Raw genomic sequence first — 56,580 nt, 5'->3', positions numbered from 1 at the left:
CAGCTCGCGGAAGTTCGCGGGGTTGAACACCACGTTCTGCGGGTGCAGCTCAAGCGCGACCTTCACGCCGTGCTCGCGAGCGAGCTCGTCGATCTCAGTCCAGAACTCCGCCGCCACGTCCAGCTGGTAGTCGATGACGTCGAGCGCCGCCGAGTTCCAGGCGTTGACGACCCAGTTCACGGTGGTCGCGCTGGGCTCGCCGCCGGGCAGTCCCGACATCGTGACGACCCGGTCCTGTCCGAGGCGAGCGGCGAGGCGGATCGAGCGTCGGATGTCCTCGGCGTGCTGCTCGCCGATCGCACGGTCAGGGTGCAGCGGGTTGCCGTTGCAGTTGAGGCCGGCGATCGAGACGCCGGTGCCCTCGAACTGCGCGAGGAACGCGTCCCTGGCCTCGTCGCTCTCAAGGATCTCGTCGAAGTTCGGGATGTGCGTGGCGGGAAGGAACCCGCCGGAGTTGAGCTCAATGCCGGTGAGGCCCAGCTCGGAGACGACCTGGATCGCCTCGGGGAGCGAGCGGTCGTGGAGGATCGCGTTGTAGACGCCGAGACGCATGTCAGGCTCCGTTCTTCTGTGCCCTGGTGGGGGAGATGCGGACGGCTGCGCCGTCCGCCGCGGCCGACTCGGCGACGGCGTGGAGGAGCTCCATGTTGTGGATTCCCTCCTCGAAGCTCGCGCAGCGGGGGAGCGAGTCCTCTTCCGAGATCCCCGCCACCTCCTCGAGGAAGGAGCGGGCCTGGTAGGAGAAGGCCTCGTTCTGGCCGAAGCCGACGCTGGGGGCATCCATCGCGAGACCGCCGGCGATGTAGGGGTGCTCCGGGCCGAGGATGATCTGGCGGTACCCGTTCTGGGCGGATGGGGCGTCGTTGAGGAAGAGCTCGATCTCGGAGGGGCGGCGCTGGTCGTAGCGGGCGGCGCCGTTTTCGCAGAACACCTCGAAGATGAGGCTGTTCGCGTGGCCTCTGGCGACTCGGGAGACCTCGATGGCTCCTGCGCCCTGGGCGAACTCGAGCGAGAACGCCGCGTAGTCGTCGTTCTCGACGGGTTCGAACGTGTCGCTGACCGCTGCGTGGTCGTGCCCGAGCACCGCGCCGAGCGGGAGTGGCCGCTCGTGGATGACCGTGCTGAGGGTGCCTCCGCTGACTTCCTGGATCTCGCCGCCGAGGAACTCCGCGATGTAGGTCATGTGGCTTCCGACGTCGGCGAGGGCGCCGCTGCCGGGGCCGCCCTTGAAGCGCCAGCTCATGGGGGCCGTCGGGCTGCACGCGTAGTCGGTCCAGTAGCGACCGCTGAAGTGCAGGAGCTTGCCGAGTGTTCCGTCCTGGATGAGCTGGCGGATGTACGCGATGCCGGGGGAGCGGCGGTAGGTGAAGCCGACGCGGGCGATGGAGTCCGCGCGCTCGGCGGCATCCGCCATGGCGTGGGCGTCCTCGATCGAGTCGCTGAGCGGCTTCTCGCAGAGCACGTGCTTGCCGGCGGCGAGGAGGCCCTCGACGACCTCGCGGTGCAGCGAGTTCGCGATGACGACGCTGACGACGTCGATGTCGTCGGCCGCCGCGATGGCCTGCCAGGAGGAGTCGGTGCGCTCATAGCCGAAGCGCTTGGCGGCGAGTGCGCCGAACTCCGGGTTGACGTCTCCGATCGAGACGAGGCGGATCTCGGGCAGCGTGGGGCTGTAGAGGGTGGATGCGACGCGGTAGGCGGCGGCGTGCGCGCGGCCGGCCATGCCTGCGCCGATGACGGCGACGCCGAGTGGCTTTGTCATTGGTTCTCCTGTGTTTCTGCGAGAGCTGTGTTGGGTGAGCGCAGGCGACCGACGACGGTGTTGGAGCGCTACACTGGAAGGTAGGTCATGAAACAATGTCCTGTCAAACAATCGTCGTCCGGAGTGTCGAATGCCCCCTTCCCCGCGTCAGAAGCGTCCGACGATCTATGACGTCGCCGAACGCGCCGGGGTCTCGAAATCCCTCGTCTCGCTCGTGCTGCAGAACTCGACCCGCGTCAGCGACGAGAAGCGGGCAGCGGTGCGCGCGGCCATCCAGGAGCTCGGGTACCTGCCGAGCCGGGCCGCCACGGCGCTCGCCGGAAACCGCACGCGCGCCATCGGCGTCATGATCGACGACTTCCGGAACCCCTGGTTCGTCGACCTGCTCGAGGGGATGCAGGCGGTGCTCAACGCGCCGGGCTTCCACGTCACCGTCGCCGACGCGAATCTCAACGCGCACCTCGAGCAGTCGCCCATCAGCGGCTTCCTGGCAGCGGGCGTCGAGGGGCTCGTCATCGGCGGCGACGTCGACGCGGTCCCTGCCGAGGGGTTCCCCGTGCCGACGGTCGTCGCCGGCAACCGTGCGATCGTGCCGGCGGGCGCCGACCTCGTCGCGAACGACGACGAGGCCGGCGCGCGGCTCGCGGTCGAGCATCTCCGCGACCTCGGGCACACGCAGATCGGCCATGTCACGGGAACCGGCCGCGCCGGCGAGCTCCGGCGGCGCTCCTACGAGCGCGCCATGCGCGACGCGGGGCTCGAGCCGCGTGTCATCGGCGGCTCGGGAGCAACCGACCAGAGCGAGGGGCGTCGCGCATCACGAGACCTCTTCGAGCGTTGGCCGGCCACGACCGCCGTCTTCGCGGCGAACGACGTCATGGCGCTCGGCGTGCTGGGAACGCTCGATGAGCTCGGCTTGCGCGTTCCCGCGGACGTGTCGATCGTGGGCTACGACGACTCGCACCTCGCGGGCTTCGACCACCTCTCGCTCACCTCGGTCGATGACCGAAGCGCCGAGGTCGGTCGCGCCGCGGCCGAGCTTCTCCTCGCCCGCATCGAGGGGGTGCGGGCGGCGGCCCGCGACGGGGCGGCAGGGGTTCCGTCCGGAGCGACGCGGAGGGTCATCCAGCCAACGCTCACCGTGCGCGGCTCGACGGCGACCGCGGCGAACGCCACGACCGCCTGAGGCCGCCACCGGTTCTCCAGGGACAGGCCAGCACGGGTGCCAGTCGACTGCGGCTCAGCGGTCGCGCCGCGCCCCAGCAGCGGGTTCGAAGGCCAGCACGAGCGGCTCTTCCCACCCCTGCTCGGCGTACGCCCCGAGGACGCTCTCGCGCAGCTCGTCGAACTTGTCTGCGGGATGCATGACGAACACCGAGCCGCCGAGGCCCGTGCCGGTCATGCGGGCGCTCGCCGCGCCCAGATAGGTGGCCAGCTCGACCGTGAAGTCGATGCGCGCCGTCGAGACTTCGAAGTCCTCACGCAGCGACACCTGCGACTCCGCCAGGAGATGGTTCCGGGATTCGGGCGCCTCTCCGGTGCGCATGAGCTTCGTGAACTCGAGCGTGCGGGCTATCTCGGAGACCACGTGCCGTGCGCGCCTGAACACGGTGTCGTCGAGCCGCTCGGCCGCTGCGTCCAGCTCCGCCGGCCGCACCTCGCGAAGCGTCTGGAAGCCGAGGGTCTCGGCCGCCCGGGCGCAGTCATCGGCCCGCTGCGCGAACTCGGCAGACCAGTTGCGGTGGGCTTCCTTGGTGTCGATGAGCACGCGCACGAAGCCGGAATCGGCGGAGCTCGGCGCAGGCAGGATCGAGACGTCGGAGCCGCGAGCATCGAAGAACACGTCCTCGTTGCTCCGCGCGGCGTGCACGGTGATGTGGTCGCTCAGGCCGCTGGGCGCGCCGACGATCTCCGCCTCCGTCTGGCGCCCGATCTCGGCGAGCTCCTCGACGTTCATCCCGAGGCCCCAGAAGTCGTTGAGCGCCGTGCTGATGGTCGCGCAGACGGATGCCGAGGAGGCGAGCCCGGCGCCGACCGGCACGTCCGTCGTGAGAAAGATGTCGAGGCCCGTTCCCAGGAAGAACGGGACTCCAGGGTCGGTCTCGTCGCCGTCGCCGCGCGTGCCCTCCGGCGGGTTCTCGCGAGCGAAGCGGAGCATGCTCGCGACCGCGCCGAGCGGGTAGGCACGCCAGTCGCGTGCGGGGATCTCCGAGGCGATCGACCGCAGGTCGGTCACCGCCTCGTCGGGGGAGAGGTCGGTGACGATGCGGATGCGCCCGTCGTCGCGGGGCGCGATCGCGGCGCTGGAGCGCAGGGGGATCGCGCAGGCGTATCCGACGCCATCCTGCAGATCGGTGTGGTCGCCCATGATGCTGACCCGGCCGGGTGCCGACCAGACTCCGAGGGGCTCTCGCTCGAACGCGGCTCGGAAGCCGTCGCACACGATCGTCGTCAGGTCTCTGCTCATCTCGTCACCGTTTCTCAGGCATGGGCGAATGGGCGTCCGCCCCTGTGCATGCGCACGGTGATTCTAATAAATGCGTCCTGGACGAGCGCCGAAACCCCCGTGCGTGGGCCGTCCCCCTGGTCGGGAGGCGTTCGGCGTGCTAGGGTCGACAGCTTGTGGGTCCCATTTCCCACGATCGTCGTACCGTTTGTTGTTCGAGGGCACTCTTTCTGCCTCGGCACGATTTCACGAGTTGCGGCGAACGGGCACATTCGCCCGCATCATCGCCGCAAGAGCGCAGCACACGAGTGTTGTGCGTTCTCTGCGTGCCGATTGAAAGGCATGACCTCCATATGACGGAAACCACCTCAACTTTCGCCGAACTCGGCGTCCCCAAGTCGCTCGTGACCGTGCTCGACGCAGCCGGCAAGCACGAAGCCTTCCCCATCCAGCAGTCGACGCTTCCGAGCACCCTCGCGGGTCGCGACGTCCTCGGCCGTGGAAAGACGGGCTCCGGCAAGACGCTCGCGTTCGCCATCCCGCTCGTCGCGCGCCTCGCCGGTGCCGTCTCCGGTGGCAAGCGCCGCCCGGGCCGCCCGCTCGGCCTCGTGCTGCTCCCGACCCGCGAGCTCGCAACCCAGGTCGCCGCGGTCATCGAGCCGCTCGCGAAGGCTGCCGGCCTCACCGTGACGACCGTCTTCGGTGGCGTTTCACAGCGCCCCCAGGAGACCGCGTTCCGCAACGGCGTCGACATCGTCGTGGCCTGCCCCGGCCGCCTCGACGACCTCATGAAGCAGCGCATCGTGAACCTCGACGCCGTCGAGGTCACCGTGCTCGACGAGGCCGACCACATGGCCGACCTCGGCTTCCTGCCCGTCGTCACCCGCATCATGAACGCGACGCCGCAGTCCGGCCAGCGTCTCCTCTTCTCCGCCACGCTCGACAACGGCGTGGACAAGCTCGTGAAGAAGTTCCTGAGCGACCCGATCCTCCACTCGGTCGACGAGTCGAACTCGCACGTCGCGGCCATGACGCACCACGTGTACGAGGCGGAGACGCCCGAGGCGAAGACCGCCCTCGTCCACGCGCTGGCGAGCGGCAAGGGCCGTCGCATCATGTTCATGCGCACCAAGCACCAGGCGAAGAAGCTCGCCAAGCAGCTGACCGCGTCCGGCATCCCCGCCGTCGACCTGCACGGCAACCTGTCGCAGAACGCCCGCGACCGCAACCTCGCGGCCTTCTCCGGTGGCGAGGTCAACGTGCTCGTCGCAACCGACGTCGCCGCCCGCGGTGTGCACGTCGACGCCATCGAGCTCGTCGTCCACGTCGACCCGCCCGCCGAGCACAAGGCGTACCTGCACCGCTCCGGACGCACCGCCCGCGCGGGCTCCGAGGGTGACGTCGTCACGCTCATGCTCCCGAGCCAGCGCAAGGACACCGAGATGCTGCTGCGTCGCGCCAAGATCGGCGTCACCCCGCAGCGTGCGAACGTCAACTCGCCGTTCGTGAACGAGCTCATCGGCGAAGTCGCCCCGACCGTGCGCCCCGTTCCGGGCGGACCGGGATCCGGCAACGTCGAGGTCAGCCAGGGCCGTGGCACGTCGCAGGGCGCGAACGCTCGTCGCAAGCGCGACGCTGCACCGGCTCGCGGCGGCGCAGCTCGTGGCGGCTCCGGCAACGGCGGCGGCCGCGGTCGTGCAGCCTCGTCCTCCTCGCAGGGCTCGTCCGCGTCGCGTCCGGCGCGCGGACAGGCAGGCGAAGGCGCAGCTCAGGGCCAGCGTCGCGGAGAGTCTCGTCCGCGTCGTGCTGGTACCTCCTCGCCGGCCGCGCCATCGCGCGGTGGCGAGCGCGGCGGTTCGCGTCGCGCCAGCTGGTCCTCCGGCCAGTAGTCAGCGCCTCACACGCAGCATCCCCGAACGGGCGGTCCGAGCAATCGGCCCGCCCGTTCGGCGTCTCTCGCGGGCGTCCCCCGTGTGCATCCCGCGCGCCTTCACGTGGGGATGCGGCGCTGGAGGGAGCCTCAGGTGGGGGAGCCAGCAAGCAGGTGTGCCGTGAGGGCGTCGAGGTGGGCGCGCACCGCCGCCGCGCCATCGTGCTCGAGCAGGGTGAGGTAGCGCTCGTGATCCTCGGCCAGCCCCTCGGCGCCGTAGTGCTCGTGCGCTCCCGCCAGCAGGAGCCTCACCTCGCTCTCGAGCGAGCGTGCAGTCTCGCTGATCCGGGGGCTCCCGGCCGCGTCGATGATCGCCTGGTGCACGGCCGCGTGAGCTGCTTCAAGCTGCCGCCACGAATGTGCGTCGGTCACCTCGAGCTCCCGCAGCCGGGCGATCTGAGCCAGGATCGGCGCCCGCACCTCGTCCGGCCAGCCGTCCGGGTGCCGGGAGTTCAGGATGCGCACAGCCTCGGATTCGAGCGCACAGCGCAGATCCTGCATGGCGCGGATCTCGGCGTCGTCGAGGTTCGTGACCTCGACCCCCTTGTAGGGAGCTGCGTGGACGAGGCGCTCGGACGCGAGGGTGGCCAGCGCCGTCCGCACCGTGTGCCGCGAGAGCCCGAACTCGGCGGCGAGGTGCTCCTCGCGCAGCGACTGGCCGCGGACGTAGCTCCCCTCGAGGATCCGGTCGCGGAGGGTTGCCGCGAGCTTCGCCGACGCGGTCGGCCGGGGCGTGAGCGCGGCGGGCTCGGGGCGGGGCTTCTGGTGGATCATCGCGCGCCTCGGCCCGCCGGGGCCTGGCTCGCGTCCGCTGCGCGTGCGGTGAGCGGCCTGCCGCTGCGCGTGCGAGCACGAGTCGCGCCGAGCACGAGGACCACGATCCCCGCCGCGAGCACGATGAGGCCGAGGGCCTCGAGGCCAGCGAGCTGCTCTCGCAGCACGACCAGCCCGAGGATGCTCGCGGTCAGCGGTTCCGCGAGCGTCAGCGTCGAGACGGTCGCGGCCTGCAGCTTCGCGAGCCCGGCGCCGAAGCAGAGGTAGGCGACGGTGGTGGTGATGACGCCCAGCCACGCCGCGGTCGCGAGGCCGGCCGGCGTGAGCATCCACTCGGCACCGCTCGCGAGGAGCAGGGGGATGCTCAGCACGCCAGCGGCGCCGAAGACGATGCCCATGGTGCCGTCGGCACTCCAGCCGCGGTTCATGAGGGCCTTCGCCGAGAGGGTGTAGATGCTGTAGCTCGCGCCGGCGCCGACCGACGCCGCGATGCCGCCGAGGTTCGCGCCGCCGGCATCGCCTGCCCCGGCGGCCGCGATGAGGGCGACGCCGAGGATGGCGATCGCGGTCGCGACGCCCCAGCTCAGGCCGGGGAAGCGGCGCTCGAGCCCCCACTGCAGGAGGCCGGTGATGACCGGGGCCGATCCGAGCGCGAGGACGGTGCCGACGGCGACGCCGCTGCCCGCCGTCCCAGCGAAGAACAGCGGCTGGTAGAGGAGCACGCCGAGCGCGCCTAGGGCGATGAGGCCGAGATGGGCACGATTCGTTTGGTGGATCCGGGCGGAATTGGGCCGGAGCTGCAGGGAGCCTGCGAGGGCAGCTCGGCGGCGCAACCCGGCGAACAGCGCCCAGGCGCCGAGGAGCGTGCCGCCGAGCGCGAGGCGAGCGGAGCCCAGCGAGAACGCGCTCACCTCGGGCGCGCCGAGTGCCTGCGCCGTCCCGGTCGTGCCGAAGCAGACCGCGGCGAAGAGGACGAGCAAGAGCGGTGTCATGGGCTGATTGTTACACAATCCGCGGTCCTGCGTCACCCGCGACGAGACGAGCGATGGGCCCGGCCGAATCGGCCGAGCCCATCGCTCGCTGGTGCAGCGGGAGCGCTACTTCTTGGCGGTCGGGAGGAAGATCGCGCCAGTCGTGACGTCCTCATCCAGTGCCTCGAGCGTGCGTCCACGAGTCTCGGGGATCTGTGTCGCGACGAAGAGCAGCGCGAGCACGCCGACTCCCGCGAACACGAAGAACGTGCCCGTGATGCCGAGCGCATCCACCACCGAGGGGAAGTACAGCGAGATGAAGCCGTTCGCGACCCAGAGGGCGAAGATCGAGACGCCCATGCCGATGCCGCGCATGTGCAGCGGGAAGACCTCGGAGAGGTAGACCCAGACGGCCACGTTGAGGAACGTCTGCATCGAGCCGACAAACGCGACGACGAGGAACAGGATGACCCAGGGCCGCAGTGGGTTGCCCGGCTCGAGGATCATGGACGAGAAGCCGATGAGCAGGTGGCAGGCCGTCGTGAGCGAGAAGCCTATGACGAACGTCTTGCGGCGGTCGAACTTGTCCATGTAGGAGAGGGCGATGAAGGCACCGACGACGGCGATGATGCCGGGGGCGATGTTGGCGATGAGCGCCGCGCTCGAGTCGAAGCCCGACTCGATGAGCACGATCTGGCCGTAGTACATGATCGAGTTGATGCCCGTGAGCTGCTGCGCGACACCAAGCCCGATGCCGACGAGCAGGATGCGGCGGAGCCACTTGTTGCCGAGGATGGCCTTGAATCCGACCTGCTTCTCCTGGCCCTCTTCGAGGGCGACCTTCTCGACCTGAGCGAGCTCAGCCTCTGCGCGCTCGGGGGAGCGGACGGTCTTGAGGACCTCGAGGGCCTCGGCGTCGCGGCCCTTCTCGACGAGCCAGCGCGGCGACTCCGGCATGCGCAGCATGCCGAAGAACAGGCAGATCGCCGGGATGGCGCAGATGGCGAACATGATGCGCCAGACGCCGTCGAGGTGCCCGAGGGTGTTGCCGAGGATGGCGTTGATGACGAACGCGGAGAGCTGGCCGATGACGATGGCGGCTTCGTTGCGACCTGAGATGGACCCGCGGATCTCGTACGGGGCGAGTTCGGCGAGGAAGACCGGCACGACCGTCGAGGCGCCGCCGACGGCGAGGCCGAGGAGGATGCGGCCGACGACGAGCACTTCGAAGTTCGGGGTGAAGACGACGACGACGGTGCCGAGGAAGAAGAGCACGGCGAGCATGATGATCGTCTTGCGGCGGCCCCAGCCATCGGAGAGGCGGCCGCAGAAGATGGCGCCGATGGCGGCTGCGAAGACCAGGGAGCTGGTGACGACGCCCTCGGTGAGCGGCGTGAGGCCGAGCTCCTCGGTCATCGGGTTCAGTGCGCCGTTGATGACACCCGTGTCGTAGCCGAAGAGGAGACCGCCGAAGCACGCGACGATCGAGATCAGCCCGAGCCGCGAACGGTGCGGCCCAGCTGTGAGGGGCGGAAGTGATTTCTCGGCGGTGTGGCCCGCCGGGTGCGATGAGGCCATTTGGACGTCCTTGTCATGGATGCTGCGAGGTGGAGCGAGGTTGTGCGTGGTGCTGCGGGGTGCGTTTTCTGCGAACGCGTGTCTTGATGGTAACCGAAGAATGACGTGATGTGAATATGTCCTGACAAATATTCCAGGAGAGCGTGTGGCCCCGCAGCTCAGAGCTGCGGGGCCACACGGTGTCAGGAGGAGGCGACAAGCTCCCGGATCTTCTCGAGCTGGAACTTCGAGACCTCGTCGGCCCGTTCGTCTTCCGCGAAGACGTTCGAGACGATGAGCGCGTCCTCACGGTCGAGGTAGCCGATCTGCTTGAGCGTCGTGAACAGCTCCGCGAAGTCGACATCGCCGTCGCCGATGCGCAGGTGCTGGTGGATGCGCGCCTCGTTGCCCGGAGGGTTCGAGATGTAGCGCAGCCCGTGCGAGCGGTGATGGTCGAACGTGTCCGCCGTGTAGACGGCGCCCAGGCGCTCGCCCAGCTCGGGGAGCAGCGTCGTCGCGCGGTCGCCGTAGTGGAAGGTATGCGAGGCGACGTACACGAAGCCCACGTTCTTGCTGTTGAGCCCGCGGATGATGCGCCACCCCTCGAGCCCGTCCTCGACGAAGTCGTTGGGGTGCGGGTCGATGTTGAGCTGGATGCCCTCGCGCTCGAGGATCGGCAGGAGCGTCTCCATCGAACGATGGAAGGCGTCCTCCGACTCGGTGAACTGTGCAGGCTCACCGCTGAACTCCGTGTTGATCACGGGGATCTCCAGCATCGAGGCGAGCTCGATGACGCGAGTGAAGTTGCGGACGGCGGCGAGGCGACCCGCCTCTTCTGGGCCCGAGATGCGCTGGACCGGGAGGATGGCGGGGATCGTGACGCCGGCATCCGCTGCGCGCTTCTTGAACTTCAGCGCGTACTCGTCGTCGGCCGACGGGTGGCGGAAGAACCACGAGAAGTCGGGGTGCGGTGTGATCTGCAGGTACTCGTAGCCCAGGCGGGCCGCGATATCCGGGAAGTCGAGGAAGCCGGCGTCGTGGTGGAACGGCGTCGGGTCCAGGGCGATGCGAACCATGGTGCCTCCTTATGCCTTGTCGTAGAACGCGGGGCGCTCGACCTGCTGGACCTCGACGATGCCCCCGTCGAACGCCTTGACGCCCGCCTCGCAGGCCAGGGCCACGCGGTAGCCGTGGAACGCGTCAGGGCCGTCGATGGTGCCGCGGGCGACCGCGTCCACCCAGCGCTGGATCTGCACGTCGTAGGCCGCAGCGAAGCGGGTCACGAACGAGCGGTGCTCCTCCTTCGCGAACGCACCGTCCGACCAGGTCTGCACGCCGTTGGCCTGGCCGATGCGCGCGAGGCCGTTCGAGAAGACGGCTTCGGTCGCGACCTGGTAGCCGAACTTGATGCTCACGTTCATCTCGACGTCGACGAGGATGCCGTTCTCGAGCTCCAGGAGCACGAGGATCGGCTCTCGCAGTCGCTCCGGCGAGTTCGGGTTGCGGCGCATGTACTTGATCTCGATGCTGCGGATCTCGCTGCCGGCGAGCCACGGGATGACGTCGAGCTCGTGCACCACCGAGTCGTTGATGAGCATGTCCTGCGTGTACGACTCGGGCACGTCGGGGTTGCGGTGCACCGCGCGGAGGGCGAGGAGCTCGCCGGCCTCGCCAGAGGCGATGATCTCGCGCAGGCGGGCGTACTCGGCGTCGAATCGGCGCATGAAGCCGAGCTGGATGAGGGGCCGGTCGGATGCGGCCATCTCGGCCTCGACGACCCGGAGCGAGGACGCGGAGTCGGCGGTCAGGGGCTTCTCGCACAGGATGGGGAGCTTCGCCGCGAGGGCGGGCAGGAGGACGGGCTCGTGGAACTTGCCCGGCGTCGCGATGACGACGGCGTCGACGGCGTTCGCCGCGATGGCGTCCTCGATGCTCGTGAACCACTGCGCACCCGGGGCGTTCTCGAGGGCTGCGGTGCCGCGTCCCTCGTCGGGCTCGATGACGGCGGAGACGATCGCGCCGCTGATGCGCTTCGTGATGCGGGCGATGTGGTCGGCGCCCATGAGGCCGGCGCCGACGACGCCGACGCGGAGGTCAGTTGAAGTCATGGTGATGGTTCCTCTTCTTCAGGTGCTACTTGGCGCGGGCCGCGGGCGTGGAGCCGCAGATGTGCTTGAGCGTGCGCTCGGCGATCGGGTACGGGCGGTCGGCCGAGCAGCCGAACATGTCCTGCTCGACGATGCCGAAGATGTTCGGGTCGATCTCGGCGGCGCGGGCGACGATGGGTCCGAGCTCCGGGATGCCGTTCGGGGGCTCGACCATGATCATGTCGGCGGCCGCTTCCGCCCACGACACGTCGTTCTTGAGCACGTCGAAGAGCTTGTCCGGGTCGACCTGCTTCAGGTGCAGGTAGCCGATGCGCTCGGGGTACGCGTTCATGAGGCGGAGGCTGTCGCCGCCGTAGTAGGAGAAGTGGCCCGTGTCGAGGCACAGGTTCGTGTACCTGGCGTCGGTCTCGGTCAGGAGCCGCTCGACCTCGCGGTACGTGCCCACGTGGCTGTCCGCGTGCGAGTGGAACTGCTGCTTGACGCCGTATTCCTCGAGGAGCGCCTTGCCGAGGCGGTCGTGCCCGGCCGCGAGGCGCTTCCACTGCTCGGCGTCGAGCGTGCGTGCCTCCTTGGCCTGGCCCGTGATGTCGTCGCGCCACATGTCGGGGATCGTCACGAGGTGCTCGGCGCCGAGCTTCGACGCGAGGCCCGCGACGGCGATGGCCTGGTCCCAGGCCCGCTGCCACTGGCTCTCGTCCTCGTTGTGGAAGCCCGTGAAGACGGTTCCCGCGGAGAGCTTGAGGCCGCGCGACTCGAGCTCGTCGGAGAGCTGGTCGGGGTCGGTGGGGAGGTAGCCGTACGGGCCGAGCTCGATCCACGTGTAGCCGGCCTTGACGACCTCGTCGAGGAACGTCTGCCACGGGATCTGGCCGGGGTGGTCGGGGAGCCAGATGCCCCAGGAGTCAGGTGCGGTACCGATTCGGATGCTCTGCGACATCGTCGTCTGCTTTCTGTAGAGGGTCGTTCGTGTGCGGTTGGAGGAGTGCTTGCGGCGGGTCGGTCAGCCGAGCAGCGGCCGCTGTGCGGCCTTCTGCTCCAGGTAGTCCTCACGCGCGCTCTTCGTGGAGTCGAGCGTGGAGGTCTCGGCGACCGGCACGTCCCACCATCCCTCGCCGTCGGGGGCGTAGAGGAGGGGGTCGCTGTTGATGTGGATGAGCGTGGAGGTGTCGGACGCCTTGGCCTTCGCCATAGCCTCGCGCAGCTCGCCGATGGCGTTCGTGCTCGGCTCGATCTCGATCGTGTCGATCCCGTAGCTGCGGGCGTTCGCCGCGAGGTCGACCGGGAGGATCTGCTCGCCCTGGAAGTTGGAGCCCGCCTCGTCGAAGGCGCGGTACCAGGTGCCGAAGCGCTCGGAGCCGACCGTCTCGGAGAGGTGTCCGATGGAGGCGTAGCCGTGGTTCTGGATGAGCACGACGATGATCTTGATGCCCTCGGCGACTGCGGTGACGAGCTCCGTGTGGAGCATGAGGTACGAGCCGTCGCCGACCATGACGATGACGTCGCGGTCGGGGGCAGCGCGCCGCACGCCCATGCCTCCCGCGATCTCGTATCCCATGCAGGAGAACGCGTATTCGACGTGGTAGCCGAGCGGGTCGCGCACACGCCACAGCTTGTGGAGGTCGCCCGGCAGCGATCCTGCCGCCTGGACGATGACATCGCGGGGGTCGCTGGACTCCTGCACGGCGCCGATGATCTCGGACTGGCCGGGCAGCTCGAGGCCGCTCGGCTCGAACGCCAGGTCGACGGCCGCGTCCCACTCGGTCTTCTGGGCCGCGATCTGCCGCGAGTAGTCATCGCTCACGCGGAAGCCGGAGAGTGCCCCGATGAGCTTCACGAGCGTCTCGCGCGCATCCGCGACGACGGGCAGCTGCGAGCCGTGCTTGTAGGCGTCGAACGCGGCGACGTTGATGTTGACGAAGCGCACGCCGTCGTTCTGGAAGACCGTGCGGCTGGCCGTCGTGAAGTCGCTGTAGCGCGTGCCGATGCCGATGACGACGTCGGCCTGCGCGGCGAGGCGGTTCGCGGCGGTCGTTCCGGTCGCGCCGATGCCGCCCAGGTACTGCGGGTGGTCCCAGTCGAGGGCACCGCCGCCGGCCTGGCTCGTGCCGACGGGGATGCCGGTGGCCTCGACGAAGGCGCGCAGTTCGTTCTCGGCACCCGAGTAGATGACGCCTCCGCCGGCGACGATGATCGGGTTCTTCGCGTTCCTGATCGCCTCGACGGCGCGCGCGAGCGGGCCGGCTTCCGGGAGGGGGCGACGGATGTGCCACTCGCGCTCCTCGAGGAAGGCGAGCGGCACGTCGATGAGCTCCGCCTGCACGTCCTCGGGCAGCGCGATCGTCACGGCGCCGGTCTCGGCGGGGTCCGTGAGGACGCGCATGGCGGCGAGCGCGATCGAGTACAGCTGCTCGGGGCGCTGCACGCGGTCGAAGAAGCGGGAGAGGGGACGGAACGCATCCGTCACCTGGATGCCCGTGTCGTGCGGGAACTCGAGCTGCTGCAGGACGGGGTCGGCGACGCGCGTCGCGAACGTGTCGCTCGGCAGGAGCAGCGCGGGCAGGCGGTTCGCGGTGGCGAGTGCGGCGCCCGTGAGCATGTTGGCGGCGCCCGGTCCGACGGATGCGGCGCTCGCGTACGTCGCGCGGCGCCGGCGCATGCGCGCGTAGCCCACCGACTGGTGCACCATCGCCTGCTCGTTGCGCGCCTGGAAGTACGGCATGAGGCTCGGGTCCTCGACGTTGGCCTGCTTGAGCGCCTGGCCGATGCCGGCGACATTGCCGTGGCCGAAGATTCCGAACATGCCCGGGATCGTGCGCTCGCGCACGTCGCCGTCGACGGTGTACTGCTTGCCGAGGAACTCGACGAGGGCCTGGCCGACGGTCATTCGCTTGGTTGACATCTGCGTCATTTCCTTTTGGTGGAGCTGGTTGCTTGGAGAAGGCTGGCGGATTACTCGGTGCCGTACGGCAGGCGGGAGTCGAACTCCTGGGAGGCCCACTGCTCGCGCACCCAGCCGTGGGCGGGGTCGTCGCTGATGAGCCATTCGCGTGCCTCGTCGGGGCCCGCCATGACGTTCAGGTAGTACAGGTCGTACCCGGGGGCCGCGACGGCGGGGCCGTGGTAGCCGAAGGGGACGAGGGCGATGTCTCCGGTGCGCACGATCTCGTTGATCGAGATCTCGCCGGCCGGCGACGTGTAGGTCGCGAACATGCCGAAGGCGTCAGCGCCCTCTGGCACGGTGGCGTTCTTCGTGGGCTCGCTCTCGAAGTAGTAGATCTCCTCGAGGCGGCTCTCGTGGCCAGGGTGGTGCTCGTCGTGCTTGTGGGGCGGGTACGACGACCAGTTCTCGGCCGGTGTGATGACCTCGCACACGATGAGCTTGGCAGCCTGCAGGGAGCCGGGGATGCCGAAGTTCTGCACCTGGCGGCTCGAACGACCGGCACCGCGGAGCTCCACCGGCACGTCGCTCTTGCGGAGCACCTGGAACGGGAAGACCTGGGTTGTCGGCGCCTCTGCGACGGCGACCCTGCCGTGTCCCGTGACCACGGCGCTGGTGCCGACGGGGAGGTAGGCGACGTCCGCCGGCCCGTCGAAGACCGAGGCACGGCCCTCGAGCTCGACGGATGCGGGCGCATCCGCGCCGTCGAGCTCGAGGGACGCGTCTCCGCGGAGGGGGATGACCATTCGCTCAATGTCGCCTGCGGGCAGCTCGAGGCGCACACCATCGGAGAGGTCTGCGACTCGGATGCCTGTGTGTTCCCAGCCGGGGAGCGTCGCATCGACAACGCTCTCCCAGCCGTCTCGCGAGAGGGCTCCGCGGGCCCTGAACCAGGTGTTCTCCGCAGCGTCCCGAGAGGGTGCTGATGTGTGTGAGGACATTGCTCGTGAGTCTTTCTGGTGAATGGTCGTGGTGGGGCGGCTCGTCGTGCTGAGCCGGGCAGCCGTGCTGCGCTGCCTCGTGGTGCTGTGTCGGCTAGTCGTTTTCGGGGAAGCCGAGGTTGATGCCGCCGTGCTTGGCGGGGTCGAGCCAGCGGCTGGTGACGGCTTTCTCGCGGGTGTAGAAGTGGAAGCCCTGGAGGCCGTAGGCCTTGGAGTCGCCGAACGCGGAGTCTTTCCAGCCGCCGAAGGAGTAGTAGGCGACGGGCACGGGGATGGGGACGTTGATGCCGATCATGCCGACCTGGATCTCGTTCTGGAAGCGGCGGGCGGCGCCGCCGTCGTTGGTGAAGATCGCGGTGCCGTTGCCGAACTGGCCGGTGTTGATGAGCTCCACGCCTTCCTCGAAGCTCTTCACGCGCACGATGCCGAGGACGGGGCCGAAGATCTCTTCCGTGTAGGCGCGGCTGGTGGTGGGGAGGTTGTCGATGAGGGTCGGGCCGAGCCAGAATCCGCCCTCGGCGCCTTCTGCCGTGATCTCGCGCCCGTCGACGAGCACGTCGGCGCCGTCGTCGTGGGCGATCTGGATGTAGGAGGCGATCTTGTCGCGGTGCACTTCCGACACGATGGGGCCCATGTCGGGTTCTGCGTGCGTGTCGGTGGGGGTGCCGTCACCGATACGGAGCCCCGCGATGCGCTCCTTGACCTTCTCGATGAGCTGGTCCGCGACGGGCTCGATCGCGAGGACGATGCTGATGGCCATGCAGCGCTCGCCCGCGGACCCGTAGCCGGCGTTGATGGCCTGGTCGGCGACGAGGTCGAGGTCGGCGTCGGGGAGCACGAGCATGTGGTTCTTCGCGCCGCCGAGGGCCTGCACCCTCTTGCCGTTCTTGGAAGCGGTCTCGTAGATGTACTGCGCGATCGGGGTCGAGCCCACGAAGCTGATCGCGGCGACGTCGTCGTGGTTGAGGAGGCCGTCGACGGCCTGCTTGTCGCCGTTCAGGACGTTGAAGACGCCGTCGGGCAGGCCCGCTTCCTTCCAGAGTTCCGCGAGCCAGATCGCGGCGGAGGGGTCCTTCTCGCTCGGCTTGAGCACGACGGTGTTGCCGACCGCGATCGCGATGGGGAAGAACCACATCGGGACCATCGCGGGGAAGTTGAACGGGCTGATGATGCCGACCACGCCGAGGGCCTGCTTGATGGAGAACACGTCCACGCCGGTCGAGGCGTTCTCGGTGAAGTCGCCCTTCATGATGTGGGGGAACCCGGTCGCGAGCTCCACGACCTCGAGGCCCCGCTGGATCTCGCCAGCGGCGTCGGAGACGACCTTGCCGTGCTCGGAGGTGATGATGCGCGCGAGCTCGAGCTTCCGCTCGTTCAACAGCTCACGGAACTTGAAGATGATGTTCTGGCGCTTCGCGATCGAGGTGTTCGACCAGCCGGGGAATGCGGCCTTCGCGGCGGCGATCGCTGCGTTGATCTCCGCGTCGTCGGCGAGAGCGACGTTGCTCGTCGCGGTGCCGAGGGCGGGGTTGAAGACCGGCGAGGTGCGCGAGGGCGTCGAGGTCGAGGAGGCGCCGTTGATCCAGTGCTGGATCGTGGGCAGAGCAGTGTCAGTCATGGATCTTCCTTCGCTGTGGTGCGCCGGCCAGGAGCGGCGCTGGTGGATGCGGCAGCTGCCGCGACGAGAGGGTGTTGGGGGTCCGAGCTCAGCTCGGGGTGTGCACGAGGCTCGCGGCCGTGTCGACGGCGGCAGCGACGTCGCCATCGGCGGGGTACAGGAGCGTGCGGCCGACGACGAGCCCGCGGACACCGGGGAGGGCGAGGGCGTCGGCCCACTTGGCGTACACCGCCTCCTGGTCGCCGTTCGGCTCTCCGCCGAGCAGCAGCGTCGGGAGTGTCGTCGCCGCCATGACGCGTTCCATCTCGGGGACGACGGGCAGCTTCATCCAGGTCGAGCCCGAGCTGTTGCCGAGGCCGGAGGTGATGGCGATCGAGTTGATGACGGCGTCGGGGGAGAGGTCGTTGACGATCCGGCCGTCCTTCCACTCGCTCATGAACGGCTCGAGCATGATCGGGAGGGATGCCGCCGCTGCATCGTCGACGGCGCGGGCGTTGGCCTCGAGCGTCGAGACGGTGCCCGCATCCGCGAGATTCACGCGGACGAGCGTCTTCGCGAAGTCGATGCCGTCGCGAACCATCGAGTCGACGTCGTATCCCGTGAAGCGGTCGTCCATCTCGAAGCTCGCGCCGCGGAGTCCGCCACGGTTCATGGAGCCGACGATGAGCTTGTCATCGAGCACGCCGAGCAGGGCGAGGTCGTCGATGATGTCGGGTGTGCCGAGCACGCCGTCCACGCCGGGGCGGGACAGGGCGAGCGCGAGGCGGTCGAGCAGGTCGTAGCGGTCGGCCATCGCCATGGCGTCGTCGCGGACGCCGAGTGCGCCACGTGCCGGGTGGTCGGCGGCGACGAAGAACAGTCGGCGATCCTCGGGGAGCAGCGACGAGCGCCGGACGCGATTGGCGAGGGCCGCCCGCAGCGCGGAGGGGCCGTCGGCTCGAGCGTCACGGAGCCGCTCGAAGGCCGCGTCGTCGAGGATCCGGTAGTGCTCAGGCAAGGGAGTTCTCCTTCAGGATCTCGTCGACCTCCGCCGTCGAGGGCATCGCGGTCGAGCATTCGAGTCGCGACGCCACGATGGCTCCCGCGACGTTCGCGAAGCGCAGGATGTGCTCGAGGTCCCACCCGGCGATGAGCCCCTTGCAGAAGGCCCCGCCGAAGCTGTCGCCGGCTCCGAGGCCGTTGACGACGTCGACGAAGTGCGTCGGCACCTCGATGGAGCCCTCTCGGGTCTTCGCCAGCACGCCGCGGGGGCCCTGCTTGACGACCGCGATGTCGACGCCTCGCTCGAGGAGCGCATCAGCGGCGCGCTGCGGCTCGGTCTCGCCGACCGCGACCTCGCACTCCTCCTTGTTGCCGATGGCGATGGTCGACTGCGCGAGGATGGGCTCGATGGCGGCCGTGGCGGTGGCCGCGTCCGGCCAGAACATGGCGCGGTAGTCGAGGTCGAGGATGGTGTGGTCCCGGCGAGCGCGAGCTGCGAACGCCGCGTGGTGGGCCGCGCGGCTCGGCTCCTCGGAGAGGCCGGTCACGGTCGCCCAGAAGATCTTGGCGTCACGGATCGCGTCGAGATCGAGCGTCTCGGTCTCGATGTTGAGGTCAGGAGCCTTCGGCTGGCGGTAGAAGTACAGGGGGAAGTCGTCAGGGGGGAAGATCTCGCAGAACGTGACCGGGGTCGCAAGCGAGTCGTCGCGGGTGACGAAGTCGCTCCTGACGCCGAGGCGCTCGAGCTCGCGGACGATGTACCGACCGAAGGGGTCGTCTCCCGTGCGGGTGATGACCGCCGAGCTCAGTCCGTGCTTGGCTCCGGCGACGGCGACGTTGGTCGCGCTGCCACCGAGGAACTTCCCGAAGGTCGAGACGTCCTCGAGCCCGACTCCGGTCTGGAGGGGGTAGATGTCGACGCCGACACGACCGAGCGTGATGAGGTCGAGGGGCGACGTAGCTGTTGTAGTGGTCATACGGCTCTGTACAACTTTCAGTCCGATGGTGAACGAGGACGAGAGTCAGCATACACCTAATGTCCTGACAAAGTAACAAAGTCTGGCGGAGAGACTTCGAGACGCGCCGAGGGCCGCGTCAGGCCTTGAGCTCGGCGATGAGGGAGTCGACGACGGGCACAAGCGCGCCGTCGTGCTCCTCGGCGACGCGGCGCTGGCGGTCGCTCGACGAGCCGCTCTCGATGATGTCCGCGATCGCTGCGAGCTCGTCAGCGCAGCCCAGATCCTCGGCGACTCGCAGGTAGTCGCCCTGGATGCGCTCGGCGAGCACCTCGGTCACGGGGCGCTCGTTGCCCTCCGCATCCTCGATGATGATCGCGTCGAGCCCGTAGCGCGCGGCGCGCCACTTGTTCTCACGGACGAACCACGAGGGGAGCCGATCCGTGTCGTGCCCCGCGTCGAGCTGGCGAGACGCGTGCTCCACGATCACGTGGTTGAGCGCGACCATGGCCCCGAGCTCGCGGAGGTTGGTCGCCCCATCCGAGATGCGGATCTCCACCGTGCCCCACTGTGCTGACGGGCGCACATCCCAGCGCAGCTCCTGCACCTCGTCGACGATGCCCGTGCGCAGCACATCGTGCGCGACGCGCTCGTAGTCCTCCCATGTCTCCATCTCCGGCGGGAGGCCGCCGGTCGGGAGCTGCTGGAAGATCATCGTGCGGTGGGAGCTGAACGTCGTGTCCTCGCCCTGCCAGTACGGGCTCGACGCGGAGAGGGCGAGCATGAGCGGGTAGTTCGCCAACGCGGCTCGCATGATCGCCGGGACCTTCCGGCAGTCCTCGACCCCGACGTGGGTGTGCACGCCCCAGATCGCGAGCTGCCCTCCCCAGCGGCCGGATCGCTCCGCGACCATGCGGTAGCGCTCGCCGGGCGAGCGCTGCTGCTCGCGCCACTTTGAGAACGGATGCGTGCCGGAGCCGATCACACCGGCGCCGGCGGCATCCGCGGCGCCCAGCAGCTCGTCCCTGAGTCCCCGGAGCTCGCCGACCGCCGACCCCGCCGAGCGGTGCACGCCCGTCACGAGTTCGACGGTGTTCGTGAGGAACTCCTTCGTGAACCGCTCATCGTCGAGACGAGAGATCAGTTCATGGCCGATGCCGGTCAGCTCGCGCGACGCAGCGTCGACGATACCGAGCTCCCATTCGACACCGAGTGTCGAACGCTCTGATGAGGCGAAACGCATGGTTGAAGCGTAGACGCACCAGGGCCCGCGGCGTGTCTGCATTGCGGCCCGATCCGCATTCGCCGCAGGATAGAGGGAGGAGTCGGGCGACGGCACGCGCCGCCCGAGATCGGAGGCCCCATGCGCTACTCGGATGCCCTCGCAGAACTCGCCACGACCGGGGCCCAGGACTTCGTGCCCTACGTCGTCGGCGCCGTTCTCCTCGTCCTCGTGGGTGGGATCATCCTCTTCTTCGTGCAGCGCAGACAGCGCCGAGCGGAGCGCGCGAATGAGGCTTCGATCGACCCGCAGAGTCGTTCGGGGTCCGGCGACGATTCTGCGGTTGGCTAACTGGCCGAGAATCTGCCAAACTAGGCAGTTGAGCCTCGTGGGCTCGACCCTCTAATCCGGCCCACGGTTCACCATTGAGCTCTGCCGAGTGTGCCCCACGCCCTCCGGCTGTCGTTCGCCGATACACACACCATCAGGAGACACGTGGCTGTCAAAATTCGTCTGAAGCGCCTTGGAAAGATCCGGGCACCCTACTACCGCATCGTCGTCGCCGACTCGCGCACCAAGCGCGACGGTCGCGTCATCGAGGAGATCGGCAAGTACCACCCCACCGAGAACCCCTCGTTCATCGAGGTCGACTCGGAGCGTGCACAGTACTGGCTGAGCGTCGGCGCACAGGCTTCCGAGGCCGTCGTTGTCCTGCTCAAGCTCACGGGCGACTGGGGCAAGTTCACGGGCGAAGGCTCGACCGAGAACCAGGTCAAGGCACCCGAGGCCAAGGCTCCGTTCGTGGCAGACGCCGGCAAGAAGCCGGTCCTCCGCCCGAAGGCTGAGCCGAAGGCAGCTCCGGCCGCCGAGGTCACCGAAGAAGCAGCGACCGAAGAGGTCGAGGCCTAGTCATGCTCGCTTCCGCGCTGGAACATCTCGTCAAGGGAATCGTCGATCACCCCGACGATGTCCGCGTGGACCGCAGCACGGCTGCACGCGGCGAGGTCCTCGAAGTGCGTGTGCACTCCGAGGACCTCGGCCGCGTCATCGGTCGCTCCGGCCGCACCGCCAAGGCGCTGCGTACCGTCGTGACCGCCCTTGCCGATGGCCGCCGAGTCCGCGTCGACGTAGTTGACGACTGAGGTGGCAGGCAAGAAGAAGGGCATCACCGAGCTCCGAGTGGGGCGGCTCACCAAGGCCCACGGCCTCAAGGGTGCCGTCAAGCTCGAGCTCTTCACCGACGAGCCAGCCCGGCGCTTCGTTCCCGGCGCCAGCTTCAGCCTGCAGGTGCCCGCCGAGAGCGAGTGGCACGGCAAGAGCCTGGAGCTCCAGGAGCTCCGTTGGTACAACGGCCACCCGGTCGGATTCTTCGTCGGGGTCTCCGACCGCACAGCGGCCGAGAGTCTTGCCAAGGCGATCCTCTGGGTCGACTCCAACGACGCTGAGGAGCTCGAAGACGACGCCTGGTACGACCACCAGCTCGTCGGACTCGACGTCCAGCGCGAGGGCGTCTCCGTCGGCCAGGTCGTCCGCGTCGAGCACTTCCCTGCACAGGACCTGCTCGTCGTGAAGACCGCAGACGCGGAAGTGCTCGTCCCGCTCGTGAAGGCCATCGTCGCCGACGTCGACCTCGAGGCCGGCATCGTCAGCGTCACGCCCCCAGGAGGCCTCTTCGAGGAGATCGAAGAGTCACCCGCCGAGGCACCGGCCGAGGCTGCTGCCGACAAGGCCGAGCCCGTCGCTGCCGAGGCCGAGCCCGTCGCTGCCAAGGCCGAGACCAAGACCGAGGCCGAGTAACCGAGCCTCCACCATCCTCACGTCTGCGCGCCCGCGATCAACCGCGGGCGCGCATCCGCTTAAGCTGGAGCCCATGCGCGTCGACATCGTCACCATCTTTCCCGAGTTCTTCCAGGTGCTCGATGTGTCCCTGCTCGGCAGGGCCAGGCAGGACGGCATCATCGACGTCCGAGTGCACGACCTGCGCGACGCGACGACCGACCGGCACCGCACGGTGGACGACACCCCCTACGGCGGTGGCGCCGGCATGGTCATGAAGCCAGAGCCCTGGGGGCAGACGATCGACAGGATCCTCGACGAGGCCGCCGACGCCGAGACGGCTGCTGGCACCAACGCCGCAGCCCAGGAGGCGGGCGATGGCGACACCAGGCCCCTCGTCGTCTTCCCATCACCCGCCGGAACGGTCTTCACGCAGGCGACCGCTCGGCGCTACGCGCTCGAGAAGCACATCGTGTTCGGCTGCGGGCGGTACGAGGGCATCGACCAGCGTGTCTTCGACGACACCGCGCAGCGCGCCAGAGTCGAGCTCGTGAGCCTCGGTGACTACGTGCTCAACGGGGGAGAAGTGGCCGTCACGGCCATGATCGAGGCCTTCGGTCGCCTGGTTCCCGGGGTCGTCGGCAACCCGGAGTCGCTCGTCGAGGAGTCGCACGAGGACGGCCTGCTCGAGTACCCGAGCTACACGAAGCCCGCCGTGTGGCGCGGCCGCGAGGTGCCAGAGGTGCTCCTGAGCGGGCACCACGCGAAGATCGCCACCTGGCGCCACGAGCAGCAGATCGAACGCACGCGACGCGTCCGCCCCGAGCTGCTGCCGCCCGAGGCCCGCTAGCAGCTCGGCGCGCTAGCTGCGCGCCGTCAGGACGATCGGGTCGCCATCGGTGATCACGACGGTGTGCTCGCTGTGCGCGCCGCGCGAGCCGTCTGCGCTGCGCAGCGTCCAGCCGTCCGCGTCCTGGACCAGCTTGTCCGTCGTCTCGAGGAACCACGGCTCGATGGCCAGCACGAGGCCCGGCTTGAGCGGCATGCCCCGGTTGGCGCGCCCGCGGTTCGGGACGCTCGGCTCCTGGTGCATGGTGCGGCCGACTCCGTGGCCGCCGAACTCGACGTTCACGGGGTAGCCGGCGTTCTTCGCGACCTGGCCGATGGCGTGGGAGATGTCGCCGAGCTTGTTGCCGGCGCGCGCGGCCTCGATGGCCGCATCCAGTGCCACCTCCGTCGTCGCCACGAGGCGCAGGTCCGCCTCGCGGGGCGTGCCGACCGCGACGGTGATGGCCGAGTCGCTGACCCAGCCGTCGACCGCGACCGCGAAGTCGAGCGTCAGCAGGTCGCCGTCCTTGAGGGCGTAGTCGTGGGGAAGGCCGTGCAGGACGGCGTCGTTGACCGACGTGCAGATGACCTTGCCGAACGGCGAGTTGCCGAAGGAGGGGTGGTAGTCGATGTAGCAGCTCTTCGCGCCGCGCTTGGTGATCAGCTCGTGCGCTCGAGCATCGAGCTCGAGGAGGTTCGTGCCGACTGCGGCGCTCTGCGACAGCTCGCTCAGCACCTCGGCGACGAAGCGCCCCGCGGGTCGCATCTCTTCGATTTCCTTCTGGGTGCGCAGCTCGATCATCCGACAATCGTACCGGCGCTCGTGCCGTGAGCGAACGATCTGCCTCCGCTCGGGAACCTCCCGTAGCGTTGGCACATGGGCATCGGCCGACTCATCTACCGCGCACTCCTCCCCGCGGCGCTCTTCCTCGCCGCCTGGCAGTTCGTGGGGTGGCTCATCCTCGGCGCCCCGGTCGGGCGATTGTTCGTCTTCGGATTCGCGGGTCTCGCGGCCGTCGCCGGGCTCCTCATCCTCTCCGCGAACTTCTGGCTCAGGCCCGACATCCGCGAGTCCAAGGCCCTGCAGCTGCGCGATGTCCCCCTCATCGTCGTGCCCTGGCTGCTCTGGGCGGTCGGAGCCGTGGTTCCCGACGCTCCAGGGCTGTGGGTGCTCGCCGCCGCGTTCCTGTCCATGGTCGTCGCGGGCTCCGTCGCGCGCAGGCGACTGACGGCTGTCGTCCAGGAGCGGCTGGCAGCTGCGCAGACCGCGGGTCCGCAGGCGAATCCGTTCGGCCTGTTCGGCGGCATGCCCGGCATGCCGACCCCTGGGATGCCCGGGGCGTCGGGGCGGGGAGGGCCGCCCGCGGGAGGTGGGGGAGCATCCGGACCAGATGCCGGAAAGGTCATCACCCTCGACCCCGACCCGGAAGAGCGCAGCTGAGCGTGCGTTCCGCTCGGCGCTCGCATTGCGGGCGTCTGTCGGGCGTGGTTTACTAGATCCTTGTGCCGCGGCTCGACTCTGCCACAGGGGACGAGAGCACTTCGCGATGCACGCCAACCTCTTCACTGACCTTCGCAGCCGACCTGTGGCGACTGCAGAGAGCGAAATCATGACCAACGTTATCGACGTCATCGACGCAGCATCGCTGCGTAGCGATGTCCCAGACTTCCGCCCCGGCGACACCGTCAAGGTGCACGTGAACATCGTCGAAGGCACGCGCTCGCGCGTCCAGGTCTTCCAGGGTGTTGTCATCGCTCGTCAGGGCGCTGGCGTCCGCGAGACCTTCACGGTCCGCAAGGTCAGCTTCCAGGTGGGCGTGGAGCGCACGTTCCCCGTGCACACCCCGGTCATCGAGAAGATCGAGATCGTCTCCCGCGGCGCCGTGCGTCGCGCGAAGCTCTACTACCTCCGTGGTCGTCGTGGCAAGGCTGCGAAGATCCGCGAGAAGCGCGACAACTAGGCTTCAGCAGTAGGCGAATGGCTCCCCATAGCGGGAGCCATTCGTGTCGATCCGGACGAAACATCACAACCGCCACGGCGGACCGAGCTTGAGGGGGCGCCATGGTCGACGCGAGTGCGCGCGATCGCCGCGCTCCGTCTCACGGACGAGCGCCGCACGAGGGCAGGCACCGCCTCGGTCGCACCGATCGCCCTGCGGGACTGGGCGCGTCCGAGATCGCCGACGCGCCCATCCACGCGACGGGCCTCATCGCCGCTGATGAGCCCGCGCCGGAGCGCACCGGCCGTCTCGGCAAGGCGATGCTCTCGTTCGCGCGCGACCTCGTCATCGTCGCGGTCCTCGCGATCGTCATGTCGATGCTCATCAAGACCTTCCTGCTGCGGCCCTTCTACATCCCCTCCGCGTCGATGAACGACACGCTCGTCGTCGAGGACCGCGTCCTCGTCAACCTCCTCGTTCCGGACATGATCGGCATCGAGCGCGGCGACATCGTCGTGTTCGAGGATCCGGGCGGATGGCTCCCGGTCGTCGCGCCGACGGAGAAGACCGCGTCGCAGGCCGCGGTCGACGGCGCCCTCGAGTTCGTGGGCCTCAAGCCGGAAGAGACGAGCAACCACCTCATCAAGCGGGTCATCGGGCTGCCTGGCGATACGGTCTCGTGCTGCAACGAGTACGGCCAGGTGCTCATCAACGGGCTGCCGATCGGCGAGCCGTACCTGCTGCTCCCGGACGGGCAGGCGGCCTCGGGGCTGCCGTTCGACGTGACCGTCCCGGAGGGGCACCTCTGGGTCATGGGCGACAACCGCTACAACTCGGAGGACTCCCGGTACCACCAGGACGAGCCGGGAGGCGGCTTCGTGCCCGTCGACGACGTCGTCGGCAAGGCGTTCCTGCTGAACTGGCCGCTCGATCGCTTCACCTTCCTCGGCAACTACCCCGAGGTCTTCGACCGCGTCCCGGAGCGGACGGACCAGGAGTGACACCACCCGTCGACCCCACGCTCGACGTCGAGCGAGAGCTGCTGCTCACCGCCCCCGTCGTCATCGGCGTCGACGAGGTCGGGCGCGGAGCCATCGCAGGGCCCGTCGCTGTCGGAGCCTGCGCGATCGACGCCGCCAGGATCGAGCTCGGGGCCCCGGCGGGCGTCCGCGACTCGAAGCTGCTGAGCGCGAAGCGCCGGCTCGAAGCACGCGCGGGCATCGAGGCGTGGGCGATGAGCGTCGGCGTCGGGTACGCGAGTGCCATCGAGATCGACGAGCGCGGCATCACCGCCTGCCTCGGGGCCGCCGCCAAGCGGGCGCTCGCCGAACTCCACGCGAGCGGGGTCCCGGTCGCGGATGCCGTCGTGCTGCTCGACGGCTCGCACGACTGGCTCTCGCCGTGCCTGTCGACGCCGCTCCGCGTCGTGGTGCGCCCGAAGGCCGACCGGGACTGCACCTCGGTCGCTGCAGCGTCCGTGATCGCGAAGCTGGAACGCGATGCCCTCATGGTCTCGGCGGGTGAGGCGCATCCCGAATACCTCTGGGAATCGAACAAGGGATACGGCAGCGCGGCCCACCTCGCGGCGATCGCCGCGGCGGGCCCGAGCGAGCTCCACCGGCACACCTGGCTTCGCGCCGCGACCCCGTAGACTGGGCGGATCATGGACGACGAGAATTTCGACGATTACGAGCGCGAGCAGGAGCTTTCCCTGTTTCGCGAGTACCGCGACGTCGCGGGGCAGTTCAAATACGTGATCGAGACCGAGCGCCGCTTCTACCTTGCGAACAGCGTGGACCTGGTGCGGCGCGACACCGAGCACGATTTCTACTTCGAGCTCACGATGAAAGACGTGTGGGTGTGGGACATCTACCGTTCCGACCGCTTCGTCAAGCAGGTTCGCGTGCTGACGTTCAAGGACGTCAACGTCGAGGAGACGGGCTCAAAGGAGTTCGAGCTTCCCAAGGAACTCGCACTCGACGAATAGCGGGCGCGCGGCGACGCGCCGAGTGGACGCTGATGTCGGTGGTCCGTGGGAGCCTCGTGGAGTGACAGAGACGATGATTCCCGACGCCACCGCATCCGCAGCCACTCAGATCCTGAGGGCGCTTGTCGGCAGAGACGACGCGGTCTTCCACGACGGACAGCTCGAGGCGATCTCGGCGATCGTCGACGAGCGCCGACGAGTCCTCGTCGTGCAGCGCACCGGCTGGGGCAAGTCGGCCGTGTACTTCATCTCGAGCCTCATGCTGCGTGCCCGCGGCGCCGGGCCGACGATCCTCATCTCGCCGCTGCTCGCCCTCATGCGCGACCAGGTCGAGGCCGCGAGTCGCGCCGGCGTGCGCGCGGTGTCCATGTCGTCGGCGAACGCGCACGAGTGGGCGAGCATCCGAGAGCAGCTCGCCGCCGACGAGATCGATGTCCTGCTCGTGTCGCCCGAGCGTCTCAACAACCCGGAGTTCCGCGACACGCAGCTGCCGGAGCTCCTCAACCGCACGGGTCTTGTCGTGGTCGACGAGGCGCACTGCATCTCCGACTGGGGTCACGACTTCCGGCCCGACTACCGTCGCATCGCGTCCCTCATCTCCGGGCTCGGCACCGACATCCCCGTCCTCGCGACGACGGCGACCGCGAACGAGCGCGTCGTCCACGACATCGAGGAGCAGCTCGGCCGCAGCGGCATCCTCACGATCCGCGGCCCGCTCGCGCGAGCCAGCCTCCGACTCGGCGTGCTCCGACTCGGCAACGCTCGTGAGCGGCTGGCGTGGCTCCTGCAGCACCTCGATGAGCTACCGGGATCCGGCATCATCTACACCCTCACGGTCGCGGGGGCCGAAGATACGTCAGCGGCCCTCCGGGAAGCCGGAATCCACGCGCCCGCGTACACGGGCAAGACCGACCCAGACGAGCGCGAGCGCCTCGAGGGCGCACTGAAGCGCAACGAGGTCAAGGCACTGGTCGCCACAAGCGCCCTCGGCATGGGGTTCGACAAGCCCGACCTCGGGTTCGTCGTGCACCTCGGGGCGCCGTCGTCGCCCGTGGCGTACTACCAGCAGGTCGGCCGAGCCGGTCGTTCGAGCGCGTCGGCCGACGTGCTGCTGCTGCCGGGCGAGGAGGACCGCGCCATCTGGGAGTACTTCGCGACGGTCTCTATGCCGGACGAGGAGCGCGCGCAGGCTGTCCTCGGCGCGCTTGGCGGCTCACCGCGGTCGACGGTCGCGCTCGAATCGGCGGTCGACCTCCGACGCTCTCGCCTCGAGCTGCTGCTCAAGGTGCTCGACGTCGACGGCGCTGTACGGCGCGAGCAGGGCGGCTGGGTCTCGACCGGCCAGCCGTGGAGCTACGACGGCGAGCGCTACGCCCGTATCGCCTCGGCCCGATCGGCGGAGGCGCAGTCGATGATCGACTACGAGCGCACCGACGGCTGTCGCATGGAGTTCCTGCAACGTCAGCTCGACGACTCGACCGCGGCGCCGTGCGGGCGCTGCGACAACTGCGCGGGCGTCTGGTTCGACTCGACGACGGATGCGGCGGTGCAGGCGAGAGCGGGGGCCGCGCTCGATCGTGTCGGCGCCGACATCGCGCCGAGGCGCCAATGGCCGAGCGGCATGGCGAGCCTGGGTGTCGACCTGAAGGGGCGCATCCCCAAGGAGGAGCAGGCGTCAGAGGGCCGGGTGCTCGCGCGCCTCAGCGACCTCGGCTGGGGAGGTCCGCTGCGTGAGCTGTTCGACTCGGCCGGGCCGGAGACGACCGTGACGGGGCCGTTGCTGCAGGCGTGCATCCGCATCCTGTCCGAGTGGAAGTGGGCGGCGCGGCCGCAGGGAGTCGTGTTCGTTCCCTCGCGCTCGAGGCCCCGCCTGAGCGCTTCGCTTGCCGAGGGCATCGCCGGTGCGGGGCGTCTGCCGCTCCTGGGGTCGCTTGATCTCGTTCGCGGCGGGCCGGCGGGCCAGCCGGGTGGCAACAGTGCGTTCCGGCTCTCCAGCGTCGAGGGACGATTCTCGGCGGGGTCGCTCGATATCCCGGCGGGGCCCGTGCTCCTCATCGACGACTTCGTCGACAGCGGTTGGACCATGACGGTCTGCTCGCGTGAGCTCCGCCGTGCGGGTGCGAGCGCCGTGCTGCCGCTGGCCCTCGCGCAGCGCGGCTGACGCGCAGCCAGGCCGGCGGGCACCCGCGTTCCGGACCGCGTTCCGGGCCGCGGTGCGTCCGGCGTCGGTCGGCGACTCTGCTGACGCTCGTCCTGTGGACGCCCGGCGCTCCACAGAGGCTGGCCTCGACGTGAGCGAGCGGTGCGTGGCGGTCCAGACTCCCGGCAAGGGAGGTGGTGCGGATGCGTGCCAAGGATCAGCTGGGGCGGCTCGGAGAGAATCTCGCGACCGCGTATCTCGAGGAGCGCGGCCACGATGTGCTCGAGCGGAACTGGCGGTGCCGCGAGGGGGAGATCGATGTCGTCTCGCGTCGGGGCGGGTTCATCGTGTTCACGGAGGTGAAGGCGCGGCGGTCGACGGCGGCGGGGCATCCGCTTGAGGCGATCACGCCGACGAAGCTGGCCCGTATGCGGCGGCTGGCGGGGCTCTGGATGCTCGCGCACCCGGACGAGCGCGGTGCGATGCGGCTCGACGTGATCGCGGTGATCGCCCCGAGCGATCGCACGCCGACGGTGCAGCACGTCGTGGGGGTGGGCGCGTGACGCAGGGCACGGTCGGCCACTCTGTGGCGATCGCGCTCGAGGGGCTCGGCGGGGAGCTCGTCGAGGTGGAGACGCAGATCAGCCCGGGCCTGCCGTTCTTCAAGCTCGTCGGGCTGCCGGACACCTCGCTGGGGGAGGCGCGCGAGCAGGTCAGGGCGGCGCTGCAGAGCTCGGGATGCCCGCTGCCGGCGAGCCGCGTCGTCACGAACATGTATCCCGCCTCGCTGCGCAAGCACGGGGCCGGCTTCGACCTCGCGATCGCGGTGTCGTTCCTCGCCGCTGCCGGGATCATCTCGGCCGAGTCGCCGACGCGCGCGGTGCACATCGGCGAGCTCTCCCTCACCGGGCAGGTACGGGCCGTCGTCGGTGTCCTGCCTGCCGTGGCCGCCGCTCGCGCCGCGGGCTTCGATACCGTCGTCGTGCCTGCGGACTCGAAGGCGGAGGCGGAGCTCGTGGAGGACATCCGAGTCGTCGCCGTCACCTCGCTGCGGGCCGTGGCACTGCACTACGGGGCCGATGCGAACGAGCTCACCGAGGAACTCGAGTATCCCTCGAGCTCGGCAGGGCGGTCCGTCGCGGTGCGGGAGCGCGAGCGCAGCGAGGACCCGACCGGGGCGCTCAGCGCGGGGTCGGCGCTGGATCTGTCCGACGTGGTCGGCAGCGACGCCGCCGTCCGGACCCTCATCATCGCTGCCGCAGGCGGCCACCATCTGCTCATGCTGGGACCGCCGGGCGCGGGCAAGACCATGCTCGCGGAGCGACTGCCCGGCATCCTCCCCGACCTCGAGCCGGAGGCCGCCGTGACCCTGGCCGCGGTGCGCTCGCTCAGAGGGATGCCGCTCGCCGCGCGCCTCGACCGCAGGCCGCCATTCGAAGCGCCCCACCACACCGCTTCGGCCGTCGCGCTGCTTGGCGGTGGAAGCGGCCTGATCAGGCCAGGTGCCATCTCGCTCGCGACGGGCGGGGTGCTCTTCCTCGACGAGGCGCCCGAGTTCGCGCGCCACACGCTTGACTCGATGCGCCAGCCGCTCGAGAACGGCGTCATCGAGATCCATCGCGCCCAGGGTCGGGCGGCCTACCCCGCCGAGATGCAGCTCGTGCTCGCCGCGAACCCCTGCCCCTGCGGAAACCACGGCGACCCCGACGCGGAGTGCCGCTGCGATGCCTCAGCCCCACGACGCTATCTCGCTCGCCTCTCCGGTCCGCTGCTCGACCGAATCGACCTCCAGCTGCGGGTCGAACGCGTCTCGGCCGCCCGGGCCCGACTCGTGGACCACGAGGCGCAGCTGGGCCACGCCGGGCAGGAAGCCGCGCATCCGAGCATCAGCACAGCCACGGCGCGCGGGCTGGTCGAAGAAGCTCGCGGACGCGCCAGGAGGCGACTCGAGTCGACGCCGTGGACGATCAACGCCCGAATCGTCTCGCGATGGCTGCGCGCCCCAGAGCACCGCCCGAGGCGCGACGCCTACGCACCCCTCGCAATCGCGCTCGAACGCGGGCAGGTCACGATGCGCGGACACGATCGTGTCCTCCGGGTCGCCTGGACCATCGCCGACCTCGACGGAGCATCGCGCCCGGAAGTCCACCACGTGCACGAAGCGCTGTCCTATCGAATCAGACTGGGGTAGGTGGAGATGTCAGCACAGGAACCGCAGGGCGGCGCGCACGATCGCGGTACCGATCACGTCCGTCGAGCAGACGGCCAGGCACGCGAGTCGTGGCCCGATTCGGTCGCATTGCGAGACGCGCTGGCCGGGGTGAGCGGAGGGCAGGTCGATGATCTCGGCGATGCAGCTGTGCAGGCGCGCATCGCGCAGCTGGCCTGGTCCTGCACGGTCGAGCCGGGCGACGCCACAGCTGGGCTGCTGATCGGGGCACTCGGCCCCGTCGAGGCCCTGGAAGCGGTCGTTTCGGGGGCTCTGCTCCGGCGGGCCAGGGAGCGCGGTTCGGGCGCTGGAATTCCGTTCGACGAGCTCGCGACGGCAGTCGAACGGTGGCACCACCGCCTCGACCTCGAGCGCACCGCGGCCATCCTGCGCAGCTCGGCGCGACTCGGAGTGCGCGCCGTTCTCCCCGGAGACCGCGAATGGCCGACGCAGCTCGCCGACCTCGGCCCACATGCGCCGTGCGCGCTCTGGGTTCGCGGCTCCCTCGACACGCTCCGCCAGCTCACGCGGTCCGTCGCGCTCGTGGGGGCCCGGGCATCCACCAGCTACGGCGAGGAGGTCACGGTGCGCCTCGCGAGCGGACTCGCCAACCGCGGCTTCGGACTCGTCTCCGGGGGCGCGTACGGCATCGACGCCGTCGCGCACCGGGTGGCCCTCGCCGAGGGGGCGCCAACGGTGGCGGTGCTCGCCGGCGGTCCTGATCGGCTCTACCCGCAGGGCAACCGCGCCCTCCTGGAACGGATCATCGCGCACGGCGCACTCGTCAGCGAGCTCCCGATCGGGCAAGCGCCCACGCGATGGAGGTTCCTGCAGCGCAACCGCATCATCAGCGCCCTTGCCTCGGCGACCGTCGTCGTCGAGGCAGGGCGCAGGTCCGGAGCCGCGAACACCGCTGCCCACGCGCTGACGCTCGGTCGGCCACTGGGTGCCGTGCCCGGCCCCGTCACGAGTGCGGCCTCGGTCGGCTGCCACCGGCTGCTGCGAGAGTCCGATGCGTCGCTCATCACCTCGGTCGACGACATCGTCGAGCTCCTCGGCGATCACCGGGGAAGCGAGCTCGAACTGCCGGACGGAGCCGCATGGCCAGGCGAAGGCGGCCGCGAGCTAGCTGACGGTGATCGCCCTTCATCCAACGCGGTGCGAGCGAGGGACGCCCTCCGAGTCGGCCGGCCTCAGCGCAGCGCTGAGATCGCGTCGGCGGCGGGGCTCACGGTCGCCGAGACGGCGGCGGGTCTGGCGGAGCTCGAACTCAACGGCCTTGCCCGAGAGGGCGCCGCAGGGTGGACCAAGACCACCCAGGCGAGACGCTGAGGAACGGGGGAAGGCGCGGGTGGTGCGCATCGTCCGGGTCAGCTCGGAGGCTGAAGGTGCTCCCGGTAGCTCGCGACGACCCCCTCCAGGTAGCGCACGATGACCGCGCGTTCAGCCTCGTCGAAGTCCTGGGCGACCGAGTCGATGTCCATGATCATCGGCGCCAGCAGGCCGCGGGCCTTCGCCGTCGAATCCTCTTCCGGGAAGACGAGCACACCGCGGCGATCGCTCGGGTTCGGCTCGCGACGCACGTGCCCAGCCTTCACGAGCCGATCCACCACGACCGTCACCGCCGCCGTCGTTATGCCGAGGCGGCGCGCGATATCGGACGGGGTGAGGTGACCCGAGGAGATCAGGTGCTGCATCGCCACGAGGTCGGTGTGATTGACCTCGAGCTCCTTCGCCACGACGACCTCGTACTCGTCGGAGATCGTGAGGATCTCGCGCAGCAGCGCGGTCGACTCATGCACGCGCGGAAACGCGCGACCCCGTTCATCCCCGGATTGCATGGAACACATCCTAGCGCTAGGTTAGCTAAGCAAATTGATTACTAGTGCATTTAGGTGGTTCGTCCATGCGTGGCATCATCCGATTCATCACCGGCAAGGCAAGCGGCGCGATCGTCATCGCCGTCTTCGTCGTCTTGAGCGGGCTCGCGTTCTTCTGGGGTTCGGGTGAGGGCGGCGACGTCGCGCCGGCCGGAGACCTCCCCGCCTCCGCCGAGTCCGCCAAGGTCGAGGAAGCGCTCGCCACGTTCGAGACCGAGGACAGCAGCGCCGCGCTCTTCGTGTTCCACCGCGACGGCGAAGCGCTCACTCCCAACGATCTGGCGGCCGTCTCCGCGGCCAGCTCGGGCATCGCCGACGCCGCGGGCGTCGACGCGTTGCCGCCGGCCTTCCCAGCCGAAGACGGCGAGGCCATGATCCTCACGGTGCCGCTCGACGCGACCACCGACGTCGATGCGCAGTCCGCGCGCGCCGAAGCCATGCGAGCCGCCGCGGCCGACGGGCTGCCAGACGGGCTCATCCCGGTCATGACGGGCCCCGAGGGCTTCGCGGTCGACATCGCCGCAGTCTTCGAGGGCGCCAACTTCACGCTGCTCACGGTCACCGTCCTCGTCGTCGCCTTCCTCCTCATCGTCACCTACCGCAGCCCCGTCCTCTGGCTCATCCCGCTCTCCGTCGTCGGGCTCGCCGACGGCGTCGCCGGCATCGTCGCCACCCGGATCGTCGGCGCGTTCGGCTTGACCATGGATGCGTCGATCAAGGGCATCCTCTCCGTCCTGGTATTCGGCGCGGGCACGAACTACGCGCTGCTCCTCATCGCCAGGTATCGAGACGAACTCCGTGTCTCGGCCGACAGGCGCGAGGCCATGGCAACCGCCCTGCGCGGCGCGGGCCCCGCCATCATCGCGAGCGGTGGGACCGTGGCCCTGAGCCTCGCGACGCTGCTGTTCGCCTCGCTCGGCGGAAACGTCGTCCTCGGCCTCGCCTGCGCGATCGGCGTCGTCATCGCCATGGTGTTCGCGCTCGTGCTCCTGCCGGCCACCCTCGTGCTCTTCCCTCGCGGTATCTTCTGGCCGGTCGTGCCACGCGTCGGCGACGATCAGCACGGCAAGGGCTTCTGGTTCAAGCTCGGAACCGGCGTCTCGAAGCGTCCAGCCATCGTCGCGGGCGCCGGCATCGTCGTGCTCATCGCGCTCGCCGCCGTCGCGCCCAGCATCAAGGTGGGGCTCGCTCAGACGGAGCGGTTCACGTCCACGCCGGAGGCGGTCGTCGGGCAGGAGCTGCTCAACGAGCATTTCCCCGACCTGGCAGGCGCACCGGCGGTCGTCGTCGCGAATTCCGGTGCGGCGCAGGCGGTGGCCGATCGTGCCGCCGAGATCGAGGGTGTCGCCTCAGCGTCGGTGGGCGACTCCAGCGGCGAGATCACGCGCATCGATGTCGGGCTCTCCTCTCCTGCGGAGACGGAGGAGGCACTCGCCACCGTCGAGCGCCTCCGCGCGGAACTGTCCCAGGTCGACGGCGCCGACGCGATCGTCGGCGGCCTGGACGCTCAGGCCCTCGACGAGCAGGCCGCCCAGGTCCGGGACCAGCTGCTGCTGTTCCCCCTCATCCTCGCGGTCGTGTTCGTCGTGCTCCTGCTCCTCCTGCGGTCGCTGGTCGCCCCGATCCTGCTGCTCCTCACCGTCGTCGGCTCGTTCTTCGCGTCGGTGGGTGCCAGCTGGCTGCTGTTCGAGAACGTGTTCGGCTTCCCAGCTCTGGACACCTCGGTGCTGCTGTTCAGCTTCCTCTTCCTCGTCGCGCTCGGCGTCGACTACAACATCTTCCTCGTCACGAGGGCTCGCGAGGAGGCGGTGAAGCACGGAACGAAGGACGGGATGATCCGCTCGCTCTCGGCGACGGGAGGCGTGATCACGAGCGCTGGGATACTGCTCGCCGCCGTGTTCGCGGCGCTCGGTGTCCTGCCGCTCATCACGCTCACGCAGATCGGCATCATCGTGTGCGTCGGCGTGCTCCTCGACACCCTTCTGGTGCGAACGGTGATCGTGCCGGCGCTCGCCTTCCTCACCGGTGACCGCTTCTGGTGGCCGAGCAAGGGCATCCTGGAAGACCCGAGGCCAGCGCACGCCGAATCGGCTCATCCTGGCCAGGTGGGCGGGGGCTCGCACCACGCGAAGCCTGCGCACGCGAAGCCGGCCCACGCCAAGTCGTAGGCTGCCTGGTCACGCCGCGGCCGTGGTGCCTGGGTTGCGACCTACGATGGTCGGCATGCAGGAGCTCTCGGTCGCGGTCGACGCCTACCTGCGCTCGCTGCGCTCCGAGCGTGGGCTGTCGCCGCGGACTGCGCAGGCCTATGCGGCCGATCTCGGCATCCTGCTCGACTCCTGCGAGCGCGCTGGGGTCGATGGGCCGGGTGCGCTCAGCTTGGAGGTCTTCAGGGATCTGCTGTGGCAGCAGACGCAGGCGGGCAAGGCCTCGTCGAGCATCGCCCGCATGGCGGCTTCGTTTCGCGGGTTCACGTCGTGGCTCGAGGAGACCGGCCGCGGCCCGGATTCGGCGCGGCGCCTGAAGAGCCCGAAGGCGGGGTCGACGTTGCCGCGGGTGGTGTCGGCTGACGGAATGCGGGGGATCCTGGACGCGCTCGCCGAGCGAGCGTCCTCGGGCGATCCGGTGGAGCAGCGCGATGTCGCGATCATCGAGCTGCTGTATGCGTCGGGCATTCGTGTCTCGGAGTGCTGTTCGCTCGATGTCGGGGCAGTCGATCTGGGGCGGCGCGTGGTGAGGGTCGTCGGCAAGGGCGATAAGGAGCGAGTGGTGCCGTTCGGGGCGCACGCTGCGAAGGCGGTCGAGCGGTGGCTCGAGGTCGGCAGGCCGGTGCTCGAGCAGCCGCGTTCTGGGCAGGCGCTGTTCCTCGGTGCTCGCGGCGGGCGGTTGGATGCCCGCACCGTGTACGCGCTCTCCCGTGAGGTGCTTGGAGCTGCGCCCGGCGGTGGCCCTTCGGGGCCGCACACGTTCCGCCATACTGCGGCGACGCACCTGCTGGATGGGGGAGCGGACCTTCGCGCCGTCCAGGAGATCCTGGGCCACTCCGACCTGGGTACGACGCAGATCTACACCCACGTCTCCGCGGAGCGCCTGAAGGCGTCGTACCTGCAGGCGCATCCCCGAGCCTGAAGCCGGGGTCGATCTGGCTGGACCCCGGACGGCCGGACTCTGGACGCTGGACTCTGGTCGATGCAGGCCGGCATGCCAGCAGGCCGGCAGGCCGGCAGGCCGGCAGGCCGGCAGGCCGGCACGCCTCGACGGCCGGGTCTGGCCGCCGAGGCGTGCGTGCGTCCTCGCGGGTCTGGCTCCGCTGCGTGGAGGCGGGTCAGGCCTGGCGTCGGCGACTCAGCAGTCCCCAGGCGAGCGCGCCGATGCCGATGACAAGCGCTCCGGCGCCCAGGAGCAGGGGCCAGCCGATACCTGCGGCCCCGGTCTGGGCAAGGGCGTCTGGCGAGCTCGACGGCGATGATTCTGCGGCTGCCGAGCTGGCGGCCGGCGGTGACGCGGGCGCCGTGCTCGGCGCTGGAGTGCCCGCCTTCGCGCTGGGTGCCGGCGTCGTGGACGCCGGCGGCGACGCGGTGGCACTCTGCGTTGCCGTGGGCGTCGTGCTTGGCCTGGAGATCTCCGGAGGGTTCGAGCTCTCCGGAGGGTTCGAGTTCTCAGGTGGGTTCGTGTTCCCCGGAGGCGTCGTCATCGCGGGAGCCGAGGGCGGCGCGGCGCTGACGGGCGGGCTCGTCGGGGCAGAGCTCGCAGGGATCGGAGGAGCGCTCGGGGTCACGCTCGGTACGGGTGTGGCCGTGGCTGTCGGCGTGGCCGTTGGTGTGCGGGTTGCCATTGGTGTGGGCGGAGTCGTTGGGGTGTGCGTTGCCGTTGCCGTTGCCGTTGCCGTTGCCGTTGCCGTCGGCGTGGGCTTGGGTGTTGAGGTCGGCGTGGCTGTCGGCGTCGCCGTCGGGGCCGGTGTGGGTGTTGGGGTCGGCGTCGCGACGGGCACCCGAGGCGCTCGGTCCTGGCCGACGGCCGTGAACTCTCCGGGCAGGGTGCCGCCGCTTCCGCCGAGCAGCTGAGCGCCTGGCGTGTGCAGGACGAGGATCTTCGCGGCCCAGGGCACAGACGGAGAGGTGACGCTCGCGGTGCCGCTCACCGTGACGGGCCCGCGGTCGAGGGCCGCGGGGCTGACCACGATCGGAGCCGATTCTCCGCCTCGAATCGTCGAGGTCTCGGCGCCGGTGGCGACGAAGGTGGCGCCGCTCAGCACCACTGTTCCCGTGGCTCCGGGTACCTCCGTTGCCAGGGTGACGGTGCCCGTTCTCGCATCTGCCCCGTCGGTCGTGAACGCAAGGCTGCCCTTGAGGTCGACCGGCGCGCTGGCGCCGACCTTCGCCGCATCCGCGCGAATGGCCGCGAGGGTGCTGCCGACGTCTGCCCGCTTCTCCTCGGGCACACGTCCGAGGTAGTGCTCGTCTCCGCTCACCGCATGGCCCGAGTAGCTTTCGGGGGCCGCGAGCGACCAGACGAACATGGCGACGGCGCTGGTCACCGTCGGGTCCGCGGACTGCCCGTGGGTCGAGATGGCCCAGTTCACGCGGGCTGTGTCGTCGTCGCTCATCTGGAACTGCTCGCCATCGACGACGCTTCCTTTCGTCGTCTCATCGAGCGGGCGGGGCAGCCAGGGCTGCAGGCAGTAGACGTTGCGTCCCTCGAAGCTGTAGGCCCCGATCCGTCCCTGTCCGCCGTTCTGGGCGTCGTCGAAGCCGGGGCCGTAGCCGGCTGCGCTCGCGGTCTGCGCTCCGGAGAACAGCAGGAACGACGCGGTCATGGCGAGCATGACGAGGCCAGCTGCGGCGCGAGGAAGTCGAGTGGTCCAGCGCGATGGCGAGTGCGCGGTGCGATGGGCAGTCCCGGCGGGCGAGGGCGGTCGCTGCTGGTGGAGAGGAGACATGTGGTGCCTTTCTGGTGTGGGTCGTGGCGAGCGTCGGCTGCTCATCGGTAGAGAGGAAGCAAGACGGCCGCAGGAGGTCGCAGCACCTCGAACAGCGGGGCGGGGTCGAGGTAGGCGCCGTCGCGTCGAACCCCGAGGTGCAGGTTCCCTTCGGGCGTGTGGCGATGCCCGATGCTCAGCTCTCCGATGCGCTGACCGGTGGAGACGACGTCTCCCGGTCTCAGCTGTGTGACGACCGGCTCGTAGCTGGCGAGCAGGCCGTCGGCATGCTGGATCGAGAGCACCGGTCGGTCGACGACGAAGCCCGCGAACGTGACGGTTCCCGGGGCGGGGGAGCGGACGTCGTCGCCCGGTGCCGCGGAGATGTCGACGCCGCGGTGGCCGGCCCCGTACCGGGCGGCGAGGTCGAATCCACGAGCGACGTTCGGAGGCGCTTCCACGGGCCAGCTCCACGTGCTCGAAGCCCCGGCCGCGTGCGGAGCGCCACCCAGAGTCGCGCTGGCCACGAGCAGGAGGGGAATGAGCGTCGCGAGACCGCGCCGGGGGCGGACGAGGGACGCTGGGGACTCCGGGGTGCGGTGCATGGTGTCATCGTGGTGCCCGGTGAGCGGGCCCCTGCGGCAGACGACCACGAGGTGTGGAGGACGCCTGTCCACAGGCTCGGCTGCAACTGAGTCCGTGCACCGGTTCCCTGCGCCACCGCTCCTGTGTAGACTGACGCCAGCAGCCCGCCATGCGGGCTGACTTCGCGTGCCCATCGAGGCGTGCATCCATCGGTCTCCAGCACTTCGGTGCGAGAGCGGATGCGCGCTGGGCACCAGGCTGTGCGGCCGCCGGTCGCAGAGAACAACCGCGCGCAGGAATGCGCATTCGAATAGGGAGAACGACCATGGCAGTCGTCACCATCCGCCAGCTGCTCGACAGCGGCGTGCACTTCGGGCACCAGACCCGTCGCTGGAACCCGAAGATGAAGCGATTCATCTTCACCGAGCGGTCCGGCATCTACATCATCGACCTCCAGCAGTCGCTGGGCTACATCGATGCTGCTTTCGACTTCGTCAAGGAGACCGTCGCACACGGCGGCACCATCCTCTTCGTCGGCACCAAGAAGCAGGCTCAGGAGTCCATCTCCGAGCAGGCGACCCGCGTGGGCCAGCCCTACGTGAACCAGCGCTGGCTCGGTGGCCTCCTCACGAACTTCGGCACCGTCCAGAAGCGCCTCAACCGTCTCAAGGAGCTCGACCTCGTCGACTTCGACGACACGACGCGCGGCTTCACGAAGAAGGAACTCCTCATCCAGCGTCGCGAGCGTGACAAGCTCGAGAAGTCGCTCGGTGGTATCCGCAACCTCTCGAAGACGCCTTCGGCGCTCTGGGTTGTCGACACCAAGAAGGAGCACCTCGCGATCGACGAGGCCAAGAAGCTCGGCATCCCGGTCATCGCGATCCTCGACACGAACTGCGACCCGGACGACGTCAACTACCCGATCCCGGGCAACGACGACGCCATCCGCTCCGTTGCGCTGCTGACGCGCATCATCGCCGACGCAGCAGCTGAGGGCCTGATCCAGCGCCACCAGAAGCCGACCGAAGGCCAGGCCGAGGTCGAGCCGCTGGCTGAGTGGGAGAACGACCTGCTGCAGGGCGACGCTCCTGCCGCTGAGGCCGTCGTCGAGGCTCCTGCTGAGACCGAGGCTCCTGCCGAGGCCGAGGCTGTCGAGGCAGCTGAGCCTGCCGAGGCCGCCGAGCCTGCTGAAGCAGCCGAGGCTGTCGAAGCCGTCGAAGAGTCCAAGTAACTTCAAGCACTAGGGAGAACCCCACACATGGCTAACTTCACCCTCGCTGATGTCAAGGAGCTGCGTGAGCAGCTCGGTACTGGCATGGTCGACACGAAGAAGGCGCTCGAAGAGGCCGACGGCGACAAGGAAAAGGCCGTCGAGATCCTCCGCCTCAAGGGTGCGAAGGGCAACGCGAAGCGCGCTGACCGTTCCACCAGCGAAGGCCTCGTCGCCGCGAAGGACAACGGAAACGGCACCGCGACGCTCATCGAGCTCGCAACCGAGACCGACTTCGTTGCCAAGGGCGACAAGTTCATCGCACTCTCCGAGAAGGTGCTCGATGCTGTGGCCGCCGCTGGCGCGTCGAACGTCGACGAGGCGCTTGCCGCCCCCGTCGACGGCACGACCGTCAAGGAGACCATCGATGGCGTCGCCGCGATCCTGGGCGAGAAGATGGAACTCCGCAAGGTGAGCCTCCTCAAGGGCGCCAACTTCGAGATCTACCTGCACCGCACCTCGCAGGACCTGCCACCGCAGGTCGGCGTCGTCGTGGCGTACGAGGGCGACGACGCGGCTACGGCTCGCGGCATCGCTCAGCACATCGCGATGTTCGACCCGCAGTACCTCACCCGTGAGGACGTTCCTGCCGAGGCAATCGACAAGGAGCGGGTCATCGTCGAGGAGATCTCTCGGAGCGAGGGCAAGCCAGAGGCAGCCCTTCCGAAGATCATCGAGGGACGCCTGACCGGCTTCTTCAAGCAGATCGTGCTCCTCGAGCAGGACTACGCTCGCGACAACAAGCAGACCGTGAAGAAGATCGCTGACGCCGCAGGCGTCAACGTCGTCGACTTCGGTCGCATCCGCGTCGGCGCCTAACGCCAGACGCACACGAATTCGGGGCCGGATGCGCAAGCATCCGGCCCCGTTTCGTGTCCCCGGAGCCCGCTCGAGGAGGTCCGCTGAGACTCGTGCGCGCTCCGCACAAGGTAGGCTCGTGGACGATCAGCGATCCCACAAGGAGCACAAATGTCACCACAGGCCCCGCGCAGACGCGTTCTCCTCAAACTCTCTGGCGAAGCGTTCGGTGCAGGCAAGATGGGTGTCGATCCCGAGGTGCTCACGAGCATCTCCAAGGAGATCGCCGCTGCTGCACGCGACGTGGAAGTCGCCATCGTCGTCGGCGGAGGGAACTTCTTCCGCGGCGCTCAGCTCGCGAACGCCGGCATGGACCGCGCGCGAGCCGACTACATGGGCATGCTCGGCACCGTCATGAACGCCCTCGCGCTGCAGGACTTCATCGAGCAGGCGGGCACCCCCGCCCGTGTGCAGTCCGCCATCGAGATGCGCCAGGTCGCCGAGCCGTACATTCCGCTCCGCTCCAAGCGCCACATGGAGAAGGGCCGCGTCGTCATCTTCGGCGCAGGCGCCGGCCTGCCGTACTTCTCGACCGACACGGTCGCCGCACAGCGTGCGCTCGAAGTCGGAGCAGACGTGGTGCTCGTCGCGAAGAACGGTGTCGACGGTGTCTACACCGCCGACCCGCGCCAAGACCCCAGCGCCGAGCTGCTGCATTCGGTCACCTACCAGGACGCGCTCCAGCGTGGCCTCAAGGTCGTCGACTCGACCGCCTTCAGCCTCTGCATGGACAACGGCATGGACATGCGCGTGTTCGGCATGAGTCCAGAGGGCAACATCGCCCGCGCCATCCTCGGCGAGGACATCGGGACGCTCGTCACGTCGAGCCTCGACTAGTCGAGAGCCCCACCGCAAGCGCCACCCCGCGACAATTTTCGTCAGTGCGCCGCGCCCTCGAGCGTGGCGTGCGCATCCGACCATCTCGGTAGGATGATGCAGAACGCCCTGGAAAGGACACCCCGTGATCAACGACGTGCTCACCGAGACCAAAGACAAGATGGCGAAGGCCGTCGACCACGCGAAGGAAGACTTCTCGACGGTGCGAACGGGGCGGGCGAACCCCCAGCTCTTCACGAAGATCCCCGTCGACTACTACGGCACCGCGACGCCGCTCGAGCAGCTCGCGTCGATCGCCGTCCCCGAAGCTCGTGTTCTCGTGATCACGCCCTACGACAAGTCGGCGCTCAAGGAGATCGAGAAGGCCATCGTGTCGCGGCCGAACCTCGGGGTCACGCCGAGCAACGACGGCAACCTCATTCGCGTGGTCATGCCGGAGCTCACGGCCGACCGCCGCAAGGAGTACGTCAAGCTCGTGCAGACGAAGGCGGAGGAGGCGCGCGTCGCCGTCCGCAACATCCGTCGCAAGGCGAAGACCGACCTCGAAGCGCTGAAGGACGAAGTGGGCGAGGACGACATCGCTCGCGGCGAGAAGGAACTCGAGACCTTCACGAAGGCGCACATCGACCGCATCGACGAGGCTTCCAAGCACAAGGAAGCCGAGCTCCTCGAGGTCTAGTCGCTCGTGTCCACGACTGGGAGTGACGGGGCAGACCCCGGCGAGCGCCTGGACCGCGAGGTCCGGGAGACAGAGGCGGAGTCCGAGGCGCGCGAGACGCCGAGCGCCTTCGGTCCCGCCGCCAGCGAGGGCGGCGGCGCACCAGCGGCCGGAGCCCCCGCGGCTGCTGACGATCTCCCGGTCATGGGCGACGGCGCTCCTGCGCCGCCCCTGACCCCGCTCCGCCCATCGCGGCTTGGTGACACCGGCACGAACATTCTTCACGACTTGGAATCGCGCGCGCAGCAGGCGCGGACCCAGGTGCGGGAGCAGCGCGACAAGCTGCGGGCACGCAACGACGCGATCAACGCCCGCAGTGGGCGCAACCTGTCCTTCGCGATCTTCTTCGGCGTCGTGCTCGGGGCGCTTCTCATCTCGAGCCTCATCTTCATCAAGCAGCTCTTCATCCCGTTCGCGGTCGCGATGGTCATCTTCGCGACGATCGAGCTCGCGAGCGCAATGCGCGGTGCCGGGCGCGACGTGCCACGCATCCCGCTAGTCGTCGCAGCCGTCGCCATCCAACCTGTCGCCTACTACTTCGACGTCGTCGGGCAGTGGCTCGCGCTGCTGATCGGCGTCTTCGTCGTCACGGTGTGGCGGCTAGTGGAAGCCTCGGTGTCCACCGATCGGCCACCGCGGAAAGCGGTCTGGGCCGACTTCCTGGCCGCCGCGCTCATCCTCATCTACGTCTCGTACCTCGGCTCGTTCACGGTGCTCCTCACCTCGCAGGAGGACGGCCAGTGGTGGGTGCTCGGCTTCCTCATCATCGTCGTGGCCGTGGACGTGGGCGCCTACGTCTTCGGCCTCAACTTCGGCAAGCACAAGCTCGCGCCGAAGATCAGCCCGGGCAAGACCTGGGAGGGGTTCGCGGGAGCCGGCCTCACGTCGATCGTCGTGGGCATCCTCGTCAGCATCTTCCTCCTCGATCAGGACTGGTGGTTCGGCCTGATCATGGGGCCCCTGCTGCTCATCACCGCCACGGCCGGCGACCTGACCGAGTCGATGATCAAGCGCGACCTCAAGATCAAGGACATGAGCTCCTGGCTGCCCGGGCACGGTGGGTTCTTCGACCGCATCGACTCGATCCTGCCGTCGGGAGCGATGGCCTTCGCGCTGTACTTCTGGAGCGCAGACTCGACGCTCTGGTGATGCCCCACCGGGGAGCCGTGCGACATGTTCGCTCGTGATGCGGCAGAATGGACCGCGTGAGCAGCACTTCATTCCCTCTGGCATCTCGTGGCACCCTCGGCTACGACGCCGAAGAGGTCGACCGTGCATTCCGCGTCGCCCGGCAGCGTTACGACAACTTCGACAACGGCACGCAGGGCAAGCGCCTCTCGACGAGCAGCATCCGCCACACGGCGTTCACGATGCGCAAGGGCGGGTACTCCGCCCCGCACGTCGATGCGGCGCTCGAGCGCCTCGAGGACGCCGTCGCCATCCGCGAACGCGACGAGCACATCGACCGGGTCGGCCGTGATGTCTTCCTGCGCGAGACGAAGACGACGGCTCGGGCGGTCCTCGCTCGGCTCCGTCGCGAAGACGGCGAGCGCTTCGATCGCGTCTCCGTCCTGCAGCGTGGATACGACGTCAAGGAGGTCGACGAGTTCTCCAGCAGGCTCGCTGACTTCCTGCGCGGTGGAACCGCCATGTCGCTCCGCGAGGTCCGCGGGGTCGCGTTCACGCCGAAGCGCCACGGCTACAAGGAGACGCAGGTCGACCTGCTCATCGACGCCGTGATCGACGTCATGCTCGCCATTCGTTAGGTACACCTGCCACCTCAGCTGAGCCTGAGCGTTGTCAAATCGTGACCTCCCCGTTACGATTGCGTGGTCCCCTCGGCCCATCGGTTGGAGCTCCATGCCGGAAACCACTGCAACTCGCGGAGAGCGTGCACGCCAGCGTCGCAAGACTCGCGCCAAGCGCCGCGCCGCGATCTTCGGCTCATCGGCGCTCGGCGTCGTCGCAGCCGGGGCCATCGCAGTGACCACCCTCACGGGTGCCGGGGCCACAGCCTCGGCCGACGCGTCGCTGAGCCCGAGCATCCAGGAGCTGTCGCAGGAGCAGGCGCAGGCCTACGCGGTCCTCGCCGTCTCGGGGGAGAGCTCGCAGGGGACCACCATCGACGACCGGGGCTCGAGCGTCAGCATCGACGTGGTGCCGACCGACCCTGCCTCGCTCAAGAAGATCACCGAGGAGATGGTCAAGACCCAGTACGGCTGGGGTGCCGACCAGATGTCCTGCCTCGACAAGCTGTGGATGAAGGAATCCGGCTGGAACTACCTGGCCGAGAACGCCGATTCCGGTGCGTACGGCATCCCGCAGTCGTGGCCCGCTGAGAAGCTCGCCACGATGGGCGCCGACTGGAAGACGAACCCGCTGACGCAGATCAAGTGGGGGATCGACTACATCGACCGAGCGTGGGGCACCCCGTGCGCCGCCTGGAACCAGCACAACGGCTCCTATTGACCTCGGACCCGCTGCCCACGACCGCAGCGTCACCTTCGGCTGAAGACCTCGCCACCGCGAACCACCTGGGAGTACCCGCATGACCACCACCGCCATCCGCACCGGCTCGACGCGGGCCTCACGGCCCGCAGGCCTCCGCCGACGTGCGGGAGCCCGCGTGATCGTTCCGACCCTGGCCGGAGTGGCGATCGCTGCTCTCGCGGTCACTGCGACCGTCCAGCTGGGGGTCCAGGGGCAGGGCGAGAGCGAAGTCGTCTCCGTCGCGTCCGTGGATGAGTTGACCGCCGCGGGTGCGCAGGGCTACGCCGTGAGCCTCGTCTCCGCAGTGGATGCGGCACCGGCGGACACGAGCCGCACGAGTGACATCGCCAGCATCGTCGTGGTCACGCCGACGCCGACCCCGACGCCCGAGCCGGAGCCCGAGCCGGCACCCTCGCAGTCGAGCAAGAACTCCTCATCCGGGGGGTCCTCGTACAAGGAGGCCGACGTCTCCTCGGACCCGAGCATCGACGCCACGCTGGCCCGCATCGCGCAGTGCGAGTCCGGTGGCAACCCTTCGATCAATACTGGGAACGGCTACTACGGCATGTACCAGTTCTCGCTTCCCACGTGGCAGTCCGTCGGCGGGACGGGCCTGCCCTCCGACGCATCGCTGGAAGAGCAGACAATGCGCGCCAAGATGCTGCAGGCGAAGGCCGGCTGGGGGCAGTGGAGCTGCTACTGACCGGGAAACCGGCCAGAATTCCTGGGCCAAGAGCTGCGGCAGTCGGCTGGCGACTGATGCCGTTTTCGTTGCCATTCCGTGACCATTCCGTTATCCTCGGGGAGTCCCTAGTTCCAACCCCGGGAGATCAATGACCACGTTGCAGCGCACAGGCTCGACGCGAGCAGCGCGTCCGACGGCCGCACGACGCTCACGGGCGAAGATCATCGTCCCCATCGCCGCGAGCACCGCTGTCGGTGCCCTTGCGCTCACGGCCGTCCTGCAGGCGGGTGTCGCCGGCGGCGCCTCCCCAGCTCTTGCGATCGCGCCGAGCGTCGCGGACCTGACTGCCGCGGGGGCCCAGGGATACGAGGTCAGCCTGGTCTCCGCCGTCGAGGCGAGTGGCGAGGCAACGGTCGAAGATGAGGGCACTGCCGCCCCGACTGCGACTCCGCGAGACAACGATCTGGCCGGCATCGTCGTGACGACGCCGACCCCGACGCCGACCCCCACTCCGACACCGACCGAGAAGGAGTCGAGTTCCTCCTCCTCGTCGTCGTCGAACAGCAGCCCCGACTACGTCGCGCCCGACCCGGGCACGTCGAAGGCGGTTGCCGCCGACGTCGTCGCGTCCATGGGCTGGGGTACCGGCGAGTTCGCCTGCCTCGAGAAGCTCTGGCAGCGCGAGTCAGGCTGGAACGCGGCGGCCGAGAACCCCTCGTCAGGCGCCTACGGCATCCCACAGTCGCTTCCCGGCAGCAAGATGGCCACGCACGGCTCTGACTGGCGCACGAACCCCGAGACGCAGATCCGCTGGGGCATCGACTACATCAAGGGCCGCTACGGCACTCCGTGCGGCGCGTGGGCGCACTCGGAAGCCAACAACTGGTACTGATCCACTTCTCCTCGAGCCCGCTGGGCTCAGCCTCACGACGCCGCGTGACCTCAGGGTCACGCGGCGTCGTCTGTCAGCTCGGTTCCCACGAGCTTCCTAGAATGGTTGTCATGCCCCGCTCGAACCGATCCCGCCGTCCAAGCGGTGATCCGTCCCCGAGGACGAAGGGCGGTCGCGCGGCGAAGCGGCAGCAGGCTGCCGCCGACCGCGCTGGCGACCAGGCCGACGAGCTCGAGCGTCTCCGCGAGGGCTGGCGCCGCACGGAGGTGCGCCGCGGCGTCTCCTACACCGTGCAGCCGATCTCGGCGGTCCGGGCGGTCAAGGACTACGTGTGTCCTGGCTGCCCCAACGCCGTCGAGGCGGGAGTCGCGCACGTCGTCGTCTGGCGGGCCGAGGGCATCCTCGGAGACGAGCACGCCTTGGCGGCCCGCCGCCACTGGCACAACCACTGTTGGAGGATGGCATGACCGACGCATCGACGGCCGGAGAAGCTGGCGAGTCCATCGAGATCCGGAGCGGAACGGAGCTGCCAGCTCGCCGCGAGGAGATCGAGCTGCACACGAGCGATGGCCTGACCCTCGTCGGGGAGCTGGCGCTGCCCCTCCGCCGTGAGCCGGTCGCGACACTGGTCACCCTGCACCCCCTGCCCACCGCGGGCGGGTTCATGGACTCGCACGTGCTGCGCAAGGCATCATTGCGTCTGCCCGCGCAGGCGGACCTGGCTGTGCTTCGCTTCAACACGCGAGGCACGAGCTCTCCGCGAGGCACGAGCGACGGCGAGTTCGGTGACGGAGAGACCGAGCGCGCCGATGTCGAAGCCGCCATGGCGTTCGTCCGCGAACGCAGGCTGCCGAACCCGTGGCTGGTCGGCTGGTCGTTCGGCACCGAGCTCGCGCTCAAGCACGGCCACGAGCACGCGGACGTCAAGGGCCTCATCCTGCTGTCCCCGCCCCTGCGGCGCACGAGCCAAGCCGAGCTCGACCGCTGGGCGGACGCGCGCATCCCGGTCGTCATGGTCGTGCCAGAGCACGACGACTTCCTCAAGCCCGACGAGGCGGCGCAGCGTATCGCGCACCTCCCGAACCTCGAGCTCGTGCCCGTCGACGACGGTCGGCACCTGTGGGTGGGGGAGAAGCAGACGAAGCGAGTGCTGACGGAGATCGTGCAGCGCACGAACCCGGCGGCGCTTCCGCTCAGCTCGTCGTGGCCGAGCGGCGAGTGATCCGCGTCACGATCCGGTGCATGAAGCCGAGCTTCACCTCGGTTGGAGCGTTCAGCACGAACGGATAGAGGTCGTTCTGGCCCATCGCTCTGCTCAAGCGGTTCAGGAGCAGCGAGACCTCGTGCCAGTCGGCGAGCACCCGCTCGATGGGCTCCTCCGTGTAGTCGAGGAGCGGGGTCGTCTCCGGCTGCAGCACCACGTTCGAGGCGGCGGCCGTCCAGAGCGATCCGAGGATGTGCAGGTAGTGCGCGAAGGTCTCGGCGAAGTCCTCCCAGGGGTGCATCGTCGCGTACTCGGAGATGTACGACGCCGACCAGCCCTCGGGGGCGCCCAGGCGGTAGTGGCGTTCGAGCGCCTCCCGGTAGCTCGCGCGCTCGTCCCCGAACAGCTCTCGGCACTCGTCGAGGAGCGTCTCGTCGTCGAGCAGGATCGCCTGGTAGTAGTGGCCGATCTCGTGCCTGAAATGACCGAGGAGGGTACGGTACGGCTCGCCCAGACGCACTCTGAGCGCTTCGCGGTGCGCATCCAGGGTCTCGGCCAGGTCGATCGTGATGATGCCGTTCGCGTGGCCGATCGACACTCGCTGGCCTGAGCTCCGGCTCGAGAGCAGGTCGAACCCGAGACCCCCGTCACGTTCCGCGTAGCTCTCGATGGGGAGGCGCAGGTGCAGGCACTGCGCGAGCAGGCGCCGCCTGTCCGCGTTCGCCTCTGCGAGCTTCTCGAGCGCGAGGGTGTCGTCGGACTCAGGGCGCTTGCGAACGAGCCTGCAGGAGAGACATGACGAGGTCGCGATGCCGTCCTCCACGAGCCAGTTGCACCGCCAGCTCCGGTTCCCGCATTCCCGCCACAGCCTGCCCTCGAGGAGGACGGCTCCGCCGCTGACGTCGACGAAGACCTGCGTCTCGTCGTGGAAGGCGATCGGCGTCGCGCAGGCGTCGCACGACAGCGACTCGAGCATGACGAGCGACGCGCAACGGGGGCACTGGATGCTCTGCACGCCTCGAATCATAGGTGGAGAACGGTTCGTGCAACGCTCGGCCTGCGCCGCCGTGAGGCTAGCGCTCGTTCTGCGCCGGTATCCAGACTTCCTTGACGATGAGGAGGATGGCCGCCGCGATCGGGATCGCGACGAGAGCGCCGAGGAGCCCGAGGAGCGTGCCTCCCGTGAGCGCGGCGATGACGACGATGGCGCCGGGTACCTGCACGGCCGAGCTCATGATGCGAGGGCTGATGACGTAGGCCTCGACCTGCATGTAGACGACGTAGTAGATGGCGGCCATCCACCACACGCTGCTGTCGACGGGCATGAGCGCCAGCTGCAGCACGACGATGATGACCGACGCCGACAGCGTTCCCACGAGGGGGATGAGCGAGCCGAGGAAGGCGATGATCGCGAACACGGCGGGCATCGACGCGCCGATGATGGAGAGGAACGTGAAGGACAGGATCCCGTTTGCGAGGCCGAGCGCCAGCTGCCCGAGGACGAACTTCCCGACGGACGCCGTGATCTGCTCGGTCAGCTCGGCCGTGCGGGCCCGGCGGGAGGCCGGCAGGAGCTGGTAGAAGCCGCGCTTGATGCTGTTCATGCTCGAGACGAAGTAGAGCATGAGGATGAAGACGATGAGCACCCCGAAGAAGGCGTTCACGATGCCGAAGCCGACTTCGAGCACGCCACCGCCGATGGCGGCGAGGTTGTTGCGCAGCCACTCGAGCGCGTCGGTCACGAACTCCTGGGCCTGGAGATCCGGGAAGCGCTCGTCGACCCACTCGATGACGTTCGAGCCCGCGAGGTCGTTCACGATCGACGTGTAGCGCGCCGAGAGCTGCTCGACCTGGCTCGAGATGCTCGGGATGAGCGCCCACACGACAAGACCGAGGGCGAGCGCGGCTCCTCCCAGCGAGGAGATGATCGCCGCCCACCTGGGCCAGCGGTGGCGCTCCAGGAACGCGATGATCGGCTCGAAGCCGAGCGCCAGGAACAGTGCCGCACCGATGTAGGTGAGGATCGTGCTCAGCGAGGCGATCATGCCACCGAGGACAAGAGCTACGAGCACGCCGACCGTCGCGACGAAGCCCAGCCTGAACGGATTCTCGATGCGCATGCGGTGTTCCCCCTGATCGGATCCCGGCCGATGGCCGGGATCCGAGTCTAGACGCGCGGGAGGGGTCGAGATCGCACGCTGGGCCTACCGCTGGCGCGGACCTCCGCGCTTCTGGCTCGGGTTCTGTCCGCCGCCCTGGCCCGCGGCCTGAGCAGGGACCGGCTCGTCCTTCGAGGTGCTCTCGTCAGCGGGCTCGCTTGATGTCTCGGACGTCGCACTCACGTCGTCGGCTGCAGTCTCCTGCTCCTGCTGGGAGCCACCGCTCGAGAGCGCGAAGGCGTGCGCCTCGGCTGCGTCGGTGCCCGAAGCCGCCGCCTCGGTGTCGTCAGCGGCGGGCCGCTTCGTGATCTGCTCGTCGGCCTCGGGAAGGCTGAAGTCGGTACGCGAGAAGGCTCGCTTGAGCTGGTCGAGGTAGCTCTGCACCTGGTCGCGCTCCTCGCGGAGCTCCGAGAGGCGCTGCTCGGCGTTGTCGAGCAGGCTCTGCGTGTGCTGCTCGACCTCCGTGTTGCGCTCGCGCGCCTGCTTGTTGCTTGTCTCGAGCAGGTCGGCCGCCTTGCGCTCTGCCTGGTCCTGCGTCTCCTGCGCGCGGCGACGCGCATCCGCCATGATCTTTCCCGCTTCGCGCCGAACCTGCTCGCTGCGCTGGTTGAGGTCGGCGAGCTGCTCGGTCGCGTCGTCGATGAGCTTCTTCGCTGCTGCCTCCGCCTTGCGGCCAGCGGCCACGAGCTGCTGCTCGAACGCGTTGCGGCGCTTCGAGAGCTCGACATCGAGCTCCGTGCGCTTCGCGTTCATCTCCCGGACGGAACCCTCGCGGAGCGCGTCGAGCTCGCCCTTCGCTGCCTGGCGCTCCGCCTCCTGCTCGTGCTCCATCTGCGTGCGGCGAGCCGCGGCTTCGCGTTCGAAGTCGGCGCGGGCCTTCTCCATCTCCCGCTGCCGCTCGGCGAGGCGAGCGGCGGACTCGGCGATCTCGTTCTCCACGGCCTGACGCTTCGTGGCCAGCTCCTCGTCGACCGACGCGCGCAGCGCGCTGATCTCGAGATCGGTCGAGTGGCGCAGCTCGCGCAGCTCGGTCGTGACCTGGTCCTTGACCGTCTCGATCTCGCGCTCCTGGTTGGTGCGCGTGAGATCGGCTTCCTGCTTCGCGTTCTCCAGGAGGCTGTCGGCCTCCGAGCGGGAATCGCTCAGCACGCGCGAGGCGCGAACATCCGCCTCACGTGTCACCCGCTCCGCGTAGTCGTTGGCTTCCTGGTGGATGCGGGCCGCGTTCCGGTGCGCTTCGCTGAGGATCTTGTCGGCCTCGCGCTGCGCCTCGGCAGTGAGCTTCTGCGCCTGCTGCTCGGCCGTCGCGAGCGTGCCCGCGAGCTTCGTGCCGAGGCCGGAGTAGGTGGGATTGCCGACCTCGTTGAGCTCGGACTCGAGCTGCTTGATGCGGGTCCTCATCGCCGCGATCTCGCGGCTCGCACCGGAGTCCTGGTTGCCGGCCTGGGCGAGCTGCGTGCGCAGTGACCTGATGACCTCGTCGACTTCTTCGCGGTTGTAACCGCGCATCGCCGTGTTGAAGTTGATGTCGTCGAATGCCAAGGACGCCTCCGCGTGAGTCAGGGTGCAGGTGCGCGCCGACCGCCTGCGCACGTCCTGAAGTCTAGACGGCGGCTCCGAACAGCGCCCTGATGAGGCTCGGAATGGCGGAGACATCTCTCCGGAAATCGCAGCTTCTCGAAACGTGACCGCGGGCGCATTCACCGAATTCGGGGGCGAAACCGGCGTATTCCAGGGGAAGTGCGGGCACGGTGCGTTAGATTGAGGGGTCGAGAGTCTCCATGAACCTCATGGAAGACGACGGCACCCTCGCGAGAGGAGCACGTCGAGCGCACAAACGATGCACGGCGCAATCACTCGAGAAGGAGTCACTCAGTGAGATTCATCCTAGCCGCGATCGCATTCCTCGGAAGTGTCGCGCTGCTTGTCGTCGGCTGGCTGCAGGTCACGGAAGCGCGGGCGGCCGACACGGTCGTCGCGACGGGCACGCTGACCCAGGAGTCGCCGTTGCTGGTCATCCCCAGCGACACGCTCATCGAGCACGCTGGCACGCAATCCATCACGATCCGCGGCGATGGCCCCATTCGCGTCGCGATCGGGCGCCAGGCGGACATCGCAGGCTGGGTCGGAACGACGCAGCACGAGATCGTCACCCTCGACGACACGAGCGGAGCTCTCGTCTTCACGCCGGGCGAGGCTTCGGCGGATGAGACGACGGCCCCCAACATCCTCGGCAGCGACCTCTGGTTCCAGGAGTACGAGGGGGAGGGGCAGCTCGAGATGCAGCAGACGCTTCCCGTCGGCTTCGCCCTGCTCGTCCAGTCGGACGGGGAGGCCTCCGCGCCCAACGAGATCTCCATCTCCTGGCCGCTCGACGGACGCGCGCCCATGGCCGGTCCGCTCCTGCTCGGCGGCGGAGTCCTGCTGCTGATCTCCCTCGGCCTGCTGCTCTGGGCGCTGCTGAGCATGCGCCGCCGCTCGAAGCCGCAGCGACAGGCTCGCGAGGAGCTCGCCACCGAGATCCCGGTCGTCGTGCCCGCCGCTGACGGCGGAACCGCGGCGACGCCGGCGTTCTCCTTCGAAGGCTCAACGCAGGTCGCGGACGACGGGCTCGATTCGTCCGAGGTCGATCCGATCGAGCAGTCGCAGAGCGTCGTGGCCGAATCGGTCCGGCTCTCCGAAGGCGACGCTCGATCCGTCGAGGCAGACCACGACAGCTTCAGGCCGGTCGAGGAGCCCAGCTGGGCGCCACCGGCCACCGTCGACGCGGCGGACCGGCAGCCCCAGGCTGCCGCCTTCCCTTCCTTCCGGGCCCCGAGCGCCGAGGCAGCAGCAGTCAGCCCGGCACCTGGCGCACCCGTTGCTCCGGCGGTCGACGACCCGTTCAGCTGGAGCGGCCAGGAGGAGGCATCGTCTCCGGATGCCGGCGACTCCCCGTCCGAGTCGGCAGCGCTTCCAGCGGACGACGACACGGACAAGGCGGACTCAGGCAAGTCGGACGACGACGACTCCACCGGTGGCGGGGAGCCTCCCGCTGGCGGAGTGCCCGGCCCTGACGCGACCGCACCATCCGGCGACGCGCCCGCTGCTGAGCCTCAGCAGTGGCGTCGACCCCGCGGTCGCGACCGGAGCCAGGCCCCGAAGCGACTCTTCAGGCTCATCCCAGTGCTGCTCGTCGGATCGATTGCGCTCTCCGGATGCTCCGCCGACTTCTGGCCAGAGCAGTTCGGCGGGTCGACGAGTGCGCCGACGACGCCGACGCCGACCTCCTCGATTGACCAGGCGCTCCTCACCGAGGGCGAGGCACTGCCCGCCGTGAACGCGCAGCAGCTCACGGAGATCCTCGACGACGCAGCCAAGCTCGCCCAGGAAGCGGATGCCGCCAACAAGCCGGATGGGCTGGCGCCGCGATTCACCCAGGCCGCCTACCAGGAGCGCGCAGCCGAGTACAAGGCGAAAGCCGCCGACAACGCGCTGCCCGGCCCCGTGGCCTTCCCGACCGGCGAGATCGTCTACGCCGTGCCGCAGGCCTCCGAGGCCTGGCCGAAGTCGATCTTCGTGGTCCGGGAAGCCGGCGGAGAGACGCCAACGGCACCGTTCGGCATGATGCTCACGCAGTCGACGGCCCGCGACGCCTACAAGGTGGCATCCATCGTGCAGCTCACCCCCGACGTGACCCTGCCGGAGGCGGCCCCCGTCGAGATCGGAGCCCCCGGTATCGACGGCCTCGCACAGCCGCTTGTCATCGCTCCTGAGGAACTCGCCGCGGCCTACGCCGACGTCATCAGCAACGGCGACGGCTCGCAGTTCGCCGCGCTCTTCTCTCCCGAGGGAGATTCCCTGCGCACCCAGATCGCCGATGCCAGGGCGACGGTCTCGGGCGAGATCGACGCGAACGCGGCGCGGATCGAATTCCAGACGCGGGCGAGCGACGATCCGCCCTTCGGCGTGCAGACGCTCGACGGGGGCGCGATCATCGCGGTCTCCATCGAGGAGGTCGAGAAGCTGAGCGCACGCACGCAGCTCGCGACGCTGAGCGTTCAGGGCCGCACCGCCGCTCTTGCCGGTGCCAGCTCCTCGTCACTCGGGTTCGAGACGCTCTACACCAACCAGCTCATGTTCTACGTGCCGTCTGAAGCGACAGGCGGCGCAGTCCAACTGCTCGGCTACGCCAACACCATGACCGGCGCACGCCAGCTCAACGCCAACGAGGTTACCTATGGCTGAAACCCCTCCACTCAACCCAGCGAGTCTCTACGGAGCCGTCGATCTCTCCTCGCTCGTCCAGCGCGCGAACACGCCGGCAGGTCAGGAGCCCGGCGCTCCGGCAGCCGGCGCTCCAGGACAGCCCACGCAGCCAGCAGCCGGAGAGCCGGTTGCGACGCTGCCGGACGTCGTGGTCGATGCCGACGAGCAGACGCTCGAGCAGTTCATGCAGCTCTCGCAGTTCCTGCCCGTCATCGTCGAGATGCACGCCGCCTGGTCGAGCGACGCGCAGGCCCTCTCGCCCGTGCTCGCGAACATCGTCCGCAGCGCTGAAGGACGCATCGTCCTCGTGCGGGTCGACCTGGATGCGCATCCGCAGCTCGGGCAGCAGCCGCAGGTCATCGCGATCATCGGCGGTCGGCCGCTGCAGCTCTTCTCCGGCAACCCGCCCCAGGAGCAGATCACGCAGATCGTCGGCGAGATCCTCCAGGTCGCTGCCCAGCAGGGGCTCACGGGCCACGTCGCGGTGGATGCGGCACCTGAGGCCGAGGCGGAGGCCCAGGCCGAGCCTGCCGCACCGCCGCTCCCGCCGCTGCACGCTGAAGCCTTCGAGGCGCTCGAGCGCGGAGACTATCCCGCAGCCATCGACGCCTACGAGCGCGCCCTCGCTGAGCGCCCCGCCGACGACGAGGCTCGCGCCGGCCTCGCCCAGGTGCAGCTCCTCGTCCGGCTCCAGGGCAAGACGCTCGAGGAGATCCGACAGCGAGGCGCCGCCAACGCGGACGACCTCGATGCGCAGCTCGACGTCGCGGACCTCGACCTGTCGGGCGGGCATATCGATGACGCGTTCGACCGCCTGCTGACGCTGTTCCCGAAGCTCGACGCCGAGGGCAAGACGACGGTGCGCGAACGCCTCCTCGATCTGTTCCTCGTCGTGGGCGTGGCAGACCCCCGCGTGGGGGCTGCACGGGCACGGCTCACGAACCTGCTGTTCTGACCTGAGCTGGCGAACAGAGCGAGGCCCGGATGCGATCAGATCGCATCCGGGCCTCGCTCCGTTGAGCCTGCGGGTCTCCTAGCCCTCGAACTTGAGCCAGACTGCCGCGAGCGGCGGGAGGGTGATGGCCGCTGACTGCGCGAAACCGTGGGATGCGACGTCCTCGGTCGTGACGGAACCGTAGTTGCCGGCCCCCGAACCCGCGTACGTCTCCGCGTCGGTGTTGAGCACCTCCGACCAGCGTCCGGCGTGTGGCAGGCCGAGGCGGTAGCCGCCGATGGCCTGGTTCGAGAAGTTGAAGATCATCGCGACGTCCGGAGTGCCGTCGAAACCACGGCGCGCGAATGCGAGGACGCTGTTCGCTGCGTCGTCGCCGCTGAGCCACACCATGCCGGACGAGTCGTCGTCGAGCTCCCAGAGCGCGCCCTCGTGCTTCGCGAGACGGTTGAGGTCTCCGACGAGACGCTGGACGCCCGCGTGGCCGGGGTTGTCGAGCTCCCACCAGTCGAGGCCGCGAGACTCGCTCCACTCGGTCTGCTGCGCGAACTCCTGCCCCATGAAGAGCAGCTGCTTGCCCGGGTGGCCCCACTGGTACGCCAGGAAGAGGCGCGTGCCGGCGAGCTTCTGCCACTCGTCGCCTGGCATCTTCGAGTACAGAGACCCCTTGCCGTGGACGACCTCGTCGTGGCTGATGGGAAGCAGGAACCGCTCGCTCCACGCGTACACGAACGAGAACGTCAGGTCTCCCTGGTGGTGGGAGCGGTAGATGGGGTCGCGCTCGACGTACCTGAGGCTGTCGTTCATCCAGCCCATGTTCCATTTGAGGCCGAAGCCGAGGCCGCCCCATTCGGTCGGCTTCGTGACGCCAGCCCAGCTCGTCGACTCCTCGGCGATCATGGCGATACCGGGGTAGAGCTTGTAGGCCGTCGCGTTGACCTCCTGCAGGAAGGCGATGGCCTCGAGATTCTCGCGCCCGCCGTGGATGTTCGGCACCCACTCCTCGCGCGAGTAGTCGAGGTAGAGGATGGAGGCGACGGCATCGACGCGCAGCCCGTCGATGTGGAACTCCTCGAGCCAGTACAGCGCGTTGGCGACGAGGAAGTTGCGCACCTGGGAGTCACCGAAGTTGAAGACCTTCGTGCCCCAGTCGAGCTGCTCGCCGAGCCGAGGGTCGGCGTGCTCGTAGAGCGCCTGGCCGTCGAACTCGGCGAGGCCGAAGCTGTCCTTCGGGAAGTGGCCGGGCACCCAGTCCATGATGACGCCGTAACCGGCCTGGTGGAGCCGGTCGATGAGGTAGCGCAGGTCGTCGGGCGAGCCGAGGCGGGAGGTCGGCGCGTAGTAGCCGGTGACCTGGTAGCCCCACGAGCCGCCGAAGGGGTGCTCCGAGAGCGGCATGAACTCCACGTGGGTGAACTCGAGGCCGTCGAGGTACTCGACGAGCTGGTCAGCCAGCTCGCGGTAGCCGAGTCCGGGACGCCAGGACATGGCGTGGAGCTCGTAGGTGGTCATGGGGCCCGTGTGCGGGTCCTTCTGCGCCCGGGACGTCATCCAGTCGCCGTCGCCCCACTCGTACGTGCTGGGGTTCGCGATGACCGACGCGGTCTGCGGCGGCTGCTCCGCGTGCAGCGCCAGGGGGTCTGCCTTCTCGACCCAGTCGCCGGAGGCGGTGCGGATCTGGAACTTGTAGGTCTCGTGCGGCGTGACGCCTGGCACGAAGAGCTCCCAGATGCCGAGTGCGTCGAGGCGGCGCAGGGCGTGCGCCCGGCCATCCCAGCCGTTGAACGAGCCGATGACGCG

At 69.0% G+C, this 56,580-nt stretch carries 54 protein-coding genes (2 of these 54 running past the window's edge); 31 read left to right on the top strand and 23 right to left on the bottom strand.

Going from position 1 to position 56,580, the window contains the following annotated elements; all coding sequences use genetic code 11:
• A protein-coding gene (locus C5E05_RS07555; protein WP_104240641.1) for a sugar phosphate isomerase/epimerase crosses the window boundary here: on the bottom strand, positions 1–552 show its 5' portion. It extends 453 nt beyond the left edge of the window; the window shows 552 of its 1,005 coding nt (coding positions 1–552); its start codon is at positions 550–552; the stop codon falls past the left edge of the window.
• Position 553: 1 nt separating this feature from the next.
• Positions 554–1,762: a Gfo/Idh/MocA family protein gene (locus C5E05_RS07550; protein WP_104341554.1), complete on the bottom strand. Its 1,209-nt coding sequence runs from the start codon at positions 1,760–1,762 to the stop codon at positions 554–556.
• Positions 1,763–1,892: 130 nt separating this feature from the next.
• On the opposite strand from C5E05_RS07550, the gene C5E05_RS07545 reads away from it, so the two are divergent.
• On the top strand, positions 1,893–2,948 hold the full coding sequence (locus C5E05_RS07545; RefSeq protein ID WP_104306220.1) for a LacI family DNA-binding transcriptional regulator: 1,056 nt from the start codon (positions 1,893–1,895) through the stop codon (positions 2,946–2,948).
• A gap of 54 nt (positions 2,949–3,002) precedes the next feature.
• Here C5E05_RS07545 and C5E05_RS07540 read toward each other — a convergent pair whose 3' ends face one another.
• Positions 3,003–4,229, bottom strand: coding sequence for a galactokinase family protein (locus C5E05_RS07540; protein WP_104341553.1), 1,227 nt, complete (start codon positions 4,227–4,229; stop codon positions 3,003–3,005).
• Positions 4,230–4,561: 332 nt separating this feature from the next.
• On the opposite strand from C5E05_RS07540, the gene C5E05_RS07535 reads away from it, so the two are divergent.
• The gene (locus C5E05_RS07535) at positions 4,562–6,097 is read left to right on the top strand and encodes a DEAD/DEAH box helicase (protein WP_104298495.1); all 1,536 of its coding nucleotides are present in this window, start codon (positions 4,562–4,564) and stop codon (positions 6,095–6,097) included.
• Positions 6,098–6,228: 131 nt separating this feature from the next.
• On the opposite strand, the gene C5E05_RS07530 is transcribed toward C5E05_RS07535, so the two are convergent.
• From C5E05_RS07530 to C5E05_RS07475, 12 genes are all read right to left on the bottom strand, one after another.
• Positions 6,229–6,912: a GntR family transcriptional regulator gene (locus C5E05_RS07530; RefSeq protein ID WP_104341552.1), complete on the bottom strand. Its 684-nt coding sequence runs from the start codon at positions 6,910–6,912 to the stop codon at positions 6,229–6,231.
• Positions 6,909–7,904: a DMT family transporter gene (locus C5E05_RS07525; RefSeq protein WP_104341551.1), complete on the bottom strand. Its 996-nt coding sequence runs from the start codon at positions 7,902–7,904 to the stop codon at positions 6,909–6,911. The genes C5E05_RS07530 and C5E05_RS07525 overlap by 4 nt, the downstream gene beginning before the upstream one ends.
• Positions 7,905–8,009: 105 nt before the next feature.
• Positions 8,010–9,482, bottom strand: a complete 1,473-nt coding sequence (locus tag C5E05_RS07520; protein WP_104240648.1) for a sugar porter family MFS transporter — start codon at positions 9,480–9,482, stop codon at positions 8,010–8,012.
• 161 nt (positions 9,483–9,643) lie between these two features.
• Complete coding sequence (locus tag C5E05_RS07515) at positions 9,644–10,516, bottom strand: sugar phosphate isomerase/epimerase (RefSeq protein ID WP_104341550.1); 873 nt, start codon at positions 10,514–10,516, stop codon at positions 9,644–9,646.
• Between the two features lie 9 nt (positions 10,517–10,525).
• A complete protein-coding gene (locus C5E05_RS07510) occupies positions 10,526–11,548 on the bottom strand; it encodes a Gfo/Idh/MocA family protein (RefSeq protein WP_104341549.1) in 1,023 nt (340 codons plus the stop codon).
• A 25-nt stretch (positions 11,549–11,573) separates the two neighbouring features.
• Complete coding sequence (locus C5E05_RS07505) at positions 11,574–12,485, bottom strand: sugar phosphate isomerase/epimerase (RefSeq protein ID WP_104240651.1); 912 nt, start codon at positions 12,483–12,485, stop codon at positions 11,574–11,576.
• A 63-nt stretch (positions 12,486–12,548) separates the two neighbouring features.
• Positions 12,549–14,447 (bottom strand): 3D-(3,5/4)-trihydroxycyclohexane-1,2-dione acylhydrolase (decyclizing), encoded by a 1,899-nt coding sequence (gene iolD / locus C5E05_RS07500; protein ID WP_374953447.1) that lies wholly within the window; start codon positions 14,445–14,447, stop codon positions 12,549–12,551.
• 50 nt (positions 14,448–14,497) lie between these two features.
• Positions 14,498–15,427 (bottom strand): 5-deoxy-glucuronate isomerase, encoded by a 930-nt coding sequence (iolB, locus tag C5E05_RS07495; RefSeq protein ID WP_104341547.1) that lies wholly within the window; start codon positions 15,425–15,427, stop codon positions 14,498–14,500.
• Between the two features lie 94 nt (positions 15,428–15,521).
• Positions 15,522–17,045 carry a CoA-acylating methylmalonate-semialdehyde dehydrogenase gene (locus C5E05_RS07490; protein WP_104341546.1) on the bottom strand — a complete coding sequence of 508 codons (1,524 nt, stop codon included), beginning with the start codon at positions 17,043–17,045 and terminating at the stop codon, positions 15,522–15,524.
• Positions 17,046–17,133: 88 nt separating this feature from the next.
• Positions 17,134–18,042: a deoxyribose-phosphate aldolase gene (locus C5E05_RS07485; protein WP_104240669.1), complete on the bottom strand. Its 909-nt coding sequence runs from the start codon at positions 18,040–18,042 to the stop codon at positions 17,134–17,136.
• Positions 18,035–19,003, bottom strand: a complete 969-nt coding sequence (gene iolC / locus C5E05_RS07480) for a 5-dehydro-2-deoxygluconokinase (protein ID WP_104306229.1) — start codon at positions 19,001–19,003, stop codon at positions 18,035–18,037. The genes C5E05_RS07485 and iolC overlap by 8 nt, the downstream gene beginning before the upstream one ends.
• Before the next feature lie 118 nt (positions 19,004–19,121).
• Positions 19,122–20,225, bottom strand: coding sequence for a glutamate--cysteine ligase (locus tag C5E05_RS07475; RefSeq protein WP_219819501.1), 1,104 nt, complete (start codon positions 20,223–20,225; stop codon positions 19,122–19,124).
• Between the two features lie 120 nt (positions 20,226–20,345).
• Between C5E05_RS07475 and C5E05_RS07470 the strand changes: the two genes are divergently transcribed.
• The 5 genes from C5E05_RS07470 to trmD all read left to right on the top strand — a co-directional run bounded on the left by C5E05_RS07470 (position 20,346) and on the right by trmD (position 22,830).
• The gene (locus tag C5E05_RS07470; protein ID WP_104298822.1) at positions 20,346–20,555 is read left to right on the top strand and encodes an LPXTG cell wall anchor domain-containing protein; all 210 of its coding nucleotides are present in this window, start codon (positions 20,346–20,348) and stop codon (positions 20,553–20,555) included.
• A gap of 144 nt (positions 20,556–20,699) precedes the next feature.
• Positions 20,700–21,113 carry a 30S ribosomal protein S16 gene (gene rpsP / locus C5E05_RS07465; protein ID WP_104240673.1) on the top strand — a complete coding sequence of 138 codons (414 nt, stop codon included), beginning with the start codon at positions 20,700–20,702 and terminating at the stop codon, positions 21,111–21,113.
• Between the two features lie 2 nt (positions 21,114–21,115).
• Positions 21,116–21,346, top strand: a complete 231-nt coding sequence (locus C5E05_RS07460; RefSeq protein ID WP_068484100.1) for an RNA-binding protein — start codon at positions 21,116–21,118, stop codon at positions 21,344–21,346.
• A 1-nt stretch (position 21,347) separates the two neighbouring features.
• Positions 21,348–22,001, top strand: a complete 654-nt coding sequence (gene rimM / locus C5E05_RS07455) for a ribosome maturation factor RimM (RefSeq protein ID WP_258063072.1) — start codon at positions 21,348–21,350, stop codon at positions 21,999–22,001.
• A 73-nt stretch (positions 22,002–22,074) separates the two neighbouring features.
• A complete protein-coding gene (gene trmD, locus C5E05_RS07450; protein WP_104341545.1) occupies positions 22,075–22,830 on the top strand; it encodes a tRNA (guanosine(37)-N1)-methyltransferase TrmD in 756 nt (251 codons plus the stop codon).
• A gap of 12 nt (positions 22,831–22,842) precedes the next feature.
• On the opposite strand, the gene map is transcribed toward trmD, so the two are convergent.
• Positions 22,843–23,610: a type I methionyl aminopeptidase gene (gene map / locus C5E05_RS07445; RefSeq protein WP_104306233.1), complete on the bottom strand. Its 768-nt coding sequence runs from the start codon at positions 23,608–23,610 to the stop codon at positions 22,843–22,845.
• 75 nt (positions 23,611–23,685) lie between these two features.
• Between map and C5E05_RS07440 the strand changes: the two genes are divergently transcribed.
• The 9 genes from C5E05_RS07440 (at position 23,686) to dprA (ending at position 32,416) form a co-directional block, all read left to right on the top strand.
• Entirely contained in the window at positions 23,686–24,249 is a 564-nt protein-coding gene (locus tag C5E05_RS07440; RefSeq protein ID WP_104341544.1) for a hypothetical protein, read from the top strand.
• Between the two features lie 169 nt (positions 24,250–24,418).
• Positions 24,419–24,769, top strand: a complete 351-nt coding sequence (gene rplS / locus C5E05_RS07435; RefSeq protein ID WP_068484112.1) for a 50S ribosomal protein L19 — start codon at positions 24,419–24,421, stop codon at positions 24,767–24,769.
• Positions 24,770–24,870: 101 nt separating this feature from the next.
• The gene (gene lepB, locus C5E05_RS20505) at positions 24,871–25,749 is read left to right on the top strand and encodes a signal peptidase I (RefSeq protein ID WP_104341543.1); all 879 of its coding nucleotides are present in this window, start codon (positions 24,871–24,873) and stop codon (positions 25,747–25,749) included.
• Positions 25,746–26,399 (top strand): ribonuclease HII, encoded by a 654-nt coding sequence (locus C5E05_RS20500; protein WP_258063791.1) that lies wholly within the window; start codon positions 25,746–25,748, stop codon positions 26,397–26,399. The genes lepB and C5E05_RS20500 overlap by 4 nt, the downstream gene beginning before the upstream one ends.
• 12 nt (positions 26,400–26,411) lie before the next feature.
• Positions 26,412–26,735: a DUF2469 family protein gene (locus C5E05_RS07420; protein WP_068484088.1), complete on the top strand. Its 324-nt coding sequence runs from the start codon at positions 26,412–26,414 to the stop codon at positions 26,733–26,735.
• Between the two features lie 73 nt (positions 26,736–26,808).
• Positions 26,809–28,896, top strand: coding sequence for a RecQ family ATP-dependent DNA helicase (locus C5E05_RS07415; protein ID WP_104306235.1), 2,088 nt, complete (start codon positions 26,809–26,811; stop codon positions 28,894–28,896).
• A 182-nt stretch (positions 28,897–29,078) separates the two neighbouring features.
• Positions 29,079–29,438 (top strand): YraN family protein, encoded by a 360-nt coding sequence (locus C5E05_RS07410; RefSeq protein ID WP_104240678.1) that lies wholly within the window; start codon positions 29,079–29,081, stop codon positions 29,436–29,438.
• Positions 29,435–31,066, top strand: a complete 1,632-nt coding sequence (locus C5E05_RS07405) for a YifB family Mg chelatase-like AAA ATPase (protein ID WP_104341542.1) — start codon at positions 29,435–29,437, stop codon at positions 31,064–31,066. The genes C5E05_RS07410 and C5E05_RS07405 overlap by 4 nt, the downstream gene beginning before the upstream one ends.
• 6 nt (positions 31,067–31,072) lie before the next feature.
• The gene (gene dprA, locus C5E05_RS07400; RefSeq protein ID WP_104341616.1) at positions 31,073–32,416 is read left to right on the top strand and encodes a DNA-processing protein DprA; all 1,344 of its coding nucleotides are present in this window, start codon (positions 31,073–31,075) and stop codon (positions 32,414–32,416) included.
• Between the two features lie 38 nt (positions 32,417–32,454).
• Here dprA and C5E05_RS07395 read toward each other — a convergent pair whose 3' ends face one another.
• The gene (locus C5E05_RS07395) at positions 32,455–32,925 is read right to left on the bottom strand and encodes a MarR family winged helix-turn-helix transcriptional regulator (RefSeq protein ID WP_104240681.1); all 471 of its coding nucleotides are present in this window, start codon (positions 32,923–32,925) and stop codon (positions 32,455–32,457) included.
• 65 nt (positions 32,926–32,990) lie between these two features.
• Here C5E05_RS07395 and C5E05_RS07390 point away from each other — a divergent pair, with 65 nt between their 5' ends.
• Together C5E05_RS07390 and C5E05_RS07385 are read left to right on the top strand one after the other, a co-directional pair.
• A complete protein-coding gene (locus C5E05_RS07390; protein WP_104341541.1) occupies positions 32,991–35,132 on the top strand; it encodes an MMPL family transporter in 2,142 nt (713 codons plus the stop codon).
• A gap of 55 nt (positions 35,133–35,187) precedes the next feature.
• A complete protein-coding gene (locus tag C5E05_RS07385) occupies positions 35,188–36,093 on the top strand; it encodes a tyrosine recombinase XerC (protein ID WP_104341540.1) in 906 nt (301 codons plus the stop codon).
• A 196-nt stretch (positions 36,094–36,289) separates the two neighbouring features.
• Here the strand turns inward: C5E05_RS07385 and C5E05_RS20090 are convergent, their stop codons facing one another.
• Together C5E05_RS20090 and C5E05_RS07370 are read right to left on the bottom strand one after the other, a co-directional pair.
• Positions 36,290–37,903, bottom strand: coding sequence for a hypothetical protein (locus tag C5E05_RS20090; protein WP_181059448.1), 1,614 nt, complete (start codon positions 37,901–37,903; stop codon positions 36,290–36,292).
• Positions 37,904–37,944: 41 nt separating this feature from the next.
• A complete protein-coding gene (locus tag C5E05_RS07370) occupies positions 37,945–38,487 on the bottom strand; it encodes a murein hydrolase activator EnvC (RefSeq protein WP_104341538.1) in 543 nt (180 codons plus the stop codon).
• 305 nt (positions 38,488–38,792) lie between these two features.
• Between C5E05_RS07370 and rpsB the strand changes: the two genes are divergently transcribed.
• The 11 genes from rpsB to C5E05_RS07315 all read left to right on the top strand — a co-directional run bounded on the left by rpsB (position 38,793) and on the right by C5E05_RS07315 (position 47,439).
• The gene (rpsB, locus tag C5E05_RS07365) at positions 38,793–39,698 is read left to right on the top strand and encodes a 30S ribosomal protein S2 (protein WP_104298832.1); all 906 of its coding nucleotides are present in this window, start codon (positions 38,793–38,795) and stop codon (positions 39,696–39,698) included.
• 27 nt (positions 39,699–39,725) lie between these two features.
• Positions 39,726–40,556: a translation elongation factor Ts gene (gene tsf / locus C5E05_RS07360; RefSeq protein WP_104240687.1), complete on the top strand. Its 831-nt coding sequence runs from the start codon at positions 39,726–39,728 to the stop codon at positions 40,554–40,556.
• A gap of 150 nt (positions 40,557–40,706) precedes the next feature.
• On the top strand, positions 40,707–41,432 hold the full coding sequence (gene pyrH, locus C5E05_RS07355) for a UMP kinase (RefSeq protein WP_104240688.1): 726 nt from the start codon (positions 40,707–40,709) through the stop codon (positions 41,430–41,432).
• 124 nt (positions 41,433–41,556) lie between these two features.
• Positions 41,557–42,111, top strand: coding sequence for a ribosome recycling factor (gene frr / locus C5E05_RS07350; protein WP_104240689.1), 555 nt, complete (start codon positions 41,557–41,559; stop codon positions 42,109–42,111).
• Positions 42,112–42,117: 6 nt separating this feature from the next.
• Positions 42,118–43,299, top strand: a complete 1,182-nt coding sequence (locus tag C5E05_RS07345; RefSeq protein WP_258064791.1) for a phosphatidate cytidylyltransferase — start codon at positions 42,118–42,120, stop codon at positions 43,297–43,299.
• Positions 43,300–43,355: 56 nt separating this feature from the next.
• Positions 43,356–43,916 (top strand): DivIVA domain-containing protein, encoded by a 561-nt coding sequence (locus tag C5E05_RS07340; RefSeq protein WP_374953083.1) that lies wholly within the window; start codon positions 43,356–43,358, stop codon positions 43,914–43,916.
• 94 nt (positions 43,917–44,010) lie between these two features.
• Positions 44,011–44,619 (top strand): hypothetical protein, encoded by a 609-nt coding sequence (locus C5E05_RS20640; RefSeq protein ID WP_104240691.1) that lies wholly within the window; start codon positions 44,011–44,013, stop codon positions 44,617–44,619.
• Positions 44,620–44,698: 79 nt separating this feature from the next.
• Entirely contained in the window at positions 44,699–45,343 is a 645-nt protein-coding gene (locus C5E05_RS20340) for a transglycosylase family protein (RefSeq protein WP_219819500.1), read from the top strand.
• Between the two features lie 130 nt (positions 45,344–45,473).
• Positions 45,474–46,217, top strand: coding sequence for a transglycosylase SLT domain-containing protein (locus C5E05_RS20335; RefSeq protein WP_219819499.1), 744 nt, complete (start codon positions 45,474–45,476; stop codon positions 46,215–46,217).
• A 110-nt stretch (positions 46,218–46,327) separates the two neighbouring features.
• A complete protein-coding gene (locus tag C5E05_RS07320; RefSeq protein WP_104240783.1) occupies positions 46,328–46,684 on the top strand; it encodes a hypothetical protein in 357 nt (118 codons plus the stop codon).
• Positions 46,681–47,439: an alpha/beta hydrolase gene (locus tag C5E05_RS07315; RefSeq protein WP_104341537.1), complete on the top strand. Its 759-nt coding sequence runs from the start codon at positions 46,681–46,683 to the stop codon at positions 47,437–47,439. Before C5E05_RS07320 ends, C5E05_RS07315 begins: the two co-directional genes overlap by 4 nt.
• Here C5E05_RS07315 and C5E05_RS07310 read toward each other — a convergent pair.
• The 3 genes from C5E05_RS07310 to C5E05_RS07300 form a co-directional block, all read right to left on the bottom strand.
• Positions 47,411–48,436, bottom strand: coding sequence for a putative zinc-binding metallopeptidase (locus C5E05_RS07310; protein ID WP_258064790.1), 1,026 nt, complete (start codon positions 48,434–48,436; stop codon positions 47,411–47,413). The genes C5E05_RS07315 and C5E05_RS07310 overlap by 29 nt on opposite strands.
• A 58-nt stretch (positions 48,437–48,494) precedes the next feature.
• Positions 48,495–49,541 (bottom strand): AI-2E family transporter, encoded by a 1,047-nt coding sequence (locus C5E05_RS07305; RefSeq protein ID WP_104240694.1) that lies wholly within the window; start codon positions 49,539–49,541, stop codon positions 48,495–48,497.
• Between the two features lie 84 nt (positions 49,542–49,625).
• Entirely contained in the window at positions 49,626–51,122 is a 1,497-nt protein-coding gene (locus C5E05_RS07300; protein WP_181059445.1) for a DivIVA domain-containing protein, read from the bottom strand.
• 333 nt (positions 51,123–51,455) lie between these two features.
• Between C5E05_RS07300 and C5E05_RS07295 the strand changes: the two genes are divergently transcribed.
• Positions 51,456–53,807, top strand: a complete 2,352-nt coding sequence (locus C5E05_RS07295; protein ID WP_104341535.1) for a hypothetical protein — start codon at positions 51,456–51,458, stop codon at positions 53,805–53,807.
• Positions 53,800–54,783, top strand: a complete 984-nt coding sequence (locus tag C5E05_RS07290; protein WP_104240697.1) for a tetratricopeptide repeat protein — start codon at positions 53,800–53,802, stop codon at positions 54,781–54,783. Before C5E05_RS07295 ends, C5E05_RS07290 begins: the two co-directional genes overlap by 8 nt.
• 78 nt (positions 54,784–54,861) lie before the next feature.
• Here the strand turns inward: C5E05_RS07290 and glgB are convergent, their stop codons facing one another.
• Positions 54,862–56,580 carry the 3' portion of a 1,4-alpha-glucan branching protein GlgB gene (gene glgB / locus C5E05_RS07285; RefSeq protein WP_104341534.1) on the bottom strand. It continues 486 nt past the right edge of the window, so the window shows 1,719 of its 2,205 coding nt (coding positions 487–2,205); the start codon falls outside the window, past its right edge; the stop codon is at positions 54,862–54,864.

This window comes from Pseudoclavibacter sp. AY1H1 (genome assembly GCF_002931055.1).
Lineage (GTDB): Bacteria > Actinomycetota > Actinomycetes > Actinomycetales > Microbacteriaceae > Pseudoclavibacter.
This window is presented reverse-complemented; position numbering and strand designations above follow the sequence as displayed.

Bases quoted from the DNA above. Each gene is read 5' to 3' on its own strand.
- C5E05_RS07550 (WP_104341554.1), bottom strand. From the start codon at position 1,762: ATGACAAAGCCACTCGGCGTCGCCGTCATCGGCGCAGGCATGGCCGGC.
- C5E05_RS07545 (WP_104306220.1), top strand. From the start codon at position 1,893: ATGCCCCCTTCCCCGCGTCAGAAGCGTCCGACGATCTATGACGTCGCC.
- C5E05_RS07540 (WP_104341553.1), bottom strand. From the start codon at position 4,229: ATGAGCAGAGACCTGACGACGATCGTGTGCGACGGCTTCCGAGCCGCG.
- C5E05_RS07535 (WP_104298495.1), top strand. From the start codon at position 4,562: ATGACGGAAACCACCTCAACTTTCGCCGAACTCGGCGTCCCCAAGTCG.
- C5E05_RS07530 (WP_104341552.1), bottom strand. From the start codon at position 6,912: ATGATCCACCAGAAGCCCCGCCCCGAGCCCGCCGCGCTCACGCCCCGG.
- C5E05_RS07525 (WP_104341551.1), bottom strand. From the start codon at position 7,904: ATGACACCGCTCTTGCTCGTCCTCTTCGCCGCGGTCTGCTTCGGCACG.
- C5E05_RS07515 (WP_104341550.1), bottom strand. From the start codon at position 10,516: ATGGTTCGCATCGCCCTGGACCCGACGCCGTTCCACCACGACGCCGGC.
- C5E05_RS07510 (WP_104341549.1), bottom strand. From the start codon at position 11,548: ATGACTTCAACTGACCTCCGCGTCGGCGTCGTCGGCGCCGGCCTCATG.
- C5E05_RS07505 (WP_104240651.1), bottom strand. From the start codon at position 12,485: ATGTCGCAGAGCATCCGAATCGGTACCGCACCTGACTCCTGGGGCATC.
- iolD (WP_374953447.1), bottom strand. From the start codon at position 14,447: ATGTCAACCAAGCGAATGACCGTCGGCCAGGCCCTCGTCGAGTTCCTC.
- iolB (WP_104341547.1), bottom strand. From the start codon at position 15,427: ATGTCCTCACACACATCAGCACCCTCTCGGGACGCTGCGGAGAACACC.
- C5E05_RS07490 (WP_104341546.1), bottom strand. From the start codon at position 17,045: ATGACTGACACTGCTCTGCCCACGATCCAGCACTGGATCAACGGCGCC.
- iolC (WP_104306229.1), bottom strand. From the start codon at position 19,003: ATGACCACTACAACAGCTACGTCGCCCCTCGACCTCATCACGCTCGGT.
- C5E05_RS07475 (WP_219819501.1), bottom strand. From the start codon at position 20,225: ATGCGTTTCGCCTCATCAGAGCGTTCGACACTCGGTGTCGAATGGGAG.
- C5E05_RS07470 (WP_104298822.1), top strand. From the start codon at position 20,346: ATGCGCTACTCGGATGCCCTCGCAGAACTCGCCACGACCGGGGCCCAG.
- C5E05_RS07460 (WP_068484100.1), top strand. From the start codon at position 21,116: ATGCTCGCTTCCGCGCTGGAACATCTCGTCAAGGGAATCGTCGATCAC.
- trmD (WP_104341545.1), top strand. From the start codon at position 22,075: ATGCGCGTCGACATCGTCACCATCTTTCCCGAGTTCTTCCAGGTGCTC.
- map (WP_104306233.1), bottom strand. From the start codon at position 23,610: ATGATCGAGCTGCGCACCCAGAAGGAAATCGAAGAGATGCGACCCGCG.
- C5E05_RS07440 (WP_104341544.1), top strand. From the start codon at position 23,686: ATGGGCATCGGCCGACTCATCTACCGCGCACTCCTCCCCGCGGCGCTC.
- rplS (WP_068484112.1), top strand. From the start codon at position 24,419: ATGACCAACGTTATCGACGTCATCGACGCAGCATCGCTGCGTAGCGAT.
- lepB (WP_104341543.1), top strand. From the start codon at position 24,871: ATGGTCGACGCGAGTGCGCGCGATCGCCGCGCTCCGTCTCACGGACGA.
- C5E05_RS07420 (WP_068484088.1), top strand. From the start codon at position 26,412: ATGGACGACGAGAATTTCGACGATTACGAGCGCGAGCAGGAGCTTTCC.
- C5E05_RS07415 (WP_104306235.1), top strand. From the start codon at position 26,809: ATGATTCCCGACGCCACCGCATCCGCAGCCACTCAGATCCTGAGGGCG.
- C5E05_RS07410 (WP_104240678.1), top strand. From the start codon at position 29,079: ATGCGTGCCAAGGATCAGCTGGGGCGGCTCGGAGAGAATCTCGCGACC.
- dprA (WP_104341616.1), top strand. From the start codon at position 31,073: ATGTCAGCACAGGAACCGCAGGGCGGCGCGCACGATCGCGGTACCGAT.
- C5E05_RS07395 (WP_104240681.1), bottom strand. From the start codon at position 32,925: ATGCAATCCGGGGATGAACGGGGTCGCGCGTTTCCGCGCGTGCATGAG.
- C5E05_RS07390 (WP_104341541.1), top strand. From the start codon at position 32,991: ATGCGTGGCATCATCCGATTCATCACCGGCAAGGCAAGCGGCGCGATC.
- C5E05_RS07385 (WP_104341540.1), top strand. From the start codon at position 35,188: ATGCAGGAGCTCTCGGTCGCGGTCGACGCCTACCTGCGCTCGCTGCGC.
- C5E05_RS20090 (WP_181059448.1), bottom strand. From the start codon at position 37,903: ATGTCTCCTCTCCACCAGCAGCGACCGCCCTCGCCCGCCGGGACTGCC.
- C5E05_RS07370 (WP_104341538.1), bottom strand. From the start codon at position 38,487: ATGCACCGCACCCCGGAGTCCCCAGCGTCCCTCGTCCGCCCCCGGCGC.
- rpsB (WP_104298832.1), top strand. From the start codon at position 38,793: ATGGCAGTCGTCACCATCCGCCAGCTGCTCGACAGCGGCGTGCACTTC.
- tsf (WP_104240687.1), top strand. From the start codon at position 39,726: ATGGCTAACTTCACCCTCGCTGATGTCAAGGAGCTGCGTGAGCAGCTC.
- pyrH (WP_104240688.1), top strand. From the start codon at position 40,707: ATGTCACCACAGGCCCCGCGCAGACGCGTTCTCCTCAAACTCTCTGGC.
- C5E05_RS20640 (WP_104240691.1), top strand. From the start codon at position 44,011: ATGCCGGAAACCACTGCAACTCGCGGAGAGCGTGCACGCCAGCGTCGC.
- C5E05_RS20340 (WP_219819500.1), top strand. From the start codon at position 44,699: ATGACCACCACCGCCATCCGCACCGGCTCGACGCGGGCCTCACGGCCC.
- C5E05_RS20335 (WP_219819499.1), top strand. From the start codon at position 45,474: ATGACCACGTTGCAGCGCACAGGCTCGACGCGAGCAGCGCGTCCGACG.
- C5E05_RS07320 (WP_104240783.1), top strand. From the start codon at position 46,328: ATGCCCCGCTCGAACCGATCCCGCCGTCCAAGCGGTGATCCGTCCCCG.
- C5E05_RS07315 (WP_104341537.1), top strand. From the start codon at position 46,681: ATGACCGACGCATCGACGGCCGGAGAAGCTGGCGAGTCCATCGAGATC.
- C5E05_RS07305 (WP_104240694.1), bottom strand. From the start codon at position 49,541: ATGCGCATCGAGAATCCGTTCAGGCTGGGCTTCGTCGCGACGGTCGGC.
- C5E05_RS07290 (WP_104240697.1), top strand. From the start codon at position 53,800: ATGGCTGAAACCCCTCCACTCAACCCAGCGAGTCTCTACGGAGCCGTC.